Here is a 55843-nt window from a genome sequence, read left to right on the forward strand (position 1 = left end):
TCCTCCCCCTGGCGCGGGGGCTTCTTACTGGTTTGCCCGCGCGGCGCGGGGCTAAACATCATGGTTACCCTTCGCCGGCAAACGTCCCGGCTGCCGGCGCGGCACGGCCTTCGACACTGGCAGCGCGCGGCTATCCTGTCCCGGTGCCATTCCCTTCACTCGGCCGATCCCGCGGCCGCAACAAGAACCCGACGGACAGCGACGACCGGAGTCAGGCAGCGCCGACGACCGACGACGAGCGAGTGACCGACCACGAACTGGAGGGTTACATCGCGGCACTGGCCGGGGACCCGGCCGGCCACGACGATGCGACACCGTTCCGTGACGCCGAGGAACCGGCCACCGATCCCGGGCTGCACATGCGTGACGCACCGCCGATGCAGCTGCGGCTGGCCCCGGCGGCCACCGCACAACTGGCCGCTATCGCAGGCGAGCGCGGAGTGTCAGCGGAGACCCTTGTCCGCGGATGGGTACTGGATCGGTTGTCCTGGGAGTCGTACGGAGCCACCGGCACGCCACAGCGGTAGTCCGGCGAAAACCCCCTGAAACAGGTTCAGCCCCCGGAGGAATGATCCACCGGGGGCTGAGCAGTCTGGGTCGACGCGCCGCGTCAGAGAGCGCGAACCTTCTGGGCCTGCGGGCCCTTCTGGCTCTGGCCTACCTCGAACTCCACACGCTGATTCTCCTCGAGGGTCCGGAACCCCCGACCCTCGATCTCCGAGTAGTGCACAAAGACGTCACCCTCGGCGTCGTCCTGCGCGATGAAGCCGAAACCCTTCTCGGCGTTGAACCACTTCACAGTGCCTTGCGCCACCGCTTTACTCCTCGTTACACATCCGTTTCAAGTGCCGCGAACGGCACCCGGGCCGTCCCGGACGGTTCCAACGAGTCGAGCACGTGCACGCTCAGCACACAATCGGCCCGCGTCAGAAGTTCCGCGAGCGTGCGAACACGAACACGCAAAACGACGGCCCGACACCAGCCTACCCCGAACCCTCGTCCCCGGAACCCCGCACCACGATATCGGTCGCGCTACAGCGAATGTGATATACATCACACTCATTTGTAGTATGTCACTTCTCTTGCCGCAGTGCTGTGCGTCCTGCTAAACGCCAGCCGTGCGGTTGGCCACCTCGGCTACGTATACGCCGTCCGCGTCGTTAGCGTGGAGCGCGTGCATAACGTTCAGCAGTGGCCCCCCGTCAAGGCCGAACCTCCCCAGGTGCACCCGAAGGCACCCGAGCCAGGCGCGGAGCTCACCTCGCACTACAGCGAGTGCTTCGGCTGCGGTGAGGACCAGCCGGGCGGGCTACACATATCATCGACCATCGGCGCCGAGCACGTCGTACATTCGTCGTTCACCGTATCGGCCGAGCACCAGGGCGCGCCCGGCCTCGCCCACGGCGGCCTACTGTCCTGTGCTTTCGACGAGGCCCTGGGGACCGTCGTCGGGCAGCTGCTCCGCAAGCCCGCGGTGACCGGCAAGCTGGAGACCGACTTCCGCATGCCGGTGCCCGTCGGCTCCACGCTGCACATCACAGCCGAACTGGACGGAACGGCCGGCCGGAAGGTCTACGCGAGCGCGCGCGGCCACCTAGACGCTCCGGACGGCCCGGTGGCTGTGGAGGCCCGCGCACTGTTCGTCGTGGTCGACCTGGACCACTTCACCGAGCACGGCGACCGCGACGCGCTGAAGAAGTTCCGGGACAGCGCCCGCGAGCCGGCGCGCTCCGACCGCTGGGACATCAACCCCTGACCGGTCCTGCGGTCAGCACGCCGTAGCGGCTCGCCGAGTCGCGGGTTCGGGAGCCCAAGGTGACATCGGTTCCATAGAAGGAGCCCGATGTCACATTCGGCTCCACACCGCACGGGATGAGGCTAGGTCAGGGTGCGGGGGCGGATGTCGTTGGCGCGGTCGACGAGGTCGATGCGTTCGTCGCTGGTGCCCGCGAGCCTGGCCAGCCAGCGGTAGCAGCGCTCGAGACCGAAGCGGACGTCCCGTTCGGACAGTCCGCTGCCGAGAACCTCGCCGTGGGCCCACACGGTGTCGTGCGCGTGTGCCGGCTCGATACGCTGCCACTCCTGCATCCACCCGTACGTCGCCTCGAGCAGATCGGCCGATGCCCACGCGCGGCGCTCGGCGTCCAGGTCGAGCCCCTCCAGCCGCCGCGACGCCGCCACCAGCTCGTGCGCGGTGACGACCGGCTGCTGCCGACCGGCGGGCGGCACGGACGCGGTGATCCGCACCGCGTTGATCTGGGCGTCGACGTGGTGGCTGGAGGACCGGGGGATGGCGTCCAGCGTCTCGACCGCGATATCGCGCCCGCCTTGCGCCAGGTACACCCGTGCCAGGCCGAACGCGGCGCTCACGTAGCTGCGGTCGGTGCGCCACACCTGCTCGTAGAAACGCGCGGCGGCGAAGTAGTCGCCGAGCAGCTCCGCGCAGGCTGCCAGCGCCAGCTTCGGCGCGAGCTCACCCGGGACGTCGTTGTAGGCGGCGTCGAAGGCCGTCCTGGCAAGCTTCGGCCTGCCGGCGACCAGCTCGATCATTCCCCGGTACCACTCGATACGCCAGTCGTGCGGCATGCCGGCCTTGACCGCCAGGTACTGCGCGGCCTGCAGCTGCCTGCGTGCCTCGTCGAGTTCGTCCAGCTCGATACGTGCCCGCACCACGCGCAGGCGCACCTCGATCGAGTCCTGCGGCGCCCTCGCCAGCGCCTCGATCACCTCGCGGGGCTCCGAGGTCGTCGTCGACGCGAGCAGGCTCGCGGCGACATCGTCGGTGTGCACCAGCGGCGAGGGCAGGCCTGCGACCACATCGTGCGGCTCGGGTGCGGGAACCCGCACCGCACCGCGGCGACCCGGGGTGCGGTCCGGCACCACCGAGTGCACCCCGAACGTCCTGTTCTCCGCTCCGAACACTGTGGACGATCCGGGACGCTCCTCACCGGTTCCCAGTGCCATGACCTCCCGCAGCACCCCGGTGAGCTGGTCGGCCATCTCCTCGGCGGAGGCGAAGCGCCGGTCCGGGTCCGCGTGGGTCGCCCGCTTCAGGAACCGGTAGTAGGAGTCGAACAGCTGGAAGAGCGGGACGTTCTCCTGCGGCGGGAGCGTCGTCTTGTACTTGGTGGTGTACCCGGAGAACTCGAAGGACAGCACCGCGAGCGTGCGGCCGACGGTGAACAGGTCCGACTGCACGCTCGCGCCACGGGTGCCCAGCTCCGGAGCGCTGTACCCCGAGGTGAAGAACAGCGGGCTGGTGTAGTCGTCCATGTGCCGCACCGCGCCCAGATCGATCAGCTTGAGCTGCTCGTTGGTCTGGATGACGTTGTCCGGCTTGAGGTCGCAGTACAGCAACCCCTTGTTGTGCAGGTACCCCAGCGCCGGCAGGATCTCCAGCCCGTATGCGATGACCTGCCCGATCGGCATGCTCTCCGGCCGCCCGGCCGCGCGGTGCCTCGCGAGCGCCAGCTGGCGCAGGGACTGCCCGCCGACGTACTCCATCACGATGTAGCCCACCGAATGGCCGGTACGCGGGTCCTCGTGTTTGACGAAGTTGTAGATCTTGACGATGTTCGGGTGCTCGACCTCGGCCAGGAAGCGGGTCTCGTTGACCGCCGCCTCCGTCGCCGTCGCATCGCCGGTGTCGATCAGCCCTTTGAGCACCACCCACCGGTCGTTGACGTTGCGGTCGGTGGCCAGGTAGATCCACCCGAGCCCGCCGTAGGCGAGCGCGCCGAGCACCTCGTACTGCCCGCCGACCACCTCGTTCGGTCGCAGGCGCGGGGTGAAGGAGTACGCGGCACCGCAGTTGGCACAGGTGCCCTCGGTGGGGCCCGGCTCCCCGTCGCTACCGCGCCCCACCTTCGCGTCGCAACGCGCGCAGTAACGCTTGTGCTCGGCGACGACAGGATCGTCCAGCACGGCCGACGAGGGGTCCCGGTACGGCACGGGCGGCACCTCGACGAGCCCAGCCCCCAGCGCGCCCCTGCGGGAGCGCCGCGACCCGCGCGAGGACGACCGCCGCGAGCCACGCGGGAACGTCTCGCCGCCGGTGCCCTGCGACCCCGATCGGGAGTCCGAGCGCGGCCCCGACCCCCTGCCGGAGTCCGACCGGGAGTCCGATCCGGAGCCCGGCTCGGAGTCACTGTCGCCGGGTTGCTCCAGCACGCTGTCCGGGCCCGGCTCGGGCAGCGCGGGCTCGCGTGCTGCCGACTCGCCGGAGGGGCGCACCACCCGCGTCTCCGGTCGCTCGGTGAACAGCGCGCTGGTCAGGTCCTGCTCGTCCGGTCCACTCATCGATACCTCGCCTCCGGTGGGCTCGCGCCGCCGAGCACCGGTTCGATCCACCTGTCGTAGAGCTCGTCCCACCGGTCGTCGCGCACGTCCTCCAGCACGGCGTTGACGTACCGGACCATGTCCTCGTCTCCCGGTGGGATACCGATGGCGTACGGCTCCTCTGTGAACGGCTCACCCACCACCTCGGTGGTCGGGTCCTGCTCAGCCATGCCGGCCAGGATGGTGTCGTCGGTGGACACCGCCTCCACCTGTCGCTGCTGCAGCATGACAAGGCAGTCCGACCAGTTCGGCACCGACACCGGTTCCGGAGCCGCCTCGGCGATGTTGCGCAGCGACGTCGATCCTTCCGCGGCACACACCCGTTGACCGGCGAGGTCGTCGAGTCCGGTCACGTCGGAGGCTTTCGGCACGAGGACCCGCTGGCCGGCCTCGAAGTACACGCTGGAGAACTCGATGTTCTCCCGGCGCGCGCAGTTGACCGTCATCGTCCGCACGACGATGTCCACATCGCCCTCCCGCAGTGCGGGAATGCGCTCCGCTGACGTGATCGTGTGGAACCGTACCCGGTCACGGTCACCGAGTACGGCGCCTGCGATCTCACGCGCGATATCGATGTCGAAGCCCTCGAGCTGCCCGGTCGCGGGGTTGTGGAACCCGAACAGGAAGGTGTTCTGGTCGACGCCCGCGACCAGGTGGCCGCGGTCGCGGATCTTGGCCATCGTCGAGCCCTCCGGGATCTCCGTCCCGTCCGGCTCCAGGCTCGCCGTGGCGTCGCAGTCGTCGTCGACGGCCTCACCGCCCTCTTCGGGCGGTGCCCCGCCGACACCCGCGGGTTGCGGTCGTTCCGCGACGACCTGCCCGCTCAGCTCCCGCGGCTCTCCCGCGGGCACGCACGCGGCCATGGCCAGGCCGAGCACCGGCAGCAACGCGATCAGCCGGTGTCGCAGGTGACCCCTCGCGTGCCGCTCGGCCCCCGGGGTCATCGATACTCCCTCAACCGTTCCCCGACCCCGACCGTGATGCCCAGTGCCGCGACGACGCTGAGGACTGCCAGGCCCTGCGGGAGCGCGTGCAGCGCACGGGATGCGGTCGTGGTGCTGTCCACGAAGTCCTGCCTCCCCTCGGCGATGGCCTGGCTGAGGTTGTCGTCGAGCGCGTGGAACGCCTGCGCGGCCCCCTCGTCGTCCCCGCTGATCGCGAGCTCCACCGCCGCGCCGTAGTCACCCTCGTCGCTGTGCTCGCGGATCCGCTCGTCGGCACGACGCCAGCTCTCGGAGTTCTCGATCGCCTCGTTCACCAGCTCCTCCGCCGGGCCACCGGCTGCCTGCTCACGCACCTCCCCGAGCAGCCCGCCCGCGCCGTCCGAACCCCCCAGTTGCCGGGACAGCTTGCTGAACCCCTCGGTATGCCGGTCCCCGTCCCCGCGCGCCACAAGCGACATCGTCTGGTCCGCCCTGGCCTGCAGTGCCACGATCCGCGTGCTGACCAGCCGGTCGGCCTGCTCGGTGCCGTCCCGCTGCCCGGAACCCACCTGCACCCCGTGCACGACCAGCGCGACCGACGTCCACAGCAGACCCACGAGTACCGCCACGGTCGCCACAACCAGGCCGGGGTTGAGCACCCGGTTCGTCCGGCGTCGCAGGTAGCGCTGCGTGGCGAGCAGCGCGGCAACCAGCCCCAGCGCGAGCAACGCGGTGAAGACGGGAACCGAGCGCGCATCCCGCTGCTGCTCGGCGAGGCGGTCGGTCTCGAGCTCGTAGAGCTCCTCCGCCGCAGGCAGTATCGCCGAGCGCATCAGCTCCGAGGCCTCCTGCAGGTAGGAAGCCCCCACAGGGAACCCTTGCCGGTCGTTGGCGCGGGCGGTCTCGACCAGCCCTGTGTAGACCGGCAGCTGCTGGCCGATGATGTCGACCTGCTCGGCGGCGGCCGGAACATCCTGCGCGGAGGCCGATGCCTTGGCCAGTGACGCCCCGGCCTGGGCGATGCTGTCCTCGTAGCGTTCGCGCAGCCGTTCCGTCTCGGACTCCTCGGCCAGGAGGGCAGCGGCCGCGGTGGCCTCGGCGTCCGACAGTGCGCTGTAGACACGCTGGGCCTCGGCGGTCACCGGCTCACGATGCTCGAGCAACCCGTCGACGGCGTCCTTCTTGCCCTGCGCCATGACCGTGCTGACCAGCCCGACCAGCAGGGTCAACGTGACCAGGCCGGCGGCGATCATCGACAACCTGCCCGGTGTCCGCGCGGCCGAGACGGTCAGGCGGCGGAACGCCTGCTGCGCCAGCTCGACCAAGCCACTGATCCACGCGCGGTACCCCGGGGTGCGCGTGGGCTCCCCGGATCCGTCGGCGTCGGTGTTCCAGCTTCCCCCGGGGGTTGTCATCGGCCCATCCTTCGCACCTTCCCACTCCGTACACGCCGTCGAATCCGGGCACGCCTGTGATCATCCCCCATCACGGTGCTGCCCGGCGCGTGCCCCGGCGGCGATGCGGTCGGCGAAGCCTAGCAAGATGCACCAGTCCCCTGCCGGCGCCCGCGCACGAGCACCGGTCACGAGCGTACGAGACGCGCGATGGCGTCGCTTGCTTCCTTCACCTTCTCGTCGGCATCGGTTCCGCCCTCGGAGACGGCCTGCGCGACGCAGTGCTTGAGGTGCTCGTCGAGGAGCTCGAGAGACACCGATCGCAGTGCCTTGGTCGCCGCGGAGACCTGTGTCAGCACGTCGATGCAGTACTCGTCGTTCTCGATCATCCGCGCCAGCCCCCGGATCTGACCCTCGACCCGGTGGAGCCGCTTGATGTGCCTGTCCTTGTCGTGCGTGTATCCCTGCATCACCGCGCTCCCGTGGTCCCGTGCGGCCAACGCGATCAGGATACCCTCCAGGGGTTCCTCACGCGCGACCGTCGCGCCTGCGGGTGCTCTCACGCACGGGTCTCGGTGACCACCCAGGACAGGTACTCGGCGCTGCCACCGGTGATCGGGGTGGCGATGATCTCCGGAACGTCGTAGTCGTGCAGCTCGGTGAGACGGTCCGTCAGGGCCTCGACCCTGTCGGACGCCGTCTTGATGTCCACACGCCACTCGGTGTCGGTCTGTACCTCGCCCTCCCAGCGGTAGACGCTGGTGATCGGCCCGACCACCTGGGCGCACGCACCCAGCTTCGCCTCGATCGCTGCTGCGGCGAGCCGCTGGGCGGCCTCCTCGGAGTCCGTTGTCGACGACACGATCACTTGCTCCGCGGCCCGCGCCGGGGCCTGCTCGAAGGATTGGTCTGACGGCATGGCTCCAGCGTAACCGTGCGCTGGGCGCGCCTCGAAGCGCGCGGGGGTCGGCCGGACCGATCGACCGGCTACCCGACCTTGCCCTTACCGGACGCCTTGGACTTCTTGCCCCGGATCGCTGCCGGGGCACTGTCCGCCACCCGTGCCTCGTAGCTCGCCCGCTCCTGCGAGCTCGCCGCTTCGGCCATCAACCTGTCCACCCCGATCCTGCGCACCAGCCAGTCGCCGAAACGGCGCGGCATCAGGTAGCTCAGCCTGCTGACCGGCCCGATGGATGCGGGCACGAACACGTCGAACCGGGGATGCTGCAACGCCCCCACGATCGCCTCCGCCACGTCCTCCGGCTGCACCGGAGGGAACCCGGCCGTGTTCTTCAAGCCGGAGGAGAGCTCGGTACGCACGATGCCGGGCATCACGCAGGAGACGTCGATGCCGTCGTCGGCCACCTCGAGCCGCAACGACTCGGAGAAGCCGACCACCCCGAACTTCGTCGCCGAGTAGGTCGCCGCGCTCGGCACCGGGGTCTTACCGGCCGCGGACGCGATGTTGACGATGTGTCCCCCGCCGCGTTGCTTCATGCGCCGCACGGCTTCCTTGCTGCCGTGGATCACCGCGTGCAGGTTGATGGCCAGCTGGTTCGTCGTGGTGCGGTCGGTCTCCTCGCCGATCGGACCGATCGGCATGATGCCCGCGTTGTTGATCAACACGTCGATCGGTCCCAGCTCGGACTCGACCCGGTCGAGAAACGCGGTGTACGCCTCGGTGTCGGTCACGTCCAGCGCCACCCCGAGGGAGGGCGTGCGCAGGCTCGCGGCGGTCTGCTCGGCGAGCTCCGCATCGAGGTCACCGATCGCCACGCGGGCGCCCTGTCCGGCGAGCATGCTCGCCGTGGCCGCTCCGATCCCCCGGGCACCACCGGTGATCGCGATCGTCCGTCCTACCAGCGAGCGGGGTTGGCGAGCCATGTCGGATCCTCCTGATACCTCGTGATGCGGGTGAGACCACACGATGAGAACGTGTTCTACAGTATGGCGTCCCTCCCGATCAGGCAAGTGGCGAGCTTTCTCATACCCGGACGCGACCCAGCGTCTCGGTGACCGCGGGAAGGGCTCGTTCCCTGTCGGCCGTGGACAGCCCGATGCGCGTACGCCGGTCCACGAGGTCGGACTCGTCAAGCGCGCCCTCGTGCCGGAGCCCGAACAGCAACTCCGCCCGGGTAACCGGGATGCCGTCGGCGATCGGTTCCGCCGCGCCCGGCTCGCAGGCGGCCCCGTCCAGCACCGCGGCGGCCTCCGTCCCGTACCGGCGCACGAGCCGGTCCGGCGCGTCCACCCCGGCGAGCTCCGCACGGTTGCCTGCCCCGACCAGCGGCAGCCGCCTCGTCCGGCACGGCCCGGCCATCACCCCGCTGCGTGCCAGCGCGGCATCCAGCGCGTCCTCGGCCATCCTGCGGTAGGTGGTCAGCTTCCCGCCGACCACGGTGACCAGCCCGTCCGGCGCGGTGAGCACGGCATGCTCACGCGAGACGTCCGCGGAGCGCCCGTTCCCGGAGTCCAGCAGCGGCCGCAGCCCCGAGTACGTACCGAGCACGTCCCGCCGGGTCAGCGGGGCACGCAACGCCGTACTGATGGTCTCGAGCAGGAAGTCGATCTCGGACTCCGAGGCCCGCGGTACGTCGGGGATCTCGCCGCTGGTCTCCTCGTCGGTGAGCCCGACGTACACGCGGTCGTCGCTCGCCGGCAAGGCGAACACGAACCGGTTGCGCTCGCCGGGAACGGGCGTCATCAGACCGGAGGCGAGCTCACCGAAGGCCTCGCGGGGCAGCACCAGGTGCGTCCCCCTGCTCGGCCGCAACGACACGCCGGGCGCGAGCCCGCCTGCCCACACCCCGGTCGCGTTGACGACCATGCGGGCGTCGACCTGCGTGGCCTCGCCGGTCAGCTGGTCACGCAGCACGGCGCCGCCGCCGGTGACGTCCTCGGCCGCGCACCGCGTCAGCACCCGGGCGCCGTGCGCCGCCGCGGTGCGCGCGAGCGCGACCACCAGCCGCGCGTCGTCGGTGAGCTGGCCGTCCCAGCCGAGCAGGCCGCCGCGCAGCCCCTCGGCACGCACCGTCGGTGCCAGCCGCTGCACCTCGGCGCGTGTCACCCGGCGCGACCGCGGTAGCGACTGGTGCGAGGTGCGCGCCGAGAGACGCAGCAGGTCGCCCGCGGCGAAGCCGGCACGTACGAGCGCGGCTGCCGACCCGCTCACCCGCGGCAGCAGCGGCACCAGCTGCGGCAACGGGCGGACGAGGTGCGGGGCCGTCCTGGTCAGCAGGATGCCGCGCTCCACGGCGCTCTCGTGGGCGATGCCGACACTGCCGGAGGCGAGGTAGCGCAGCCCGCCGTGCACGAGCTTCGAGCTCCACCTGCTGGTACCGAAGGCCACGTCGTGCTTCTCGGCGAGCACGACCGACAGCCCGCGACTGGCGGCGTCGAGCGCCACCCCGGTACCGGTGACCCCGCCGCCGATGACGAGCACGTCGACGGGGGACTCGCGGGGAAGCTCCGCGAGCTCGCGCGCGCGGCGCGCGGCGTTCAACGAGGACGGATGCGTGCCGCTCATGGCTTCAGGTACCTCGCAAGCAACTCGCGAAGCTCGCCGTCCAGGGCGTCCAGCCGCGCGCTCTCGCTCGTCGGTGCGTTGTCGGCGAACGCGGGGCCGGTCAGCGCGAACGACCACGCGGTAAGCAGCAGCGACTGCGCCTGGGTCTCGACGTCGGCCGCACGGACCGAGCCGTCCGCGACACCGGCACGCAGACCGCGCTCGATCAGCTCGAGCTGCTGGTCGGTGTTGCGGCCGCGCCGCTGCAACAGGTACGGCAGCAGGAAGTCGGGGTCGAGCTCGATGATCTTGCGCATCAGCGGATGGGCCCGGCTCTGCCGGACGATGCGCACGATCCCCTCCACGAGGCGCTCGCGGGCCGAGTCCGCGGGTATGTCGAACACCCCGTCTGCCAGCGTGCTCCACTCGCGCGTCATCAGTGCCGCGACGACCTCACGCACGCTGCGCCACCGCCGGTACAGCGTCGCCCGCGACACCCCGGCCGCCCGGCCGATCTCGGCCATGGTCATCCGGCGCAGGCCGATGGCCAGCAACAGCTCGTAGGCGGCATCGAGGATGTGCTCCTCATCGATCGCGTTGGCCGCCCGCAGCCCGGCCCCACCGCTGTCCGGCTGACGTAGCGCCTGGCTGTTATGCTGAGACATCATACGTAAAAGTGTATCAGCACGTTACCGGCCGACACACCCGCGAGGTCCCCGTGAGCGAGTCCGATCTCCCCGTCGTGGACATGCACCCCTACCGCTGGGGTGACCCTTCCCGCCCAGCCGAGCTACCCGAGGCCGTACGCACCGCGCTCACCCACCTCGGGGCACGCGAGCCCGCGGGCGAGCCGGCCGAACCGGACGAGATCGCCGTACCGCCGGTCCGGCTCACCGACCGGGCCATCGCGAAGCTGGAGGACGTGGTGGGGCGCGACCACGTGCGCACCGACAGCGCGACGCGGGTCGGGCACACCCGCGGATGGTCCACCCCCGACCTGCTCAAGCTGCGGTCCGGGGACGCGGCGGACGCACCGGACGCCGTGGTCGGCCCCGCCGACCACGAGCAGGTCCTGTCCCTGCTCCAGGTGTGCACCGAGCACCGGATCGCCGTCGTCCCGTTCAGCGGCGGGACGTCCGTGGTCGGCGGGCTCACGCCCCGGCGGGACAGGTTCAACGGGGTGATCACGCTGGATCTGGGCCGGATGGACCGGCTCACCGCCATCGACGAGACCTCCCGGACGGCCACGCTGCAGGCAGGCGTGCGCGGCCCGCACGCCGAGCGGCTGCTCGCCGCGCACGGGTTCACGCTCGGGCACTTCCCGCAGTCCTTCGAGGGGGCCAGCATCGGCGGGTATGCCGCCACCCGTTCGGCCGGGCAGGCCTCCGCCGGGTACGGCCGGTTCGACGAGATGGTCGTGGGCATGACCCTGGCCACCCCGCAAGGCACCATCGAGCTCGGCAGCGCCCCGATGTCCGCCGCCGGACCCGACCTGCGCCAGCTCGTGCTCGGCTCGGAAGGAACCCTCGGCGTGATCACCTCCGTGACCGTGCGGGTACGCCCCGCACCGGCCGAGCGTGTCTACGAGGGATGGCAGTTCGACTCCTTCGAGGCGGGCTCGGACGCGCTGCGCGCGCTCGCCCAGGACGGGCCGCTGCCGACGGTGCTGCGGCTGTCGGACGAGGCCGAGACCAGCGTCAACCTCGCCGACCCGGCACGCGGCCTCGGAAGCGGGGCCGACGGGTGCCTGGCCGTGGCCGGCTACGAGGGCACCGCCGACGGGGTCGCGGCGAACCGCGCGGCTGCCGCCGAGATGCTGCGCGCCGCAGGCGGGCGCCCGCTCGGCACCGAACCCGGCGAGGCGTGGCGCGCGGGCCGGTACCGCGCCCCGTACCTGCGCGACCCGCTGCTCGACGCGGGTGCCCTTGTCGAGACGCTGGAAACCGCCACCTTCTGGTCCAACCTGCACCGGTTGCGTCACGCGGTGACCGAGGCCGTGCGCGCCGAGCTCGAGGCCGCGGGCACCCCGGCGCTCGTGCTGTGCCACATCTCGCACGTCTACGAGACCGGGGCCTCGCTGTACTTCACCGTGGTCTGCGCCCAGGCAGACGACCCTGTCGCGCAGTGGTCCGCCGCCAAGGCCGCGGCGAACGAGGCGATCCGCTCCGCGGGCGGGACGATCACCCACCATCACGGGGTCGGGATCGACCACAGGGAAAGCTACGCCGAGGAGGTCGGCGAGCCTGCCGTCGAGGCGCTGCGCGCTGCGAAGCGGGCGCTGGACCCCGCAGGCATCCTCAATCCCGGCGTGCTCCTCTCCCCGTAGCATGAACGCCGCTGACGACCAGACCACTAGAGGATGAGGGCTGCGATGCGCAGGTACACAGCGCTGATCAACCCGATCGCGGGCGGCGGCCACGCGGCCGAGCGACTGGGCCCGGTGACCCGGCTGCTCGAGCAGTGGGGCGCATCGGTCACCGTCGAGGAGACCCGCGGCCGCGAGCACGCGATATCGGCCGCGGAGCAAGCCGCGGCCCGGGGTGATGTGGTGCTGGCCGCCGGCGGCGACGGGCTGGTGCGCGACGTAGCGGGCGGCGTGGTCACCACCGAAGGGACGCTGGGGATCGTGCCATCCGGGCGGGGCAACGACCTCGCCCGCGCGCTCGCCCTGCCGGAGGAGCCCACCGAGCTCGCGCGGTTGCTGTTCGATGGGCAGGTACGGCAGATCGATGTCCTCGAAGTGGGCGGCGTGATCGTGCCGGGCAACGTCTACGCGGGCATCGACGCCGCGGCCACCTCGATCATCAACGGGAGCAGGTGGGTACCCGCCGGACTGCTGTACCGGCTCGCACCCGTACGCGCGATCCTCACGTGGCGCCCTCCCCGGTACACCCTCAGCACCGACGGGCGGACGTGGTCGTTGCGCGCGCACACCGTCGTGATCGCCAACTCGGGCGCCTACGGCCACGGGCTGTCCATCGTGCCGCAGGCCGTACTGGACGACGGGATGAGCGACCTGCTCGTGGTCGGTACCGGGCCGCGGCGGGAGATCGTGAAGTTCCTGCGCGAGGCCCGCACGGGCGGCCACGTGCACCGCGCGGAGGTCACCCACGAGACGGTCACCGACATCGTCCTGGACGCCGACCGGCCGATCCCGCTGTGCGCCGACGGCGACGAGATCGGCGAGCTCCCCGCCCGGGTGCGCATCCTGCCCGCCGCGCTGAACGTCATCGCCCCCAGCTCGCCGTCCGGGGGCCGACCGAAGGACTCCTCGGGCACCACATACGCACCGAAGAGGACCTCCGGCTCGCCCCTCGGGGCCGCTGACAGGACCGGTACCGGGATGAGGCACGGTAAGGACTGATGAGCGGCGATCACAGCAACAAGCACGGTACGATCCGGGGCTCGCTGCAGCAGCTCGAGTCCCGGCTCCATGAGCTGGACGGCAAGGGGTACGGGCAGTACCGGTCGATCGAGGGCAGCTGGGAGGCCAACGGTTTCGTCGTGGAGCTGCTCAAGGCCCAGACGGACCCGTTCGCCCCGGCAAGCCGCGTCGAGGTGCGGGTGCCCGCGCGCGCCGCGGGCTTCCCCGAACACCTCTGGGCCAACCGGGTGCGCGCCCGAGGGCTCGCCGACTTCGTGCTGCGCGCCCTCGGCAAGCGGCTGCGCAACTCGGAGCTCAACATCGACGTCGGCGGGCAGGAAGTACTCGACCGCAGCGCCGTACGGGTGCGCGACGGGGACCTGACCCTGCGGATGGGGCTGAACCTGCCAGGACCACGCAGGCGGATCGACGGCAAGGGCGCGCGGAAGGCCCTGTGCGAGCAGCTGCCGGACGCGGTGAACGCCGCCGCCCGTCACGCCGCCCTCGACGCAGAGGCGCTGGAGGAGTTCGTCGACTCCGTCGAGGACACCGACGCCTTACGCAGGGCACTACCCTCGCTGGGCCTGGTGGGCTTCGTCGCCGACGGCGCCATGCTGGCGCGGCGCAGCGGCACCGATGACCGGCCGCTTGTCGACGGCATACCGTTCCACTCGCCCGAGTCGATGCGGGTGAGCGTCGACCTGCCGAACCGGGGACGGGTCAGTGGCATGGGCATCGGCGAGGGCATCACGCTGATCGCCGGCGGCGGGTTCCACGGCAAGTCCACCCTGCTGCGGGCGCTCGAGCACGGGGTCTACGACCACATCCCCGGCGACGGGCGGGAGCTGGTCGCCAGCAGGGACAGCGCGGTGAAGGTGCGCGCGGAGGACGGCCGCAGCGTGCAGCGCGTCGATGTCAGCTCCTTCGTCGGGCGGCTGCCCAACGGTGCCGACACGAGCGACTTCTCCACCACCAACGCCTCCGGGTCGACCTCGCAGGCGGCCACGACCGTGGAGGCCCTGGAGGCGGGCGCGGACGTGTTGCTGATCGACGAGGACACCGCCGCGACCAACATGATGATCCGGGACGCGCGGATGCAGGCACTGGTCGCCAAGGACAACGAGCCGCTGACGCCGTTCATCGACCTCGCGCGCCCGCTGTACAGCCAGCACGGCGTGTCCACCGTGCTGGCCATGGGCGGCTCGGGTGACTATCTCGACATCGCCGACCGGGTCATCATGATGGCCGCGTACGAGGCCTACGACGTCACGACCGAGGCGTTCCGGCTGCGCTCCGACGAACCCGAGCGGCGCACCGAGACCGACCGGTTCCCCCGGGTCCGGCAACGGGTGTGCCGGCCGGACGCGCTCGGCAAGGACAGCAAGGGCAAGCGGCGGATCAAGCAGCGCGGCACCGACACCCTGGTACTCGGCGGCGACGACATCGACCTGCGCGCGGTCGAGCAGATCGTCGACACCAGCCAGGTCATGGGGATCGGCCTGGCGCTGAGCTACGGCGTGGAGAAGGGGCTGCTGGACGGCAAGCGCTCCGTCGCGGAGTTCCTGGACCTGCTGGACCGCGACCTGGCAGAGTCCGGGGCGGACGCGCTCCAGCGTGGCTTCCTCGGAGACTTCGCCGTGCCGCGCCGCTACGAGGTCGCCGCCGCGCTGGCCAGGCTGCGTTCGTTGCGGATCAGCGCGACCAGGGACAGCGAGTCCGGGTCCTGACCGCGCACGTGCGCGAACGTCCGGTAACAGCGTGCTCTGATCTACGTCACAATCCTTATTAGCATCCGGACAACTATTGTTACGGTACGGCGATGAGCACGCTGGATCCCACGACACCGGTGCTGGTCGGAGCAGGCCAGGTCGGCGCGACCGACTCCACAGGGACGATCTCCATCCCGGACCTGATCTCTTCCGCCGCCCGCGACGCGCTGGCCGATACCGGAGCAGGCACGGACGGGCTGCGGGACGACATCCAGCTCGTGGGTGTCGCCGACTGCCTCACGTGGCGTCCCAGCGATCCCGGCCGCGAGCTGGCCGAGGAGCTCGGTGCGAAGCCGCGCGAGACCGTGGCCACCCGCGCGAGCGGCACCAGCCCGCTCGATCTGCTGGCCGACGCCTGCCAGCAGATCCGGGACGGCGAGATCGACACCGCGCTGCTCGCCGGCTGCGAGGCAGTCCGGGCGCTGCAGCAGGGCCGGATCGACAACGGGCAGGTCACCGAGGACGGTCCCGGACCGACCCGCACGCTCGGGTCCGACAAGCACGCCAACCACCCCGCGGAGGAAGCCGCCGAGCTGCGCCTGCCTGTGCACTTCTACCCGCTGTTCGAGAACGCCCTGCGGGCGGCGGCCGGGCGCGGTGTCGAGGAGCACCAGCGATGGGTCGCGCGGCTGTGGGCACGCTTCGCCGACGTGGCCAGGACCAACCCGCACGCGTGGAACACGGCGGGCCCCGGGGCGGAGGAGATCGCCGACCCTACGAACAACCGCATGGTCGCCTTCCCCTACCGCAAGCTCACCATCGCCAACATCTACGTCAACCAGGCGGCCGCGGTCGTGCTGTGCTCGGCTGCCGCGGCCGAGCGGGCGGGGATCCCGCGCGAGAACTGGGTGTTCGTGCACGGCACGGCGGCAGCCAACGACCACTGGTACGTCGGCAACCGTGCCGAGCTGCACCGCTCGCCCGCCATTCGCGCGGTCGGGCGCGCGCTGCTCGGCCACGCCGGCCTCGCCGTCGACGACATCGCCTACCGTGACCTCTACTCCTGCTTCCCGTCCGCCGTGCAGGTGGCCGCGAACGAGCTCGGCATCGAGCTGGACGAGCCGCATCCCGCGCCGACCGTGACCGGCGGGCTCACCTTCGCGGGAGGCCCGGGAAGCAACTACGTGATGCACTCGCTGGCCACGCTGCACGAGCGTCTCCGCAAGGATCCCGGGGCGAGCGGGCTGGCCACGGCGACGGGTTGGTACCTGACCAAGCACGCCGCTGTCGTGCTGTCGGCACGCGAGCCGCAGGACCGTTACGCCCACCACGACGTGCAGTCCGAGGTGGACGCCCATCCCGCGCGGGAGATCGCGGAGGACTACACCGGAAGGGCCGTCGTGGAGACCTACACGGTCAGCCACGACCGCTCAGGGGAGCCCACCATCGGTCATCTCGTGTGCCTGCTCGACGACGGGCGCCGCGCGTTCGCGATGACCCAGGACCCGGGAACCATCGCCGCGCTTCTGGAGCGTGACCCGATCGGCGCTCGGGTCGACGTGCCGGAGTGCACCCTGGTGGAGTAGGGCGGCCCACCGCACCCTCCGGGGTGCTCAGCCGCCCTGCTCGGTGGCAGCCTGCTCGGCCACGCTCCAGGCCTCGTCGTGCGCGGCGCGCCCCTCGAGCTCGCCGCCGGCCAGCCTGGTGAGGTACTCGGCCCACAACACCGACCCCGGGTTGCCGAAGTCGTCCGTCCCCTCGCCGCGCGCGAGCGCGATCCCGCGCTCGATTCCCTCGATGATCCCGGCGTCCACATAGGATATCCAGGAACCCGGTTCGCCGAGCGAGTAGTAGTCGAGGAACGCGATGACACCCTCGATATTGCGCCACCGGGATTGGTAACCGGGCAGCAGCTCCACGGCCGGCCCTTCGGGCATGCCACGGACGAGCTCGGCCCGCTCGGGCATCGACATCAGGTTGATCTCTTCGGCTGTGCAGTCGAGGCTCGCGGCACACTCGTCCGGCCCGCGAGGAACGACCCCGGCCGCTGCCGCAGGCGCGAGAAGCGCCAGTACCAGCGACACCATCGCCGCGAGGGCCCCGACACGTCGTGAGCGCATGACCACCACACTCCGGTGAGCCGACAGCAGTGCCTACCCGTGGAACCGCGCACGGAGCCCAGCTTGTTGACTTTATGTCAGCAACACTCGGAGGTCGCTATTTCTTCCCCGCCGCCTTCGCGGCTTTCTTGAAGGCCCGCACCTCGTCCAGGGTGACCTCGTCGACGACATCGGCCACCGAGCGCCGGGCGCCGTCCTCCCCGTATGAGCCCGCGGCCTCGCGCCAGCCGTCGGGCTGGACTCCCAGCTGCTTACCGAGTAACGCGAGGAAGATCCTGGCCTTCTGGTCCCCGAAGCCCGGCAGGTCCTTGAGCCTGCGCAGCACCTCACGGCCGTCCGGCTCGTCACGCTCCCACAGCCGGGTCACGTCGCCCTCGTAATGCTCGAGCAGGTACTGGCACAGCGTCTGGATCCGCTTGGCCATCGAGCCCGGGTAGCGGTGCACTGCGGGTTTCTCGGCGCAGAGCGCCGCGAACTCCTCGGGATCGGCACCCGCGATCGACTCGGCGTCGACGCTGCCGAACCGGTCCGCGATCTTCTTCGGCCCCGCGAACGCGACCTCCATGGCGACCTGCTGGTCGAGCAACATCCCCACGAGCACGGCAAGCGGGTTCTCGGCGAGCAGCGCGTCGGCGTCCGGATCCTGCGTCAAACACAACGTCGTGGTCATGGCGCCAGTATTTCACGGCCCATCGCCCCGCGCGTCGCGCCAGGCTCACCCCGGCAGGCTCGCGCACGTAAGGTGTCGCCCATGGCGATCGACGGAACAGGGGTACCCATCCGCGTCATCGACGCATTCACCGGGGAACCGTTCACCGGCAACCCCGCGGCGGTGTGCCTGCTGGAGCCAGGCGGCTGGCCGGACGAGAACTGGATGCGCCGGGTCGCCGCCGAGATGCGGCACTCGGAGACGGCCTTCGCCTACCCCCTTCCGGACGGCGAGGGAGCCGACTGGGCGCTGCGCTGGTTCACCCCGACTGTCGAGGTGGACCTGTGTGGCCACGCCACGCTCGCCACCGCGCACGCGCTGCACACCGACGCAGGCCGTACCGGCACCATCCGGTTCAGCAGCCGTAGCGGGATCCTTGCGGCGCACACCCACGCGGGCGGGTCGATCACCCTGGACTTCCCCGCCGCGCGGCTCGCGGCCGTCCCGGTCGCGAGCGCGCTGACCGAGGCCCTCGGCGCCGGCCCGGAAGCGACCTTCGACACCGGCGGCCTCGGGGACGTGCTGGTGGTCGTGCGGGACGAGGTCACCGTGCGGGCACTGGAACCGGACCTGCCCGCGCTCGCGCGGTGGTGCCGGGCGGAGAACGTCCGTGGCGTGATCGTCACCGCGCCCGCGGCGGAGCCGGGTACCGGCTACGACTACGTCTCCCGCTTCTTCGCGCCCGCCGTCGCCGTCGACGAGGACCCGTTCACCGGCAGCGCGCACACCGCGCTCGCCCCGTACTGGTCGCGGCGCCTCGACTCCACCGAGCTGATCGGGCTGCAGGCGTCGGCCCGTGGCGGAACCGCCCGCACCGTGGTCGCCGGTGAGCGCGTGCACCTCACCGGGCGTGCGGTCACGGTGCTCGACGGCACCGTGCTGGCTGCCGACGGGTGACCCGCACCGCGATCGCCAGGGTTGCGGGTCACCGACGGAGCCGAAGGTGACCCCGGTTCCTTAGAAGGAGCCCGATGTCACGTTCGGCTCCCCGCCCGTAGGTGCTTGGCAGGCAGCACGCGGCGGCGGTCCGTCACGGCGATCATCGCGACGCTGCCGATGACCAGCCAGATCGCCAGCTCGAGCACCCCGGAGTACCCGCCGGAGGCTCCGGTGGTGATCGCGCTCAGCGCCCGCACGGCCCCCTGGGTCGGCAGCAACGCCCCCAGGGCGGAGAAGCTCGCCGGGACCGTGGAGATCACGTTGATGCCCAGCGTCAGCACCAGCACCGCCACGGACACGAACCGGCCCGGGCGCTTGAATATCGCCACCAGCGCCTGGTTGAGCACCATGAAGGCGGCCGCGGCCAGCAACGAGACGCCGAGGAACGCCATCACCTCGCCGAAGCTCAACCCCAGTACCGGCCACAGGATGAGACTCACCGCAACGGCACTGATCGTCGCGATCGTCGCACCGGGCACCGCGGCGCGCAGGATGATCTTCCAGCTGGGGTCCCTCGAGGTCAGCACCTCGGGCGGCACGGCCCGGGTGACCAGGTAGGTCGCCAGCCCCCCTGCCCACAGGGCGAGCGCCATGAACAGTGCCACCGCGGCGCGGCCGAAGTCCGGTGTCCCGCGGACGTCCGCCGCGGTCGGCGTCGCCGCGATCTCGCTGAGGTGCTCGCGCTCGTCCTCGTCGTAGTTCGGCACCTCGTCCTGCCCGTCGTCCAGCTCGGAGGCAAGCTGTTCGGTACCGCCGTGCACGTCGTCCGCGCCGCCTGCCAGCTCCGCCGCACCGCCGGACAACCTGGAGGTGCCGCCGGCGAGCCCGCGAGCCCCCGTCGCCAGCTCCGCGGCACCGGAGTCGAGCTCGACGATGCCGCTGTGCAGCTCGTCCGCGCCATCCGCGGCCTCGGCGATACCCGCGGTGAGCCCGGGCATCTCGTCTGCAAGCCGCTCATTGCCATCGGCGACCTGCTCGGCGCCGTCGGCAAGCCCGGTGACCGCCTCCTTGGCCTGCACTGCCGCGTCCCGCACGCGCGAGGTCGCCCCGTCGATCGCCGCGGCGTGCTCGCTGACCTGCTCGGACAGGCTGGTCAACTGCTCACAGAACTCGGCCTCGCCGCCCTCGTCGGCGCAACGCTCCGCCATCCGGCCGAGTTTGTCCGCGGTCTCCTTCGCCGACGGCAGGGCGTCCACCGCGTCGATCACCCGGTCCGCCAGCGGGGCCACCGTGTCCGCGATCTGCCGGTTGCCCTTGGCGACCTCGCGCGCGCCCTCGGCGAGCTTGCGGGTCAGTTCCGGCAGCCGCGCGGTCTCGTCCCGCGCCTCGCCGAGGCCGTCCGCGAGCTCCCCGGCGCCGGCGGACAGCTCGCCGGTGCCGGCGGCGAGCTCCTCGGCACCGCCGGCCAGCTCCTGTGCCGCCCGGTTCAGCTCGCCTGCGCCGCCGGCCAGGTCCTCGGCGCCGCCGGCGAGTTCGCCCGCACCTCCTGCCAGCTCGAAGGCCCCGTCGACGGCCTCGCCGAGCTGGTCGTGCATCTCGGTGAACGCCCCGTAGATCTGCTCGAGCTGCGATTGCACGACCTCCCGGTTGAGCTCGTCGACCTGCTCCTCGGCGGATCGCTTGCTGGCCTGGGGATCGGCCAGCCCGGCGCTGTCGGAGACCTCGATCTCCAGCAACGCCCTCGTGGCCTCCATCGGGTCCTCGTTCGCGGTCGACGTGGCGTGCGCGGAGAACGTCTCCGGGATGGTCACCGACGCGACGTAGCTCCCGTCGTCCACACCGGAACGCGCGTCCTCGGCATCGGTGAGCACCCACGAGTACCCGCCGGGGTCATCGTCCTGGGTGAGTTTCGCGGCCAGCTCCCGGCCGATGGGCATCATCTGGCCGTCGATCTCGACCGGTTCGTCGTTGTTGACCACGGCGGCTCGCGCGTCGTCGTGCTCGCCATGGGGTGCGGCGAACGCCCACGTGAGCAAGCCGAGCACCAGGACGGGGATGACGACCAGCCCCGCCCAGGTCCGCCAGGACAGCGGTCCCGGCGCGTGGGCGCGAGCGGTGTTGGCCAGTGGATTCAGCATCAGGGCACCTCAACGAGCCGGCGAGACAGGTCGATCGTCGACAACCGCGTCGGGGGCAGGATGTCGACGAGCAGGTTCGGGTCCTGGCAGGTGAACACGACCCCGGCGGGGGTCCCGTCCGGGGTGATCGGCCGCGCGAGCAGCGTGCGCAGGGTGTCGCGCTGGCCGGTGTTGACCACCGCGTCCAGGTCGTCGAACAGGAGCAAGGACACGCCGTCGGACAGTGCCGACCGCGCCTCGTCCGCGGGCGTGTCGGTGTCGCGGCAGGCGATCAGCGCCACGCGGGTACGCACCGCCCGAGCGTGCTGCGGGACCACCCTGCCGAGCACCTTCAGGTCCCCGTCGATGCCGGGCACCCGGCCGCCGATCGCGTACAGCAGCGCGGACTTGCCGGACGGTCCGGAGCCGTGCACGCCGAGCAGACCCCCCGGGAAGAGGTGGGTTTCCACACCGGAGAACACCACGCGGCCCCTGTCGTCGGTCAGGCTCAGCTCGCGCGCGCTGACAACCTCGGCCGAGTCCGGGGCCGGCCAGTCGGCCAGCTGCAGCTCGTGCTCCAGGGCGCCACCTTCGGCGTCGAAAGCGGGCAGCTTGCGGTCCAGCCTCGGCGGAAGCCCCCACGCGCGCTCGCCGAGCAACGACAGGATCGCGGGCACCAGCGTCATCCGCACGAGGAAGGCATCGACGAACACCCCGACCGCGAGGCTGAACGCGATGGGCTTGAGCGTCGCCATACCCTCCGGCACGAACGCGGCGAACACCGCGAACATGATGACGGCGGCGGCGACCACCACCCGGGACGCGGAGACGAACCCGGTCTCGATCGCGCGGTGCGGATCGCCACCGTGCACGTAGTCCTCGCGGATACGGGAGACCAGGAAGACCTGGTAGTCCATGGCGAGTCCGAAGAGGATGCCCATGAGCATGATCGGCAGGAAGCTGATCACGCTACCGGTCTCGGTGACGTTCAGCAGCTCCGCGAAGTGGCCATGCTGGAACACCAGCGCGGTGGCGCCGAACGCGGCACCGACGGACAGGAGGTAACCCACGCTCGCCTTGATCGGTACCCAGATCGAGCGGAACACCATCGCCAGCAGCAACAGCGACAGCCCGACGACGATGCCCCCGAACGGCAGCAACGCGTCACCGAGCTGGTCCGATACGTCGATGGCGATCGCGGTCAGCCCGGTCACGGAGGTGCTCACGCCGTAGACCTCGGCGAAGTGCTCCTCGTGGTCACGCAGCGTCTGGACGAGCTGCTTGGTCTCCGCTGAATCGGGTCCGCTCGAGGGGACCACCTGGATGACGCCGGTATCGGCGTCACGGTTCGGTGTGGCCAGCGGGACCGTCTGCACACCGTCGAGCTCCTCGATGTCCTCGGCGATGCCGTCGACGACACCGACCGGGTCGTGCGAGCCGATGATGTCCGCGACCACCAGCAACGGGCCGTTGTAGCCCGGGCCGAAGTGCTCGGTGAGCGCGTCGTAGGCATCCCGTGCGGGGGCGCCTTCCTCCTCGCTGCCACCGTTCGGCAGGGCGAGCTGGAGGCTGCCACCCGGCAGGGCGATCAGGCCGAGTCCGGCGACCAGCACCACGATGGTGACCACGGGCGCCCGCGTCACCCCGCGCACCCACTTCGCGGCCAGGCCCGCCCGTGCGGTGCGCCGCCTTCCGTCCCGCGCGCGGCGCGGCGTGCGGGGGCGCAGGCGCCTGCCCGCGAACGCCATCAGGGCGGGCAGCAGGGTGACGGCGACGAGCACCGCGATCATCACCGCGCCCGCTGCGGCGATCCCCATCGTGGTGAGGAACGGGATGCCCGCCACGAACAGCGCCAGCAGCGCGATCATCACGGTGACACCCGCGAACAGCACCGCCGACCCGGCGGTCGCGACGGCGCGCGCGATGGACTCCTCGACCTCGATTCCCTCGGCGAGCTGGTCGCGATGCCGGGAGAGGATGAACAGAGCGTAGTCGATCCCGACCGCGAGCCCGAGCATCACCGCGAGCATCGGGGCGGTCGACGAGATCGGGGTCAGCACGGTCACGGCCATGATCAGGCTGACAGAGACCCCAACGCCGATCAGCGCGGTGATCAGCGGCATCCCCGCGGCAAGGAACGACTTGAACAGCACGAGCAACACGACGAGCGCGACGCCGACACCGATGATCTCGACGATGCTGAACTCCGGCACGAGCTCCTCGAAGGCCTTGCCACCGGTGTGCACCTCGGCACCGGCACCGATGTCGGCACGCAGCTCCTCGGCGATGGCCGCGATGTCGCTCCTGGTGCGATCGGAGACGTCCTCGATGGCGACGTCGAGCGGCACCGCGATCAGGGCCGCGCGCCCGTCCGGGGACACGGCATCATGCACGTCCTCGTCGAACGGGTTCGCCACCAGCGCGACATCGGGGACCTCTTCGATCTCGGCGACCGCGGCCTCGACAGCCTCCCGGTTGGCCGGGGTGTCCACCCGCTCGCCCTCGGGTACGACCGCGACCAGCTGCGCCTGCGCCCCGCTCATCTCGGGGAAGACGTGCCCGAGGTAGTCCAACGTCTCCTGGGACTCGGAGCCGGGTATGGCGAAGGTGTCGTCGGTGCCCTGACCCAGCAGCATCGCGGCACCGCCGGAGAGTGCGAGAAGGGCGATCCAGGCCGCCAGGACGAGGGCCCGGCCGCGGGCCGTGGCCCGGCCCAGGCGGTACAGCAACGACGACAATTCACACTCCCGGGGCTTTCACCTCGATCGATACACGGTGTATCGTCCTACTCTAAGTACGCTAGGTGCTTGCTGGGCGTGGAATGCGGGGCGGATCACACGATGACGCAGGCAACAGAGGGCGGCCCCACGGCCGAGGCAGTCGATCAGGTCCCGCGCCCTCGCACGACACCCCGGCGCGCCGAGACGCGGCGCAGGCTGGTCGACGCGGCGTTCGACGTACTCACCGAGCACGGGATCCGGGACGCGCGGATCGAGCTGATCTGCGAGCGGGCCGGCTTCAGCCGGGGTGCGTTCTACTCGAACTTCACCAGCAAGGAAGACCTGTTCCTCGCGATGTACGAGGAACAGATGCACGAGCGCGGCGAGCGTCTGCGGGTCGTCATCGACGACGTCCTGGCCGGCAACGTCGTGGCGGAGCGGCAGTCGCTGCGGGAGACCGTCCGGCAGATCGGCACGCTGTTCATGGAACCGCTCGTGCCTGACCAGCGGTGGCACCTGCTCGTCAGCGAGTTCCGGGTGCATGCGCTGCGGCAGCCGCGCCTACGGGAACAGGCCGAGCGGGCGCAGCGCCGGTTCTTCGACGAGATCGGCGACATTCTCGCCGACATGCTCCGGCGACTCGACATCACGCTCCGGGTAACGCCGCACGACGCGGTGTCGGTCCTGGCGGCGATATACGAGAAAGCCCTGGAACGCGCCCTGTTCGAGGGCGTGGACGCGACCACGGACGATCGGCTGCTCACCGAGGTGCTCCCCGAGGTGCTGCTGTCACTGATCGTGCGCGAGGACTGAGCGGGCCACGACCCGTACGTCACGGACAACCCTGATCACCGCGCGCACCACCGGCTCAACCGGACTCACGGCAGGATGGCAGGGCAGGTGCGCATGCGGGTCCGCCACCAGCGGCTGGCCACCCCTGATTCGACTACCTGCTCTGCTCCCCGCGGGAGCTGGAGGCACCGTCGGCCGGCTCGCCGTGGCAGCTCGCTGACGTGCACCAGGCCGAGGGTGGCGACTACCTCGCGATCCTGGAGCGGCGATGAGCCGGCACAGCGCTTTGCCGCCGACTCCGGGCCGCACGGCCCGCGCCTGTAGCCGATAGCGACGTAGACGCATGTGTGCAGGCAATACAAGCAGGCACCGCCCATGTGATCACGTCAAGACGCCCGGATACACTGGCCGAGCCGGGCCGTTAGCTCAATTGGCAGAGCTGCGGACTTTTAATCCGTAGGTTCTGGGTTCGAGTCCCAGGCGGCCCACAAAAACCCCAGTTCACAGGCCTATTCGTCACCTTCCGATGGTCTTGTTGCCGCTTTGCTGCCCTCTTTCCGGCCTAGCGCATCGAGTACATTCGCCGGATTCCGGGACGGCGCCTTACGCCCAAGATAGGTCGGGTTGAGCGACGGAGCGGGCGTCCTGGCGTGCTCAGATCACGTCGAGAAGGCTCCGGTGAACACGACCCGATTCCAGTCCGGATCGAGCAGCTGCAGTATCCGCGACGACGTGGCATCTCGGGGACCGTTGTGTTCCAGCCCGGCCCGATCGAGGTGCTCCACAAGCGCGTCTAGGTCGGATTCGTCCAGGACCATCGTCGAGCAGCCTGCCCGATCCGGTTCAGTCCAGACTTGTACACCGAATGTGTCGCTCAGGTGCCACTCAACGAGACCTGCCATCGGTCGAGCGTCCGGCTGCCGGGAGAACAAGGTGGTGTACCACTCGACGGCTGTATCGAGCTCGCTCACGGTCATCTGCGCGAGCATCCGTGTGATCGTCATCCTGCTGCCTTCCTCGTTGTTGACCACTCACACGTACTGACGTGCGAGCAACAGCGAAGTCATCGCCATCAGGCGCTCCGGCTTGGATGATTCGAACGGCCCCGTGTCAAGCGTCAGCCGAGACTCGACACCGTGACGCCCTGGTAGTCGGCGGTACGGGCGGCGCCCGTGGTGCGGTATTCGAGCAGCAGCAGGCCCTGTGGCGTGGCTTCGTGCCGGACGAGTCGTAGGCCGGTCGCTGAGCTCGGGTGTGTGAGCAGGCGCCGCCCCGACCCGATCACGACGGGTGCCACGGCGAGGTGCAGCGTGTCGATGAGCCCCGCGGAGAGCAGTGTGTTGCCGAGCCGTGCGCTGCCGTGAACCTGGAGCTCACGTCCCGGTCGCTCGGTGAACTCGCGGATAGCTTGCGCGGCGTCACCGCGCAGTACCGTGGTTGGCCGCCAGCTTCCGGTCGCGAGCGTGTTCGACACGACGTACTTCGGCAGGGAGTTCATCCGCTCGGTGAAGGGATCGTCGGGGTCGGTGATCTGCGGCCAGTCGCGTGCGAATGCCTCGTACGTTCGGCGTCCGAGTAGCAGGCCGTCGGCAAGGTCGAGCCACTCGGACGCGCGCTGGATGAACACCTCGTCGAGATACGGCACGAGCCAGCCGCCGCTGATGAAACCGTCGCTGGTGTCCTCGGTGCGCGAGCCGGGTCCCTGACTCACGCCGTCGAGGGTGATGAACTGAAGCATGGTGATCTTCATCGTGCGCTCTCCACGAATCGGGTGAGCTGGTCGGCGACGGTGCCCCAGCCCTCCGTGAAGCCCAGGTCCGCATGGCGCTTCCGCGCGGCCGGATCGCCGTGGCGCACGATGATCCGGTAGTCGGTGCCGTCCGCGTGATCGTGCAGCGTGACCTCGGCGGTCATCGCGACGGGATCGGGATTCGCCGGACGCCACCCGCCGTCCACGGTGTTGGTGAACACGATGCGCTCGCGCTCTTCCACCAGCAGGAAGCACGCATCGAGGTGCGGGACGAACGTGACACCGTCCTCGCTCATCCGCGTGACGAACGCGCCGCCGGGGCGAGCCTCCAATCGGTCGACGCGGCACAGGGTCGGAGCGGGTACCCACCACTGCGCCAGGCTGGCCGGATCGGTCCACGCGTCCCATACGGCCTTGCGCGGCGCGCGGATGATCCGTTCGATGCTGAGGTCGAGCTCGGGGTTCATGTCGTGTTCCTCTCCGTGGAGTTCGTGACGAACTGATCGAGCCGATCGGTGCGCTCCTCCCAGAGGCGCCGCTGCTCTGCCAGCCAATCCTCGACGACCGCGAGCCGTTCCCGGTCGAGCTCACAGGTGCGCACGCGGCCGCACTTCACCGTGCGGATCAGCCCGTTCGACTCGAGCGTCCGCACGTGCTTCATGAACGAGGGAAGGGTCATCGTCGCCTCGCGGGCCAGGTCGCCGACACTCGCAGGCCCATGCCCGAGGCGGTGGATCACGGCCCGTCTCGTCGGGTCCGCGAGAGCGAGGAAGACCCCATCGAGCCCCGTCAAATACTGTGCCACATGGCTAAGTATCGACCGCTACAACGCTTAGCGCAAGGGCAAAGTGTCGACATGCCTGCCTACCCACCGAGCAAAATCGCCTGGGCACACCTTCGGGCACGAACCGGTGTCCGGCGGTGAGGAAGCAGAAGCGATCTCGATTCCGGACAGCGGCCCGCCGAGGTGACGAGCACCGGGCCGACGTTGCCGCGTCAGCCGCGCCCGTGCGGTGTCAGCCACGCTTCCGGGTCGGGGCCCTTGGGCACGATCTGGGTCGGGTTGATGCTGGTGTGTACCACGTAGTAGTGGGTCTTGATCTGCTCGAAGTCGATCGTTTCACCGAAACCGGGGGTTTGGTAGAGGTCGCGGGCGTACGCCCACAGCACGGGCATCTCCGACAGCTTCTGCCGGTTGCACTTGAAGTGGCCGTGGTAGACGGCGTCGAAGCGGACCAGTGTGGTGAACAGCCGGATGTCTGCCTCCGTGATGGTGTCCCCCATCAGGTACCGACGCCCCGCCAGCCGTTCCTCGAGCCAGTCGAGGCTCGTCCACAGCCGGTCGTAGGCCTCCTCGTAGGCCTCCTGGGATCCGGCGAAGCCGCAACGGTAGACGCCGTTGTTGATCTCGGTGAAGATTCGCTCCATGACCACGTCCATCTCCTCGCGGAGCGCGGCGGGCCACAGGTCCGGTGCATCCGGCTTGATGTAGTCGGTCCACTCGTGCCAGAAATCGTGGGTGATCCACGGGAAGTCGTTGGTGACCAGCTTCCCGCTGGAAACCTCGACGATCGCGGGCACCGTGATACCGCGTCGGTAGTCCGGGAACCGCCGGAAGTACGCCTCCTGCAGCCGCTCGATACCCAGCACCGGGTCACGGCCGCCCGGGTCGAGGTCGAAGGTCCAGCTGCGCTCGTCATGGGTGGGGCCGGGTTGCCCGAGCGAGATCACATCCTCCAGCCCGAGCAGCTTGCGGACGATGACGCTCCGGTTCGCCCACGGGCACGCAGGAGCTGCGATCAGTCGGTACCGGTCCGGCTCGACGGGCCACAACTCGCCGTCGACCGGCCCGTGCTCGGGCCTGCGGGCATCCTTGGTGATCCGGTCCGGCACGTAGTTCATATCCCGGCGGAACGACTTGTCGGCCATACGCCCAGCCTACGTCCGGCCGGCCCGCGATGTCGGCCCGCCGAACGGCGGCGTCAGCCGCAGGGCGATCGGGACGAGTCGATCCTCGGGCGGTGAACCGCTCCGGGCGTCAGGCACCCACTTTTGTGGGTAGCCGGTTGAGCGCACCGCGGCGAGGGTGGCGTACTTCACCCCGTTACCCAGCACATCACGACGACCGGAGGGTCCATGTACGCAGCGACGCCGCAACGCCCGAGCTACGCGTCAGGCACGTCCGAGGTCCCGCTGCTCGGTGACACGATCGGCGACAACCTCGCCCACACCGTCGCGGCGTTCGGTGACCGTGAGGCGCTGGTCGACCACCCGAGCGGCAGGCGCTGGACGTACCGGGAGTTCGCCGCGGACGTCGACGCCGTCGCGCTCGGCCTCGCCGCGCGCGGTGTCGGCAAGGGTGACCGGGTGGGCATCTGGTCCCCGAACTGTCCGGAATGGACGCTTGTGCAGTACGCGACGGCGAAGCTCGGCGCGATCCTGGTCAACATCAACCCGGCCTACCGCACGCACGAGCTGACCTACGTCCTCAACCAGGCCGGTATCAGCACCCTCATCTCGGCGTCCGGCTTCAAGTCGTCGGACTACGTCGCCATGATCGACGAGGCTCGGCCGGACTGCCCTACCCTGAGCGACGTGCTGGTTCTCGGCACCCCCGAGTGGCACGACCTGCTCGCCACGGGTGCGGCCGCCGACCGCGCCAGGCTCGACGACATCGCGGCCACCCTCTCGCCGGACGACCCGATCAACATCCAGTACACCTCGGGCACGACCGGGTTCCCCAAGGGCGCGACGCTGTCGCACCACAACATCCTCAACAACGGCTTCTTCGTCGGCGAGCTGTGCGGCTACACCGAGGCCGACCGGATCTGCATCCCGGTGCCGTTCTACCACTGTTTCGGCATGGTGATGGGCAATCTCGCCGCCACGAGCCACGGCGCCTGCATGGTCATCCCCGCGCCCGGTTTCGACGCCGCAACGACACTGGAGACCGTTGCCGCCGAGCGCTGCACCTCGCTGTACGGCGTGCCCACGATGTTCATCGCCGAGCTGTCCGAGCCGTCGCTCGACGAGTACGACGTGTCGAGCCTGCGCACCGGGATCATGGCGGGCGCTCCCTGCCCGGCCGAGATCATGAAGCAGGTCATCGACCGGCTGGGCATGCGCGAGGTCACCATCTGCTATGGCATGACGGAGACGTCACCGGTGTCGATGCAGACCCGTACCGACGACACCATCGAGCGCCGGGTGTCGACGGTGGGGCGGGTGCACCCGCACCTCGAGGTGAAGATCATCGACCCGGAATCCGGACTGACCGTGCCACGCGGCACCCCTGGCGAGTTCTGCACCCGCGGCTACTCGGTGATGCTCGGGTACTGGCAGCAGGCGGACGAAACGGCCGAGGCCATCGACGCCGCACGCTGGATGCACACCGGCGACATCGCCGTGATGGATGACGAGGGGTACGTCCAGATCACCGGCCGCATCAAGGACATGATCATCCGGGGTGGCGAGAACATCTACCCGCGCGAGATCGAGGAGTTCCTGCATACCCACCCCGACATCGTCGATGCGCAGGTTATCGGCGTGCCGGACGAGCGGTACGGCGAGGAGACGATGGCGTGGGTCATCCTCCGCGACGGCGCCGAGCCGATGACCGCCGAGTCGCTGCGGGAGTTCGCCACCGGCAGGCTCACGCACTACAAGATCCCCCGTTACGTGCACGTCGTCGACGAGTTCCCGATGACCGTCACCGGCAAGGTGCGCAAGGTCGACATGCGTGAGCAGGCACGCGAGATCCTCTCCGGAGGTCGCTGATCAGGCAATTCCTGTGCGACACTTGCCAGATGCCGCGAGCACGGTTAGAGGGCCTGGTCGAGCGGATCCGGAGTTCGGCCGGACTCGACGGCTCGTTCGGCGCGGAGATAGCGCCCCGTAGCGACCGGTACCTGATCGACCGGGTGTCCGGGCAGCGCATGGACCCGCTGAACGGCGTCGTCGTCGAGGCCGGCGCCGGCATCGGCGGCAAGGCGATGCTGCTGGGCAGGCCGATGGCGGTCACCGACTACCAGCGCGCCGACTGCATCACGCACGACTTCGACCAGCCGGTCGCACAGTCGGGACTACGGTCGATCCTGGCGATTCCGGTGTTGCTGGACGGCGTGCCGCGCGCGATGATCTACGGCGCCCTGCGCAGCGCGAACCCGATCAGCGACCGGCGGATCGACATCGCCTACCGGCTGATCAACCAATACCGGTTCGACCTGCGGGTGGACGACGAGGTGGCACGCCGGTTCGACGAGCTCGACACCGCGGCGGGTGCCCGGGAGTCGGCACACTTGCGCGAGCAGCTACGCGCCGTCCACGCCGAGGCGCGCGCTCTCGCCGACGAGGTCACCGACCCCGAGCTGCGGGCCCGCATCGAGGCGTTGTCCGTGCGGGCCGGTGGCGGCGGGCAACCGAGCGAGCCGCCTCAGGCCGACTACCAGCTCACCCGCCGCGAGCTGGACGTCGTGGTGCAGGTCGCGGCCGGGCTGTCCAACGCCGACGTCGCCTGCCGGCTCGGGCTCGCCCCCGCGACCGTCAAGGCCTACCTCAAGACGGCCATGCGCAAGACCGGCGTGCACAACCGGCTGGCGCTGATCGCGGCGTGCCGCCGGGCCGGGCTGATTACCTAGCGGCAGTCATGTCGCGACTCGCTGGCGGTGATCGGCAACGACTCCAAGGATCGGAACACGTCCGCGCGGCCCTGCTGGTCTGCGGCGGCTGCGACATGCACGTCCAGTTCGACATCAGCATCGACCTGGTGATCCGCGGCCTTGACGCCCACCTCGGCACCACCCGGCCGGCCGAGGCCGCCGGCGACTTCTGGGCAACCAGCTCGTCCTGAGCAGTGGGACGCGTGTCCGGCGGTGCGATCGTCGCTGTCCTGGAGGTCGCAGCCGCCGACCTCACCGGCCTCCCGGACCTCGATTCGCGCTGCCGGTCTCAGCGGCGTTCGTCGGCCACGGCGGCACGAACCGCAGGGGCGATGTCGTCGGCGAAGGCGCGGATCTGGTCAGGGTCGTCCCCGTCGGTGCCGAGCACGAAGGTGTCCATGCCGTACTCCAGGACGAGCTCGGTGAGCTGGTCGATCCACTGTTCGGCCGGACCGTGCAGCAATCCGCGGGATCCGGTGGTGGTGATCGTGCCGAAGATGTTGTAGATGCGCTGGATCCGGGCGGGATCACGGCCCGCGTCGTGAGCGGCGTCGTCGATACGGGCGTGCTTGTCGGCAAGATCGTCCGGCGCCACGTAACTCGACGATGGTACCCAGCCGTCTGCTGAGCGTCCGACCTCTGCGAGCAGGCGTGGGCCGAGCACGCCGAGCCACAGGCCGATGGGGTGCGCGGGTGCGGGTCCGGGGTGCACCCCGGACAGCTGGTAGTAGGTGCCGTCGACTCGTGCGGATGGTGCACCGGACCACATGGCTCGGATCACCGCGACCGCCTCGGTCAGTGCCGTCGCGGCCTGACCGGGGCTGCGTACCGGCCCGCCCATGGCACCGATGGCTTTCCAGAACGCTCCGGCACCCAGGCCCAGCTCGACGCGCCCGCCGGACAGCAGGTCGAGGCTGGCAGCGGCTTTCGCGAGCACCGCCGGTGCGCGCAGGGGCAGGCTCGCTACGTCGGGGAAGACGCGAACGTGGTGCGTGCGGGCGAGGATGGTGGCCATCAGGGACCAGGTGTCCAGGTAGCGCTGCTGGTACGGATGGTCCTGGATACCGATCAGGTCCAGCCCCCGTTCATCGCTCACGGAAGCGACATGCAGCGTGTGGTCCACAGCTTCGGCATCCGGCGTGATGAATACGCCGAACTGCAACTCGCGCCCGTAGTCACCCATGTCCCGTTCCTTTCCGTGCGGTGGGTCCCTGCGTCAACAGGCGGCTGACGCCCCCGGTCTCGCACCGCCGGTCACACGGCCGGTCACACGTGGTTCGCTCCGTGCAGGAACTCGGCCACAGCCGGGAGCACCTGTGGATCGATCGTGTGCCCACCCTGGTGAGTGTGGACGCTCACCGTCGCTCCCGCCGCACGAAGCTGCTCGGTGAGCGTGGCGGTGTGTTCGGGGGTGGCCATCGGGTCGGCCTGCCCGTTGACCACCGCGACCCGTTTGCCGCTCAGGTCCGCTCGCGGCGGGGTGCGGAACGGAACCATCGCGGCAAGCAGCACCGCTCCGGCCAGCGCCGCCGGTCTGCGCAGGAGGGTCGCGGAAGCGATGTTGGCGCCGTTGGAGAACCCGACCGCGCGCCACGTGCCGGGCTCGACGTCGTACTCCTGCTCCGCCGCGGTGAGGAACTCGGTGAGCTCGTCGACCCGGGTACGCAGGTCCTCCTCGTCGAACACCCCCTCGCGCAGGCGGCGGAAGAACCGGGGCATGCCGTTCTCCAGCACCGACCCGCGCACGGACAGCACCGGTGCCGTGGGTGCGAGGTGATCGCGCAACGGCAGCAGGTCGTGTTCGTCACCGCCGGTGCCGTGCAGCAACAACAGCGGAGCTTCCGGCGTGTCCGAGGCGCCCGGCAACCACACGTGGGGGCGGTCCAATGTGGCGGTCATGACGTGGTCCTTTCCGCGAGTTCCGGGTTGTTCTCGGCCGGCAGCGACAGGTCGGGCAGAGCGGCCTCGATCTGCTCGCGATCGGGCTCCAACCACGGTGGCAGTTTCAGCGCCCTACCGAGTTCCAGCAAGGGCTCGTCGATGTTGAACCCGGGCTGGTCCGTCGCGATCTCCAACAGCGTCCCGCCGGGTTCGCGGAAGTAGATCGAGCGGAAGTACTGCCGGTCGAGGATCGAGGTCACTTGCGCTCCCCGCTCGACGAGCTCCGCACGCCACCGTTCCTGCGTGGCCTCGTCCGGCGCACGCCATGCCACGTGGTGCACGGTACCGCCTGCCACGAGCCCGTGCGGACCGTTCGGGGAGGCCACCACGTCCACCAAACTGCCCGGTTCGCCCGTTCCGGCGGCGAACCGGAGCCGGTTGCCGTCCTGGCCTGCTGCGTGCAGCCCCAGCTCCTCCAGCATCGCGACAGTGCCGGACTCGCTTGCGGTGGACAGCGTCACCGAGTGCAGCCCGCGAACCCCGTGCTCGGGCGGGATGACCCCGTTGTCCCACGGGTCGCGCGGGTCCCCTTGCGGATGGGCCACCAGCGCCAGCTCGAGTCCGTCCGGATCGTTGAAGGTCAGCGCCGCCTCACCGTCGCGTTCGCTGATATCGCTGACCTCGATCCCCAGGTCCCGCAGGTGCTTGCGCCACCAGCCGATCGAGGCTGCCGGTACCGAGAACGCGGTCGTCGTGGCCTGCCCTGTCCCGCCTCGACCCGGCGGTACCTGGCCGAACGGGAAGAAGGTCAACAACGTGCCCGGACGGCCGGACTCATCGCCGTAGTACAGGTGATAGACGTCCGGGGCGTCGAAGTTGACCGTCGTCTTGACCAGCCGAAGCCCGAGCGTGCGCAGGTAGAACTCCGCATTGCGTCGCGGGTCACCCGCGATGGCTGTCACGTGGTGCAGCCCGCTGGTTGCCAGAGCCATGCTTGCTCTCCTCTCCGGAGCGGTTGGTCCGGCCGCCGTCCGGCAGACAGGGCCGGCCGTAGGCTGGTCGTGGCTGCCGGAACACTCTATGGCGGCCGGACCAGAGCTTCAGGCGTGTCGCATCGTCACGCCGCACGAACGTTCGTCATCGCGGCCGCGATGGCCACGACACGCTTGCCCTGCACGCTCGCGGCGGTCCGGGTGTCCTCGTCGACGGGCAGCTGACCGTTGCCATCCACGTGGCTGGTGCCGTACGGGTTGCCGTCAACGAACTTCGCCGGGTCGGTGTAGCCGGGGCTGGCGATGATCCCGCCGAAGTGATGGATGGTGTTGTACAGGGCGAGCAGGGTGGATTCCTGCCCACCGTGCCGCGTGGCGCTGGAGACGAACCCGCTGTACACCTTGTCGGCCAGTAAACCCTGCTGCCACTGCGGCCCGAGCGTGTCGAGGAACTGCTTCAGCTGCGCGGCCACGTTGCCGTACCGCGTCGGCGAACCGAAAACCACCGCATCGGCCCACACCACGTCATCGGGGGTGGCCTCGGGGATGTGCCTGGTCGACTCCACGTTCTCGCGCCAAGCCGGATTGGAATCGATCGCCTCGTCCGGAGCCAGTTCGGCTGCCCGGCGTACGCGGACCTCCGCCCCCTCGGCCTCGGCGGTCTTGGCCAGTACCGACGCCATTTCCGCGATCGTGCCCGTTGCCGAGTAGTAGATCACGCTCAGCTTGACCGGCTGGTTCATGTCGTCCTGTCCTCCTTCGGTGGCATTCCGGCACGGCCGGAATGCGTGCGCTGCTTCGTCCTGCCGGGCGCTCGCCCTCGTCGGACTCGAGATCCGATACGGCCGCACCCAGATAGTTGACGTATCACCAAAGATAATAGAGCTAACATGGTGACGTGTCAACTACTCCGCTACACTGGCAGGTGTGACCGACCCTCGCTGGCTGACCGAACACGAGCAGCGCGCCTGGCGCGGCTACCTCGACATGCACGCTCGCCTGACCGCCCGCCTGCACCGGGACCTCCAGGCCGACTCCGGGCTGTCGCTGTCCGACTTCGACGTGCTGGTCCAGCTCACCGATCGAGACGACGAGCGCGCCCGCGTGCTCGAACTGGCCCAGGCACTGCAGTGGGAGAAGAGCCGCCTGTCGCATCACCTCGCACGCATGGAGCGCCGCGGCCTCGTCGAACGCCAGGAGTGCCCCGATGACGCGCGGGGCGCGTTCATCGCGCTGACCGCTCAGGGCCGTCGCACGATCGAACAGGCCGCTCCCCAACACGTGAACACGGTCCGTGACCTGGTCTTCGACCAGCTCACCGCCGAGCAGGTCGACACCCTGCTCGCGATCAGCACACAAGTGCAGGCGCGGCTCGACGACACGCAGTGACCACCGTGGCCGCGTCCGCCGATGTGTGCTCGGAGGGGTCGCTGCTCGGGTTACGTCCCGGCCGTAACGGCGGTGTCGGGTTCGCGGTTCCAGCCCTTGACGGAGAAGGACACGCCCTCACGGTAGGCGGTGATCCCGGCTCCGGGATAGTCGATGAGGTCGGCGGGCAGGGCATGGAGGTCGAACCAGCCGATGCCGAAACACTTGTCGGGTTCGCGGTTGGCGGGTTCGCCGATCCAGCGTGCCGTGGCGAAGAACAGCCCGAGCCGGGGCTCGGGACCGGAGCCGTTGACGTGGAGCGTGTGCACATGATCCAGGTCGGCGGGGTCGATCAGCACGCCGACTTCTTCCCCGGCCTCGCGCGCAGCGGCGGTCAACGCATCCTCACCGGCGTCGAGCTTGCCGGACGGGAGGTGCCACATGCCGTTGAAGCCGCCGCCGCGTCGCCTGGTCAGTAGTAGCCCGGCGTCGCTGAGCAGTAGAACGTGGACATCGATGAGGTGGCGGTCGGGCACGACGACGGGTCCTCGCGTGTGGTCTCTGCGGCCAGGCCGGCTACATCCACACAGGTGGCGCATCCGACCTGGTCGCAGCCTACGCGGTGACCTGTCATTCGTCGGGAGCACGGCCCAGTCGTGTGACATGCTCGGCGATTCGTGTGGCTACCTGCTCCGGCGAACCGCTGCGCCGCTTGCTCGGTGGCAGGTTGCGCGAGCCCAAGACCTCCTTCAGTACCTGTGCGGCATCGAAGGTAGGAGCATCCCTCGGCTCGTCGCGGTCACTCGTGGCTGGCGATCTGGATGAGGTTCCCGCACGTGTCGTCGAGTACAGCGGTGGTCACAGGCCCCATCCGGGTCGGTTCCTGGGTGAACGTCACCCCACGTTCCCGCAGCCGTTCGGCCTCCGCAGAAGCGTCGGCGACGGCGAACGACGTGTACGGGATCCCGTCGGCGACGAGCGCCTCCTTGAACGGACGCACGGCAGGGTGCCCGTCCGGTTCGAGCAACAGCTCGGTTCCGTCCGGCTCCTCCGGCGACACGACCGTGAGCCAGCGCGCATCGCCGAGCGGGATGTCGTTCTTCGCCTGGAAACCGAGAACATCGGTGTAGAACTTCAACGCCTTGTCCTGGTCGTCCACGAACACGTTCGTCACGTTGATTCGCATCATGGCCTCTCTTCGTCGGTGACGGGCCACCGCTCGACGATGTCTCGCAGCGGCGATGTGTCGAGGTCGTGGAACTTGTAGCGACCCTCGCGCCGGGAGTGGACGAGTCCGGCCTCTTCCAGAACGCCGAGGTGCTGAGAGATCGCCTGGCGGCTGGAGCCCGTCCCGTGCTTCATCGCCAGGCGGGCACACAGTTCGAAGAGTGTCTGCCCACTCCGGTCCTGCAGCTCGTCGAGAATCGCGCGGCGCGTCGGGTCGGCGAGAGCTTGGAACACGTCTCCCACTCACGAAACATTATGCAAGTATCTACTTGCATGTCAAGCCACGTCGACAGCCGCCGCTACGGTCACGGGGTCTTTCACGGCACCACCGACGGGGAACGGTTCACGGGCGTGGAAGACGGTGGCGTGACCGTGACCGCGGCATTCCCGCGCTGCTCGGCGCTGGTCGCCAGAATCGAGAATCGCAGGTCAGAGACGATCTTGACGCCGCAACAGTATGTGACTCGCGTCACGTGATCATCGAATTCACGGGGGTGTCGACGTTCGTGTTACCTCGTGTAACGTTACCTCAGGTAACACCATCGAAGGGAGGCGCTCATGGTCGCCGTCGAGTCCGGGGTCGCCCCGCAGCAGGACCGAGACGACGTCGCTCGCAGGTTGCTGGACTCGTCCGAGACGCTGTCCTACGACCCCACCGAGGAGGTCGACTGGGACACGCCGCTCGACACGAGCTATCACGGCGCCAGCCCCGAGTGGAGCACCCTGTACGGGACGTCCTACTGGGACGAGATGTCGCCGGAGCAGCAGCGCGAGCTGACCCGCCAGGAAGCCGCCTCGGTCGCCAGCACCGGCATCTGGTTCGAGATGATCCTGCAGCAGATGGTGCTGCGCGACTTCTACGCCAAGGACCCGACCGACCCGTCCTTCCAGTGGGCACTGACCGAGATCGCCGACGAATGCCGGCACTCCATCATGTTCGCCCGGGGCGCGGCCAAGCTCGGCGCACCCGCCTACCGCCCGAACCGCGTCGTCGTCGAGCTCGGCAGGCTGTTCAAGTCCGTCGCGTTCGGCGAGTCCGCCTACGCCGCGATCCTGGTCGCCGAGGAAGTGCTCGACGTGATGCAGCGGGACTGGATGCGTGACGAGCGCGTCGCACCGTTCGTGCGCACCATCAACAACATCCACGTCGTCGAAGAGTCCCGGCACATGAAGTTCGCCAGGGAGGAGACCAAGGCACGGCTGCAGGGATCCGGCAAGCTGCGCAGGCAGGTCGACGCCCTCGTCGTCGCGATCGCCTCCTACTTCATCGTCACCAGCATGGTGAACAAGAAGGTGTACGCCAACGCGGGGCTCGACTCCGAGCGCGCCGTTCGTGAGGCGAAGGCGAACGAGCACCACAAGTCGATGATGCGCTCGAGCTGCGCGGGGCTGATGGAGTTCCTCAACTCGGCCGGGCTGCTCACCAGGTCGGCGATGTGGTTCTACAAGCGAGCGAACCTGATCTGAGCCCATGGCTTTCGCGATCACTCAGACCTGCTGCACCGATGCGACCTGCATCTCGGTCTGCCCGGTCAACTGCATCCACCCGACTCCGGACGAGCCGGACTTCGGCCTCACGGAGATGCTCTACATCGACCCGGAGGCGTGCATCGACTGCGGCGCCTGCGCGGACGCCTGCCCGGTCGACGCCATCTTCCCCGTCGAGGGCCTGACCGAGTCGCTGAAGCCCTACGCCGGGATCAATGCCGACTACTACGCGAACCGGGACCCGATCGCGGAAGCGGGCGATCCGAGCCCGAACTTCCACTCCTGGGACCAGCCGGTGTTCGACCGGGTCATCCCGGCCGACCTCCAGCCGCTCGACGTCGCCGTCGTCGGCACCGGGCCCGCGGGTATGTACGCGGTCGAGGACCTGCTCCTGCACACCAACGCCCGGGTCACCCTGATCGACCGGCTACCGCACGCGGGCGGCCTCATCCGGTACGGCGTCGCGCCAGACCACCAGTCCACCAAGAAGATCGGCGAGAACTTCGCCCGCTTCCACAACCACCCCCGGCTCCGGATGCGGCTGGGCGTCGAGATCGGCAAGGACGTCACGGTCGACGAGGTGGCCGCCCACCACGACGCCGTGATCTACGCCGTCGGCGCATCGTCCGCGCGCGAACTCGGTATCCCCGGCGAGGACCTCACCGGCAGCGTCGCGGCGACGACCGTGGTGGCCTGGTACAACGGCCACCCGGACGTGCCAGGGGACGCCGTCGACCTCTCGTCCGAGCGTGTGGTCATCGTCGGCAACGGCAACGTCGCGCTCGACGCGGCGCGGATCCTGACCACCGACCCGAGCACGCTCGAAGGCACGACGATCTCGCAGGCCGCACTGGCACAGCTGAAGTCCAGCAAGGTGCGCGAGGTCGTGCTCCTCGGGCGGCGCGGACCCGAGGCCGCCGCGTACACCACGCCAGAGCTGCTCGCGCTCACCGAGCACGACGGCATCGAACTCACGGTGGACGCGCAGGACCCGGCAGTCGCCCAGGCGATCGACGGCGCGGGTGCCGACGACAAGGCACGGCTGCTCCAGGGCGTCACGCGCGAGGCCGTCGACTGGTCGGCCCCGCCCCGCCACGGGAAGCCTCGAATCGTGTTCCGTTTCAACTCCGCGCCCGCCGAGATCCTCGGTGACACGCAGGTTCGTGGGGTCCGTGCCACCGGCAGCGCAGGCGAAGTCGAGATCGCCGCGGGCCAGGTGATCCGCGCGATCGGCTACCGGGGCGCTCCGGTGGCAGGGCTACCGTTCGACGAGCAGGCCGGGACCATCCCGCACTCGGGCGGGCGCGTGCAGGGGCGGCAGAACTCCTACGTGGTCGGCTGGATCAAGCGCGGCCCTTCGGGCGGCATCGGCGCGAACAGGGCATGCGCCAAGGAGACGGTCGGAACGCTCCTCGACGACGCCATCGCGGGAAACCTGCCCGAGCCCCGCCGCAAGCCCAAGAACTTCGTCAAGCTGGCCTCGCGCCGGGCCCGGCGCGCCGCACGCGCGGCCGGCGGACCCTCCTGATCCGGCGCTCCCACGACGGGGCGACCTGATGCGCGGTGGCGGTCGCGCGGCCACTCGCCGACGATAGGTACGTTGGCACGCGGCACGCAGGCGAGTACGAGGGAGGCCGGATGCACCGGATCAGTCTCGACGGGACCACCCCGCACGTGGCGGACGGCGGCTGGGTCGCCCCAGGGGTCTACCTCATCGGTGCCGTCGAGGTCGCCGCCGAGGCGAGTGTCTGGTACGGCTGCGTGCTACGCGCCGACAACGACCGCATCGTCCTCGGCCGGGAGAGCAACCTGCAGGACGGGTGCATGGTGCACGCCGACCCGGACCGGCCCGTCACCATCGGTTCCGGGGTCTCGGTCGGGCACGGTGCGGTGCTGCACGGCTGCACCATCGAGGACGACGTGCTCGTCGGCATGGGGGCGACCGTGCTCAACGGCGCACGGATCGGCTCCGGAAGCATCATCGCCGCGGGTGCTGTCGTACTCGAGAACACCGAGGTACCCGCCAACTCCCTGGTGGCCGGGGTTCCGGGCAAGGTGCGGCGCGAGACGAGCCAGGACGAGCGGGACCACATCAGCGCAAACGCCCGGACGTACCTGCGGCACAAGGACACGCATTCCGCCGCGGTTGGCTGACGCGGCGGAACGCACCCGGCAACGAGTCAGAAGCAGGCGCTCACAGCCCGTACTTCTCCAGCAGCCGCAGCCACACCTCGCTGACCGTGGGGAACGAGGGCACGGCGTGCCACAGCCTGTCGACGGGCACCTCCCCTGCCACGGCGACCGTGGCGGAGTGCAGCAGCTCGTCGGCGGCCGGGCCGGTGAACGTCGCGCCGAGCACCATCCGGCGGTCATCGTCGATGACCAGCTTGCTCGTGCCCGACAGGCCGGCGCCCTTGGTCACCGCACCGGCCACCGCTCCGGTGTCGTGCGTGACGGTCACGACCCGGTGGCCGCGCTCCCGTGCCGTGGCCTCGGTCAGCCCGACCGCGCCAACCAGCGGGGTCGTGAACACCACCCGCGGGGTGGCGTTGTGATCGGCGTGGGCGACGGCGCGCTTGCCTGCGATGACATCCCCGGCGACCCGTGCCTGGTACTTGCCCATGTGCGTCAGCAGGTTGCGGCCGTTGCAGTCCCCGACCGCGTACAACCAGTCCCCGTCGACCCCCAGCACGCGCAGCTGGTCGTCGGTGTGCACGTACTTGCCCGGCTCCAGGCCGACGGTCTCCAACCCGATGTCGTCGGTGATCGGGGCGCGGCCGACAGCGACCACGAGCTCGTCCGCCGTCACCTCGGCGCCGTCGCTGGTCGTCACCGTGACCGGCGCGTCGTCCGCGGGCCGGCGCACGCCGGTTGCCTGGGTGCCCGTGCGCACGTCCACGCCGCTCTCCCGCAGGGCGTCGGCCAGCTCGGCGCCGACGAACGGCTCCTCGGGCCCCAGCAGCCGGTCGGCCATCTCGATCAACGTGACCTCCCGCGAACCCAGCGAGCGCCAAGCCTGGGCCATCTCCACGCCAACCACGCCGCCACCGAGGATCACCAGCCGTTCCGGGACCTCCTTGGCCGTGGTGATGTCCCTGCTGTCCCAGGTACGGGTCTCGCGCAACCCGTCGATCGGGGGCACGGCGGCACGGCTTCCCGTGGCCAGCACGACGGCACGCGTGGCACGGAGCCTGCTTGTGCCGCCACTCTCGTCGGTGACCTCGACCTCGCGCTCACCGACCAGCCGCCCGTGACCCCGGTAGAGAGCGATGCCCTCGCCGCGCACCCAGTCCTCCTGGCCCGAGTCGTCCCAGCCGGACGTCAGCTTGTCCCGGCGTCGCAACGCCTCCGCGGTGTCGATCTGGCCGGTGACCGCCTCCCTGGCGCCGGGAACGCGCCGGACGGCGTCGAGCACCTCCCCCGGCCGTAGCAGGGCCTTGCTCGGCATGCACGCGTAGTAGGAGCACTCACCGCCGAGCAGGTGCTCCTCGACCACCGCGGCCGAGAGCCCGTGCCCGACGGGGCGTGCGGCGGCGTTCTCCCCCACCGCACCGCCCCCGAGCACGATCACGTCGTACTCCGCGTCGCCGGCCTCGTTCATGGCATGCCTCCTTTCCTGGGGTCGTCCGTGGCCCACGCTGCATGCCGGGTAGCGGACCGCGCTGGAACCGCTACCCGGCATGCGCGTTACTACCCTCAGCTTTCCAGGTCAGGAGCTGCGGGCAAGTCGGACTCGGTACCGACGAAGTGGTTGAAGTAGTTCGTCATGATGGTGCGGACGGTGTCGGCGGGTATAGTCGGCGATCGTGCCTTCCGCCGCGGTGAAGGCGCTCAGCACCGCCGGGGAGTTGGCCATCTCGCCGAAGATGTTGAGCACACCACCGAACTTCTGGTGGAGTTCCTTGAGACTGTCGCGACTGGACTCCGGGGCGCTGTCCAACCCGTGAACCTGCACTCGAGGCACAGCGTCCTCCCTACGTTCGTCTCGATACCAGAGGCACCCGGAGGAACAGGGCACTCACGCGCGGCATTCCTGACCGCGCGCGACACGTCACGGGATGTACCTCTCATAAGGGATATATCCACACTCGACAGCCCCGCGGGCGATGGCACGCTACCTGCGAACGCTACGCCGGCTGAAGCCGAACAGCACCAGCGCGGCGACGAGGCCGAAAATCATGTGGCCCATCAAGCTCATCCACTGGTCGGACTCCACGACGAAGACCATGTTGCTCATCTCGGGGTCGGCCGTGACGCTCAGCCACAGCGGCATCGCGATCAGGGCGCCGATCACCCACCAGATCATCCCGTAGACGAGACCAGCCCCGAGTATCGACGCGATGCGGTCGGCGAAACCACCGGCGAGCAGGCCGAAGATCACCCCGATGACGGCGGAGTTGACCAGGTGCACGAGGAAGCCGACTCCGGCATTCTCCACACCGACAAGCATGCCCACCATGGGAAGCATGTCCATCATGGCCATCAGCATGCCGAATACCGCTCCGCCGACGAGACCGGCGACGGCGCCGTACCCCGCCTTGGCACCCACGGTCGGTCCGGCTTGCAGCTGTGTCGACATATAGGAAACCTCCAAACTCAGTGCCACGTACCGGAATTCCCGCGAAACGTGACATCGCCCGTTCGAGCTACGTCGGTGTCAGCCGACACACGACGAAGCGGCGGCCGCTTCGGCCACCGACGACGCTCAGTCTGTAGTGCGAGATCTGCCCGTGGTGTCGTTGTGTCAGCGCAGTGACAATGCCTGGCGTTCCCGACCGGTGACCGCCCGCACCGCTCGGCGGGACTGTGCAGGTCCCGGCCGCGGCCACCGCGCCGACTCGAGGCGAAGCCCAACGGTAGCTGCCGGTGGTTACGGCGCCGTTCGCACAAATCGCAGTCGCTCTGTCAGCTCGCGAACAGAGCCCGTTACAGCGGATCACCGTAGCCGGTAACCAGTAGGAAAACGCATATCGACTACTCGACTTGTCGTGGGAAACCGGAGGGGAACCGACCATGCCGTCCATCGCACGTCCCTCCATACCGGCCGCCGCCGCACCCCACCGGAGCAGCCGCGAGCGGCACGCCGACGTGGTGCTGTCCGGCGGCGCGGGCGGCCCGTCCGCGGCAGTGGCACGTGACTCCGGGGCGGAACGGTGCGAACGCACCGCGAGGCCACCCCTTCCGGACAACCCGTGGTCCACACCATCCGAGGCCGTGCGGCTGGTCCTGCGCGGCCGCACAGCGCGCCAGGCGCTCCCGATCGCCGCCGTGGTCGGCACCATCCTGTCGGCAGTGAACCAGGGCTCGGTGATCGCCTCTGCCACGGCGACCGGCGACACATGGCTGAAGGTGGGGGTCAACTACGCGGTTCCCTACCTTGTCGCCAGCATCGGCTACCTGGCGGGCAGGAGGGTCACCGCGCAACGTGCACCGGACGCCTTGGAGTGGCAACGCTACGTCGCGGCATTCCACGACGAACGCCCCGCGGTCACCGAACGCCTGCTGGCCCGCGCCGACCACTCACCGTACGACTGGCTGACCGAGCCGCTGCACGGCACGTCCGGGCCGGTACTGGATCTGGCGTGCGGTTCGGCACCCACCCGTGACGTGCTCCCGCACGCTCGCTGGCTGGGGGTGGACAGCTCCGCCGGGGAGCTGGCCGCTGCCGCCCGTGCAGGCCGCGAGCCGGTACTCCGCGCCCGAGCCGACGCGCTGCCGCTGGGCACCGGCTCCGTCGACGCGGTCTGCGCCGCGCTGTGCTTCCCGCTGTTCGCACCGATCGGGCCCGTACTGGCCGAGATCCACCACGTGCTGCGCCCCGGGGGCACGCTCGTCGCCCTCGTCCCGTCCCGGCCGGCTCCACACCCGACCGGATGGCTCCGCTGGACAGGGCTCATGCGCGCGCTCGGCATCCGCAGCCAGCCGTGGCCCACTCCGGAAGCGCGCGACGGCCTCGGGACGATCCTGCGCGAGCACGGGTTCACGGTCGACTCCGAGCAGCGACGGGTGTTCACCCTCGATTTGTCCACACCGGATAGTGTGGAGCTACTGATCGACGGCCTCTACCTGCCCGGTCACGACGAGCGGCACATCGCCGATGCCAAGCGCAGGCTGGCGGGACGTGCCCGCCCCGGGCACCGTCTCCCCCTGCCGCTACGCAGGGTCGTGGCCCACCTGCCCGCGTGACCCCGGGCGACCGGGCAGGACAGTGTCGCCTCCTACGGTCCCGCGTGCGCGGGCCGTCCAGGATGCTCGCCGACGTCCTCGCCGTAGCCGTCCAGCCGGAACGTCCAGATGCCGCCCTTGTCGGCCGACGCCGGATCGGAGCCGGTCAACGTCGCCGGGGAGAAACTGTTCGCATAGAGGCGCCCCTTGTAGGGGTAGGCACTCCAGAAGTTCGCACCGTCCGGCTCGTAGAACGCGTGTGTGTCGACCGAAGCCGGGTCGGTGAAGTCGGCGACCCACACCCCGTGCTGGTAGTAGGAGGTGACCACCATGTCGTGCTGCTTGCCGTCGATGGGCATCTCGAAGGTGCCGAAAAAGTGTGTCGTGCAGAAGTCGGCGGTCGGGTCGGGCTCGGGCGCCGACCAGTAGGACCGCGGTTGCGGGTTGTCCGGGTCGCTGATGTCGTAGAACCAGATGGTTCCGGACGGCTGGTGCGGCGCCAGGCACCCCGAGTTGGCTCCCGCCGCGCCGAGCCACTCGTCCTGCACCAACAGCACGTCGCCGTCCTGGTTGACCTGCGCGCCGTGATGGATCGAGACGTCGGGGTTGTGGATGATGGTCTCGATCGTCGGGCTACGCGGGTCGGAGATGTCCCAGATCATGGTCTCGGTGATCCCGGCGCAGAAGGCCCGATCGTGGTCGAGGTCGAGGCCGATGTCGTGGCAGCCGGGCGAGGTGGGCATCGTGCCGCTGTTGTTCGTCATCTCCGGATGCTCGGAGCTGCTGTCCGCGTCCGGGAACTCGAGGAAGCGGACAGGGGGATCCTCCGGTTCCGCCGCCACGTCGATGATGGACAGCCCGTCGACGTCGCTGGGGTCACCCAGGTTGTAGGAGGAGTTGTAGACCAGCCCGGTGTCGCCGACAGCGGTGAGGTTGTGCGAGCCGTGAATCGTCTCGGCGAACCCGACCGAGGAAGGGCGGCGCGGGTTCTCGGCATCGATGACGCGGATCCCCGCGGAGTTCTGCCCCGGTTCGCACGTCGAGTTGTCCGCCTCGTTGTCGCTGGATTGCACGATGTAGCGCCCTTGCACCCAGTCGACGTCGGCATGCCATGCCGAGCAGTTCAGGAAGGACAGCTCGTCGAGGCTGCCATCGTTGTTCCGTTCGAAAATGCGCACCCCGCTGTCCGAGCGTGCGTCCTCCTCCCACGCACCCGCCCCGGCCGCGACCAGGTCACCGTTGAAGGCGAGGTCGGTGCCGTAGGCGAACGGGGACCGGTCGTCCAACTGGATGTTGTCGGTGTGCGTGATCGTGTCGGCCTCCTGGGCCGATGCCGTCAGCCCGCTGAGGCCTGCCGCCAGCAGGAGCGGGGCACTGAGCAGGGCCGGGTAGCGATACCGGGTTCGGGGCGTCATCAGTGGCCTCCGTTCTCCAGCCTCGGGCGGCTCGGACAACGCCGCCCGAAATACACCCAGAAGTGTGACACATAACACATTGCCTGATAAACACTTCCGCATCTGATACAGCTCAGTCCAGGCAGGCCTCGCTACAACCCCGTGCTCCTCGAAGAGGGTGTGCGATGACGGAACCCGGGCTGCGCGTGCCCGGTCACGACACGTTCCCGCGCACGGCGATCCGGCCCGGCGAGGTGGAGTACCGCGATGCTCTGGGCGATCACGACGAACGGTCGTCCAGCAGGCGCAGCATCGCCTCGGTGAACGCCTCCGGGTCTTCCAGCTGGGGGTAGTGGCCGAGCTCGGCCAGCTCGATCACGGGCGCCGACGGGCGCAGTTCGCGCAACCCGTTGAGGACGTGCCCGGTCGCGACGGGGTCCCGCAGCCCCCACACGAAGCCGAGCGTCCCCTCCCACGAGCCGATCGCGCCGTGCCAGCGCCGCGCGTAGGACGATCGTTCGCGCACGTAACGGCACAACAGGTGTGCGATACGGTGGCCGCCCGCATTGCTGACCAGCGCCCACTGCGCCGCGGCTTCCCGCCTGTCGAGGGGGTGGTCCGCGGAGAACAGCCGCCCGAGCTGCTGAGCGAACACGAGCCGATTGGACAGCAGGGCCGCCAGCGGACCCAACGGGCTCAGCAGGACCCGCTGGATCGGCCGGAGGCCGGCCCGCTCGATGATGACGCCACCGTTGGACAGGACCACCCGCCGCAACCGGAACGAGAGGGTGCCCGCGAAATCGCGCGCCATCAGCTCGGTCGCCACGGAGGTCCCCATGTCGTGCTCGAAGATGCTGTACCGGTGCGGGCGTGGCTTGTCCGACAGGCCGAAACCGAGGAAGTCCAGCGCGAGCGTGGCCCGTTCCGGCACGCGATCGATCACGTGCCGGAAGTCGTACCCGCTGGTGGGGTACCCATGCAGGAACACGAGGTACGGCGCCGAACCGTCGGACCGGCGCACGAAGACCCGTCCGGGCGCGGTGTCGACCAGCCGCCCGCTGTCCGCCCAATCCGTGACCGTGTCCGGGAACGCTCTGTCCATCGCCCGAGACTACCCGTGTGCTGCCCGGGACACGCCGCTCGAGCACCGGGTGATCACCGATACTGTTCCGCCGCTGACACTGTTCCCGAGGCGTACTCGACGGTCATGCTGAACTGGAACGCAGTAGCTCGGCAGGACGAGCAGGAAAGGTGGAGCCGGTACGGATGACGTCAGAGCACACCTGCTGAGCCAGCTACGGATTGGCGACCTGGTTGGGGGCGCACGCATGAGTACAGATGACCCGGACGGCACTGCGGCGGAGCAGCCGGAGAGGGCGGCCGTGGAGTTTTACACGCGCCCGGGGTGCCCGTTCAGCGCGTTGCTGCGCAAGCAGCTCACTCGCAAACGAGTACCGCTGCGTGAGATCGACATCTGGGACGACCGCGACGCTGCGGCAACCGTCCGCGCCGTCGCGGGCGGCAACGAGACGGTCCCCACCGTGTTCGTCGGTGGTCACGCGATGGTGAACCCCGGAAGCAGGGAGGTACTCGAGGCCGTACGGGCGTATGCGCCCGACATCTTCCCCGAGCAACCGCGACAAGAGCGCCGTTCACGCTGGTGGCCGCCGTGGAGGTAGCGGTCCCGGGCTACCGTGGCCCGACAAGCGACCGGTGGAACGACCGGTCCTCAGTCCGCGGCCTCGGTTCTGATGAGCGGCGCTTCCCACGTGAACTTCCGGAACCCGACGCTGTAGAACAGCCCGCGCGCCGCTGGATGCCCCGGCGCACTCAGGCAGGCGACCGTCATACGAGTGGCCCCGGCAGCCCGCGCCAGAAGCATCCCGTGCAGGAGCATCGCCCTTCCCAGGCCCAGACGCCGGAAGTCCGGATGCGTCCCGACCGGCTCGAACTCAGCGGCCTTGTTCGCTTCGTCCAGCCACATGATCGTCGAGGATCCCATCGTTCCATCGGGCGCCTCCACCAGGATGTGCAAGTCGCCGCGATACGCCGTCGTCTGCCGTACGCCCGGGTAGCCCTCGGTCTTATACGTCGAGGGAGTCCAGGCGTCCAGATGGGCCTGGACCGCGGCCTTCGGTCCGACCTCGTCAGCGGTGCGGAACCGGAATCCGGCAGGCAGAACCGGCTGCTCCACGTCGGTGAGGTCCCGTTCGTTGAGCTGGGTCCAGTACCCGGCGTCGCCGAGCGAGGCCGAGTCGGTCTCGTAGCCGTGCGCCGCCCACCGCTGCAGGGCGAAGTCATCGGCGGCACTCGGCGCGGAAGGCACGCCCAGCTCCACGCCACCAGCTCCCCGCCGGAAAACCACAGCCCGCGCGGCCAGCTCGCGTCGTACTTGGCGTGCCCCTTGCCCCAGATCCAGGCCAGCTCGCCGAACGACGCGTCGCTATTGACCAGGTCCGGACGGATGGCGGTGACACGTTGCGCCAGACCCTGCATGAGCTGCACGTCCGCGGCGGTCACAAGCTCGGGGTCGGCCATGGTGCACTACTGTGTCAGGACTCCGAAGAACCGTCGAATCGTTTTCCGGCGCCGGGTGGTCGCGGCAGTCGGCAACACGCGAACGTTGCCCGTTACGGCACCGGACCTCGTTCAGCTCTCCGCTGCCTACCTCGAACGCCATCTGCCCGACGGACCAGCCGGTGACGAACACGGTCGCCGCGACGAGCGCCGGCGTCACCCACGGCAGTATCCGATGCCCCGGCACCGGCGCGGACGGCTCCATCCCCCGGCAGGGTCGATCCCTCCTTCACCCGTGCCGGGGAACAAGCCGGGGACTTCGGCACACATGCTGTGGCCACGATCGACCGGCAAGCGTTAACGTGCAAGGGTCGGCGCCGCCGGGAACCTCAGATGCGGTGACGTTACTGTCGCCATCCTGACAATCGCGCCGGACAACCCGGTCACGCACGTGTTCCCTCAGCAGTGAACGAGGATGCCGGTTAGGAGGCCACTGTGGTGAACACGCTCGTGACGGCGCCGGCCCGGTCCCGCGCAGCGGGAACGCACCGGGATCGACTACTACTCTTCCCGGGCTGGGCCGGCAGGACCCTGGACGCGTCATGAACGACGAACGTGTGGGTCTGGTTCTGGCGGGTGGTGGCGCGCGTGGCGCGTACGAGGCCGGAGCGCTGTCGGTGCTGCTTCCCGAGCTCGAACGCCGCGGGCAGCGACCTCGCCTCCTTGTCGGCAGCAGCGTCGGCGCGATCAACGCTACGTACCTGGCCGCGACCGCACACCTGGGCGCAGAGGCCGCTGTCGCGGGCCTGCTGGAGCACTGGCGCCGGCTCGACATCGGTCACGTCATCCGGCCACTGATCTTCCAGCAGATCCCCCGGCTGGCCGCGCGATCCGTCGGTGAGCTCCTGTCCCTGCCCGTCCTCCGGATGACCAGCCTGCTCGACCCGAGCCCGCTCGCGGCGAACCTGCGCGAATGGCTCGACTGGGACGTCTTGCGGTCCAACCTCGACAACAGCGACGACACCATACTCGCGGTGATCGGAACCGCCGTCTGGACCGGTCGCAGCGTGGTCTTCTGCGACGCGAACGCGCCGTTACCGGAACACCGCTCGCACGTGCTGGACTACGTGCGCTGCCAGGTCGGCCTCGAACACATCCGCGCGTCCGCCGCGATCCCGATGCTGTTCCCGTCGGTACACATCGACCACCCGGACCAGGCACGCGGCTGGTACATCGACGGCAGTACCAGGCTCAACACCCCGCTGAAACCCGCCCTCGACCTCGGCGCCGACCGGGTTGTCGTGCTGGGGACCTCCTCGGTAGCCACGCCCGTCGACGATCCCGGCCGCCACGACAGCGGCCCGCCGAGCCTGGGCGACGGAGCCGTCAACCTGCTGCAAGGCGACCTCGTCGACCCGCTGATCGAGGACATGCGCATGCTCGGCAACGTCAACACCTTCTTCACCGGAGAGGCTCCCGGCGCGCACAAGTACCGGCGGACACGGGGCAAGCCCGCCTACCGGCAGGTCCCCTACATCTTCATCGGACCCCCGCGTAACGCGATCGGCGAGCTCGCCGTGGAGATCTTCCGGTCCAGGTACGGCGGACTCAAGGGCCTGCGCAACCCCGATTTCCTGCTGCTCAACCGGCTGCTGGGGCCGGGAGGCGCCGGGCGTGGTGAGCTGCTCAGCTACCTGTTCTTCGACTCCGAGTTCCTCACCGAGCTCATCGCGATGGGTGCGCGCGACGCCCGCAGGTGGCTGCCGCACGACAGCCTCGCGGAGGACCCGTGGCACCTCGAACCGCTCGACGCCTTCATCAGCGAACCGGGTTGAGGGGATGCGAATCCCTCAGGCGTGCTTGCCTGCGCGCTCGCTGGCCGGTCCCCACTCACGCGCGAGGTTGCAGGCTGAGCCGATCAGTCCGATGTGGCTGAACGCCTGCGGGAAATTGCCCAGCTGGCCGGAGCCCGGCGCGTACTCCTCCGCCAGCAGCCCGACGTCGTTGCGCACCGCGAGCAGGCGCTCGAAGCGTGCCCTCGCCTCCTCGTACCTTCCCAGCAGCACCAGCGCGTCGACCAGCCAGAACGAGCACAGCAGGAAAGCGCCCTCGCCATCGGGCAGGCCGTCCACACCGGAGTGTGTCGCGTAGCGCAACACACAGGTCTCATCGACCGAGAGATCGGCGATGACCGCGTCCACGGTTCCTGCCACCCGGGGGTCGTCGGCGGGCAGGAAACCCACGATGGGGATCAGCAGCAGGCTCGCGTCGACATCCGTGCCCCCGAAGAACTGGGTGAAGGTGTTGCGTTCGGCGTTGTACCCCTTGGCGCAGACCTCGGCGTGGATGGCGGACCGGAGCTCGCGCCAGTGTTCCACGGGCCCGTCGAGCCCGTGCCGCTCGACAGCCGTGACCGCGCGATCGAACGCCACCCACGCCATGACCTTGGAGTGGGTGAAGTGCTGGGGTGTACCGCGGATCTCCCAGATACCCTCGTCCGGCTCGTTCCACCGGGACTCGAGATCGCTCAACAGCGCGCGCTGCAGGGACCATGCCTCCGGTTCCGGGTCGATACCGACCTCACGCGCGTAGTGCAGGGCGTCCATGACCTCGCCGTACACGTCGTGCTGGCGCTGGGTGGACGCGGCGTTGCCGATACGCACCGGCCTGGAGTTCGCGTACCCGGCCAGCCAGTCCAGGGTCAGCTCCGGCAGCCGGTGCTCCCCGGCGATGCCGTACATGATCTGCAGTCGCTTGGGGTCGCCGGCCACCGCACGGAGCAGCCAGTCCCGCCACGCCACGGACTCCTCCCGGTAACCGCCCTGCATCAGCGCCTGCAGGGCGAAGGTGGCGTCGCGCAGCCACGCGTAGCGGTAGTCCCAGTTGCGTTCCCCGCCGAGCTGCTCGGGCAACGATGTGGTCGGGGCGGCCACGATCGCGCCGGTGGGGCGGTATGTCAGCGCCTTCAGGGTGATCAGCGAGCGCTGCACGGCCTCGGCATAGTCGCCCTGGTAGATACTGTGCCCGGACCACTGCTGCCACCACTGCGTGGTGGCGTCCACGGCCCCCGGCACATCCCCCTGCGGAGGCGCAGGCTCATGGGAGGGATGCCACACCAGCTCGAAGGGCACCTGCTCGCCGGGGTCCACCGTGAAGTCGCCCACCGTCCTCAGGTCGCGCCCGTGCACCTCGACCGGCGAGGCCAGGGTGATCGCGTCCGGGCCTGCCACCGCCCGGAGCCGCCCGTCACGGCGGGTCACCCAGGGCACGAGCGAACCGTAGTCGAAGCGGATGACCAGCTCCATGGTCATGGCAACGCGCCCGGCCACGCCTTCCACAAGGCGCACCACATCGTGGCGCGCCCGCCCGTCGGCCGGGCGGGGCGGCATCGCGTCGACCACCCGCACGGTTCCCTCGGCTGTGTCGAACTCGGTCTCGAGTACCAGCGTTCCCGGCCGGTACCGGCGCCGCACGGCGGTGACCTCCCCTGCGGGGGCCAGCAGCCACCGGCCGTTGGTCACGTCACCGAGCAGGGCGGCGAAACAGGCCCGCGCGTCGAACTGCGGCAGGCACAGCCAGTCGATGCTGCCCGATCGGCACACCAGCGCTGCCGTCTCGGTGTCGCCGATGAGCGCGTAGTCCTCGATCGGGTGGGACGAGCTCACGGACACCGCCTCGTGGACGCCGTTACGTGCCGGTCCGGTTCGCAGGGCATGATCCGAGTCTCGCACGCCGCACCGAGACGCCCCGAGGGACTCCTGCGGGCGGGGATCAGGGATCACGTTGTGTCAGCAGGCTGACACAACTGTGTTCATCTCGCGGTTATACGGTTGAATGGGGATATCACCGGCTGCCGGACCGGCGAGCGGCGCAGGCCCGGAACCGGACCGTGCACGTATACGCGATCACTGGAGGTACAGGTGCGACACCGCGCCGGCGCGGCGGGACTCCTCACTGCGGGGCTGCTCGTCCTCGCTTCCTGCGGCACCTCGACCGAGGACGATCGCACCGACGCCGCTACCGGCACAGGGGACGGCACTCAACAGCAGGACGCGCAGCAGGACGGCGAGCCGGCCGGACCGTTGCGGTTCTCCGCGCAGACGGTGAACGGCGAGGACATCCGCGGCGAGGACTTCGCAGGCGGGGCGGCGATGTTCTGGTTCTGGACACCGTGGTGCACGATCTGCCAGTCGGAGGCTCCTGCCCTGGCCGAGGCGCACGCCACGCACGGTGAGCAGGTCGACTTCGTCGGCGTCGCAGCCGACGACGACGTCTCGGCCATGCGGGACTTCGTGACCGACTACGAGCTCGGCACGTTCGAGCACATCAACGACGCGGACCGCGAGGTGTGGAGGACGTTCGGCGTGACGAGGCAGCCCGCGTACGCGTTCGTCGACCCGTCCGGTGAGGTCGACGTCGTGCGGGGCACGGTCGGCGAGGACGAGCTGGATCAACGGCTCAGCGACCTGGCCGAGTCCTGAGTATCGCGATCATGGACAGCGGCATCCTCGCCTTCGCGCTGGCCGCCGGGCTGGTCGCGGCGTTCAACCCGTGTGGTTTCGCGATGTTGCCCGCCTACCTCGCGCTGGTCGTGCTGGGTGACGGCGAGCGGCCCAGCAGGACTCGGGCCGTCTACCGGGCGCTGGTGGCGACCTCGGCCATGGCGTTCGGTTTCCTGCTCGTCTTCGGCACCTTCGGCCTGGTCATCTCCCCGCTCGCTGGGCAGGTGCAGCGGTACCTCCCGGCGGTCACCGTGGGCGTGGGCGTGGCGCTGGTCGCCATCGGTGCCTGGCTGCTCGCCGGGCGGGAACTGACCCTCCTACTGCCCGGACCCACCGTGGGAAAACCCACCGGGCAGCTTCGCTCGATGCTCGGATACGGCATCGCGTACGCCGTCGCCTCACTGTCCTGCACCGTCGGGCCGTTCCTCGCGGTGACCGGGCAGACGTTCCGTGCAGGCTCGGTCTCCGCAGGTATACTCGCGTTCCTCGCCTACGGGACGGGGATGGCACTGGTGGTCGGGGTCCTCGCCGTCGCTGTCGCGGTCGCGGGTACGCAGATCGTCTCGCGGATCCGGGGAGCGCTGGGTGTCGTTCACCGCACCGCGGGCGCCTTGCTCGTACTCGCGGGCGGCTACGTCGTGTACTACGGCATCTACGAGATCCGGCTGTTCCACTTCGGTGGCGAGGCCGGCGACCCGGTCGTCGGCTCGGTAACCGCCGTTCAGCAGGTCCTGGCATCGATTGTGGACTCGATCGGCGCGCTGCCCCTGCTCGCCGTACTCGCCGCCGTCGTCCTACTCGCGGCCCTCGCCGCCCGACGCCGCTCCCGCCTCGTGCGCTGAATGACGCTTTCAGTCCATGAGACGGACTGAAAGCGTCATTCAGCATATCCCTAGCTGAGGGAGAACAGCGGACCCGTTACGGTCAGGCCGAGATCGTCGACGTAGGCGAAGAATGCGAACAGCATCAGCGCCGCACCCGCCAATCCGACGTTCTTCATGAAGTGGGTCATCTCGCCCTGACGTGCCTGCTCGTCCGTCTCCTTCCAGAACGTGTGCATGAGCGCTGCCGAGAGCACCACATGGATGAGCAGCAGCAGGGCACCCAGGTCGGCCCAGATACCGAGCAGCACCGACAGGCCACCGATGATGATCACAATGCCGGAGACCACCACAGCCACCTTCGGCAGCGGCACTCCTCGGGACTGCGCGTAACCGGCCATACCGTTGACCTGCATGAGGTGATTGACCCCGGAACCGACGAACAGAATCGCGAACAGTATGCGACCGATGAGGACAACGACTTCCATCAGGAACCTCCTCGTCATTACGGATCGTCCACCTGCGACGACGCCGATACACCCATGATGGACCTCGAACGGTCCGATGAAAAGGACGATTCGCTCGACCGGTCACACGACGCTCGTCCCGTACTCGCGGTGCGGCCGCATCCGGGCAGCACGCTGTCCCGTGCCGTGCCCGAAGCCGGTGCGCAGCCACCCCTGCGCACCAGCGACTATCCGATGTGCTCCGCGCCGCCGGGACGAGGGGCCGGGCGGACCGACGAGCGCCGGGGGCCGTGCGGGCAGCCACCGGCCCGACCCTTGTCAGGACCAGGGGTAGAAACCCTGTCCGGCCTTGCGCCCCAGCTCACCACGGTCGACCCTGACCCGCGGCAGCCGGGCGGGGAGAACCGGCCGCCGAGCGTGCCACCGAGGTACCCGGCCACCGCCGGCCGCGCATCGAGACCGACCTGGTCGGTGGAGCGCAGCGGCCCCATCGGATGCCGGCACGCGGATATATCGCCGTGTCGATGGGCCGCGCGCCGACGACCCCGTCGGAGAGCATGCGGACAGCTCGGCGATGAACAGTGAGCTGGTGTTGCCGGCTCACCGCGCGCCCGCCAGCATCCCGAGCACGGCCTCGGAGTGAAAGAACGGCTCCAGCCTGCGCCGGACCAGACCGGCCAGCTGCCCGTCCGCGTTCAGCGCCCCGACAACGGCCGGGGCGTAACGCTGCACCTCGGTGACCAGATCGTCCCTGCTCAGGCCGAGCTCGTCGAGAAGCTCCGTAACGGTGTAACCACCGTAGGTGTCGAAGAAGACGTCGACTCCGGCCGCGATCATGGTGCGGAAGTACTCGGTGTCGCGCAGGATCGCCCAGATCTCGCTGCCGATCCCGGCCAGCTCCAGGAGGTCCTCGCGGCTGAGATAGTCGCGCAACCCGCTGACCGTGTCCTCGGCGTGCAGGTCCCACACCTCCATCGCCGCTTCGTGCAACGGCGCCTCGTCGACGGTGTGCCGGATCGCGCCACTCACCCGGCGCAGCGCGAGCTGGGTCCCCTTGCCCGCCATATCGCCGAGCAACTGATCGAGGTGACGCGACGTCGCACCGCGCACCTTGCTGGTCGCACGCTCACCGGCCGACAGCAGTGAAGCCACGCCAGGCACCCGCTCGGCGAGGTCGCGGTTCTGCTGCATCACATCGGCCACCAGCTTGGTGACGAACCAGGACGCCACCGTGGCCACCACCGGACTGTCACCGAGCCGTCGCAGGATCTCCTCGTGCAGGGAACGCATCCCGAGAACCTTGGTCACCAGCGCTTCCACGTGTTCCCGCTCGACGACCTCGCCGAGCTGGTGCTCGTCGTTGGCGGCATGCCGGTAGACCGCGTCGGCGATGCCGGTGACCATGGGGTCGATGACGGCGCTGCCTGCCGGCTTGTCCAGGATCGTGTTCGCAGTGGCCTTCACGCGTTCCCGGTCGACAAGGTGGCCGAGCGTGGTCGTCGCCGCGACACCGAGCAGGTCGTCCACATCTCTGGCAACGACCTCCGCGAGACGGTCGCCGGTGAGCTCGCCGAGGATGAACTCCACCTGCGCGTCGAGCAGCCGGTTGGCCAGCTCGGTGGGGTCGACCGTCATGGCGCCTCTTTCCTGTCGGGGTAACGGCCCGCGGCATCGCCTCCCGCGGCCGCACGGCTGGTGCCAGCGTATGCCCGGAGCGGGCACGCGGACGAACGGGATGCGCGCCTCACATCCTTCCAATGCCCCCGGCCGTACGGCGTGCCGTCCGGACGGCACGGTCCCCGTCACCGCCCGCCGGCCACGCCTGGTCGCCACGGGCCCGGCGTGGCTGAGACGGGGCACACAGCGTGTTGACTTCTACCATACTTTAAGTTGGATGCTGAGCGTCATGACACAGACATACGCAGCACAGCAGAGCACAGCATCCATACCCACTCGCCTCACCCACCGGATCAACTGGTGGCAGGCGATCACCGCCGGCGTCGTACTGTCCGGACTGGTCAACCTGGCGCTGTACCTCATCGG

55 protein-coding genes and 1 tRNA gene (1 of these 56 running past the window's edge) are annotated in these 55843 nt (G+C 69.6%); 23 read left to right on the top strand and 33 right to left on the bottom strand.

What is annotated here, in order from left to right; all coding sequences use genetic code 11:
• Positions 1–143 precede the first annotated feature (143 nt).
• A complete protein-coding gene (locus CHB84_RS05720) occupies positions 144–527 on the top strand; it encodes a hypothetical protein (RefSeq protein WP_141134585.1) in 384 nt (127 codons plus the stop codon).
• An 83-nt stretch (positions 528–610) separates the two neighbouring features.
• Here CHB84_RS05720 and CHB84_RS05725 read toward each other — a convergent pair whose 3' ends face one another.
• The gene (locus tag CHB84_RS05725; RefSeq protein WP_089300447.1) at positions 611–814 is read right to left on the bottom strand and encodes a cold-shock protein; all 204 of its coding nucleotides are present in this window, start codon (positions 812–814) and stop codon (positions 611–613) included.
• Positions 815–1174: 360 nt separating this feature from the next.
• Between CHB84_RS05725 and CHB84_RS05730 the strand changes: the two genes are divergently transcribed.
• Positions 1175–1756 (top strand): PaaI family thioesterase, encoded by a 582-nt coding sequence (locus tag CHB84_RS05730; protein ID WP_089300448.1) that lies wholly within the window; start codon positions 1175–1177, stop codon positions 1754–1756.
• 122 nt (positions 1757–1878) lie between these two features.
• Here CHB84_RS05730 and CHB84_RS05735 read toward each other — a convergent pair whose 3' ends face one another.
• The 8 genes from CHB84_RS05735 to CHB84_RS05770 form a co-directional block, all read right to left on the bottom strand.
• Positions 1879–4299, bottom strand: coding sequence for a serine/threonine-protein kinase (locus CHB84_RS05735; RefSeq protein WP_089300588.1), 2421 nt, complete (start codon positions 4297–4299; stop codon positions 1879–1881).
• On the bottom strand, positions 4296–5282 hold the full coding sequence (locus CHB84_RS05740; protein WP_245818579.1) for a glutamate ABC transporter substrate-binding protein: 987 nt from the start codon (positions 5280–5282) through the stop codon (positions 4296–4298). The genes CHB84_RS05735 and CHB84_RS05740 overlap by 4 nt, the downstream gene beginning before the upstream one ends.
• Positions 5279–6676 (bottom strand): hypothetical protein, encoded by a 1398-nt coding sequence (locus CHB84_RS05745; protein WP_245818580.1) that lies wholly within the window; start codon positions 6674–6676, stop codon positions 5279–5281. Before CHB84_RS05745 ends, CHB84_RS05740 begins: the two co-directional genes overlap by 4 nt.
• A 167-nt stretch (positions 6677–6843) precedes the next feature.
• Positions 6844–7125 carry a metal-sensitive transcriptional regulator gene (locus CHB84_RS05750; protein ID WP_089300591.1) on the bottom strand — a complete coding sequence of 94 codons (282 nt, stop codon included), beginning with the start codon at positions 7123–7125 and terminating at the stop codon, positions 6844–6846.
• 89 nt (positions 7126–7214) lie between these two features.
• On the bottom strand, positions 7215–7574 hold the full coding sequence (cutA, locus tag CHB84_RS05755; RefSeq protein WP_089300449.1) for a divalent-cation tolerance protein CutA: 360 nt from the start codon (positions 7572–7574) through the stop codon (positions 7215–7217).
• 68 nt (positions 7575–7642) lie between these two features.
• Entirely contained in the window at positions 7643–8539 is an 897-nt protein-coding gene (locus tag CHB84_RS05760) for an SDR family oxidoreductase (RefSeq protein ID WP_089300450.1), read from the bottom strand.
• A gap of 100 nt (positions 8540–8639) precedes the next feature.
• Positions 8640–10181 carry a glycerol-3-phosphate dehydrogenase/oxidase gene (locus CHB84_RS05765; RefSeq protein ID WP_089300451.1) on the bottom strand — a complete coding sequence of 514 codons (1542 nt, stop codon included), beginning with the start codon at positions 10179–10181 and terminating at the stop codon, positions 8640–8642.
• Entirely contained in the window at positions 10178–10828 is a 651-nt protein-coding gene (locus CHB84_RS05770; protein WP_089300452.1) for a TetR/AcrR family transcriptional regulator, read from the bottom strand. The genes CHB84_RS05765 and CHB84_RS05770 overlap by 4 nt, the downstream gene beginning before the upstream one ends.
• Positions 10829–10908: 80 nt before the next feature.
• Here CHB84_RS05770 and CHB84_RS05775 point away from each other — a divergent pair, with 80 nt between their 5' ends.
• The 4 genes from CHB84_RS05775 to CHB84_RS05790 all read left to right on the top strand — a co-directional run bounded on the left by CHB84_RS05775 (position 10909) and on the right by CHB84_RS05790 (position 16819).
• Positions 10909–12486, top strand: coding sequence for an FAD-binding oxidoreductase (locus tag CHB84_RS05775; protein ID WP_176439814.1), 1578 nt, complete (start codon positions 10909–10911; stop codon positions 12484–12486).
• A gap of 45 nt (positions 12487–12531) precedes the next feature.
• Entirely contained in the window at positions 12532–13524 is a 993-nt protein-coding gene (locus tag CHB84_RS05780; protein WP_089300453.1) for a diacylglycerol/lipid kinase family protein, read from the top strand.
• Entirely contained in the window at positions 13524–15251 is a 1728-nt protein-coding gene (locus CHB84_RS05785; RefSeq protein ID WP_089300454.1) for an ABC-ATPase domain-containing protein, read from the top strand. The genes CHB84_RS05780 and CHB84_RS05785 overlap by 1 nt, the downstream gene beginning before the upstream one ends.
• 92 nt (positions 15252–15343) lie before the next feature.
• Positions 15344–16819, top strand: a complete 1476-nt coding sequence (locus tag CHB84_RS05790; RefSeq protein ID WP_089300455.1) for a hypothetical protein — start codon at positions 15344–15346, stop codon at positions 16817–16819.
• A 27-nt stretch (positions 16820–16846) separates the two neighbouring features.
• On the opposite strand, the gene CHB84_RS05795 is transcribed toward CHB84_RS05790, so the two are convergent.
• Both CHB84_RS05795 and CHB84_RS05800 read right to left on the bottom strand, forming a co-directional pair.
• A complete protein-coding gene (locus CHB84_RS05795) occupies positions 16847–17353 on the bottom strand; it encodes a hypothetical protein (RefSeq protein ID WP_141134586.1) in 507 nt (168 codons plus the stop codon).
• A 97-nt stretch (positions 17354–17450) separates the two neighbouring features.
• Positions 17451–18023 (bottom strand): HhH-GPD-type base excision DNA repair protein, encoded by a 573-nt coding sequence (locus CHB84_RS05800; protein ID WP_089300457.1) that lies wholly within the window; start codon positions 18021–18023, stop codon positions 17451–17453.
• A gap of 81 nt (positions 18024–18104) precedes the next feature.
• On the opposite strand from CHB84_RS05800, the gene CHB84_RS05805 reads away from it, so the two are divergent.
• Entirely contained in the window at positions 18105–18959 is an 855-nt protein-coding gene (locus tag CHB84_RS05805) for a PhzF family phenazine biosynthesis protein (RefSeq protein ID WP_089300458.1), read from the top strand.
• A 77-nt stretch (positions 18960–19036) separates the two neighbouring features.
• Here CHB84_RS05805 and CHB84_RS05810 read toward each other — a convergent pair whose 3' ends face one another.
• Both CHB84_RS05810 and CHB84_RS05815 read right to left on the bottom strand, forming a co-directional pair.
• A complete protein-coding gene (locus tag CHB84_RS05810) occupies positions 19037–21079 on the bottom strand; it encodes a YhgE/Pip family protein (RefSeq protein WP_089300459.1) in 2043 nt (680 codons plus the stop codon).
• Positions 21079–23796: an MMPL family transporter gene (locus CHB84_RS05815; protein WP_089300460.1), complete on the bottom strand. Its 2718-nt coding sequence runs from the start codon at positions 23794–23796 to the stop codon at positions 21079–21081. The genes CHB84_RS05810 and CHB84_RS05815 overlap by 1 nt, the downstream gene beginning before the upstream one ends.
• A 102-nt stretch (positions 23797–23898) precedes the next feature.
• Here CHB84_RS05815 and CHB84_RS05820 point away from each other — a divergent pair, with 102 nt between their 5' ends.
• Both CHB84_RS05820 and CHB84_RS05825 read left to right on the top strand, forming a co-directional pair.
• Positions 23899–24591: a TetR/AcrR family transcriptional regulator gene (locus CHB84_RS05820; RefSeq protein ID WP_089300461.1), complete on the top strand. Its 693-nt coding sequence runs from the start codon at positions 23899–23901 to the stop codon at positions 24589–24591.
• 394 nt (positions 24592–24985) lie between these two features.
• Positions 24986–25058 (top strand) — tRNA-Lys (locus CHB84_RS05825).
• A gap of 171 nt (positions 25059–25229) precedes the next feature.
• Here CHB84_RS05825 and CHB84_RS05830 read toward each other — a convergent pair.
• From CHB84_RS05830 to CHB84_RS05850, 5 genes are all read right to left on the bottom strand, one after another.
• Positions 25230–25574, bottom strand: a complete 345-nt coding sequence (locus CHB84_RS05830; protein WP_089300593.1) for a VOC family protein — start codon at positions 25572–25574, stop codon at positions 25230–25232.
• Positions 25575–25687: 113 nt separating this feature from the next.
• Entirely contained in the window at positions 25688–26320 is a 633-nt protein-coding gene (locus CHB84_RS05835; protein WP_089300462.1) for a dihydrofolate reductase family protein, read from the bottom strand.
• Positions 26317–26787 carry an SRPBCC domain-containing protein gene (locus CHB84_RS05840; protein ID WP_089300463.1) on the bottom strand — a complete coding sequence of 157 codons (471 nt, stop codon included), beginning with the start codon at positions 26785–26787 and terminating at the stop codon, positions 26317–26319. Before CHB84_RS05840 ends, CHB84_RS05835 begins: the two co-directional genes overlap by 4 nt.
• A complete protein-coding gene (locus CHB84_RS05845) occupies positions 26784–27125 on the bottom strand; it encodes an ArsR/SmtB family transcription factor (RefSeq protein WP_089300464.1) in 342 nt (113 codons plus the stop codon). Before CHB84_RS05845 ends, CHB84_RS05840 begins: the two co-directional genes overlap by 4 nt.
• Before the next feature lie 191 nt (positions 27126–27316).
• The gene (locus tag CHB84_RS05850) at positions 27317–28249 is read right to left on the bottom strand and encodes a glutathione S-transferase family protein (protein WP_089300465.1); all 933 of its coding nucleotides are present in this window, start codon (positions 28247–28249) and stop codon (positions 27317–27319) included.
• Between the two features lie 207 nt (positions 28250–28456).
• On the opposite strand from CHB84_RS05850, the gene CHB84_RS05855 reads away from it, so the two are divergent.
• Genes CHB84_RS05855 through CHB84_RS05865 form a run of 3 tightly spaced genes read left to right on the top strand, consistent with a single transcriptional unit; the run spans position 28457 to position 31169 of the window.
• The gene (locus CHB84_RS05855; protein WP_089300466.1) at positions 28457–30097 is read left to right on the top strand and encodes an AMP-binding protein; all 1641 of its coding nucleotides are present in this window, start codon (positions 28457–28459) and stop codon (positions 30095–30097) included.
• A gap of 29 nt (positions 30098–30126) precedes the next feature.
• Positions 30127–30957, top strand: a complete 831-nt coding sequence (locus CHB84_RS05860; protein ID WP_089300467.1) for a helix-turn-helix transcriptional regulator — start codon at positions 30127–30129, stop codon at positions 30955–30957.
• Between the two features lie 8 nt (positions 30958–30965).
• Complete coding sequence (locus CHB84_RS05865) at positions 30966–31169, top strand: hypothetical protein (protein WP_089300468.1); 204 nt, start codon at positions 30966–30968, stop codon at positions 31167–31169.
• A 98-nt stretch (positions 31170–31267) separates the two neighbouring features.
• On the opposite strand, the gene CHB84_RS05870 is transcribed toward CHB84_RS05865, so the two are convergent.
• From CHB84_RS05870 to wrbA, 4 genes are all read right to left on the bottom strand, one after another.
• Positions 31268–32161, bottom strand: coding sequence for an LLM class flavin-dependent oxidoreductase (locus tag CHB84_RS05870; RefSeq protein WP_089300469.1), 894 nt, complete (start codon positions 32159–32161; stop codon positions 31268–31270).
• A gap of 83 nt (positions 32162–32244) precedes the next feature.
• Positions 32245–32877, bottom strand: coding sequence for an alpha/beta hydrolase (locus CHB84_RS05875; protein ID WP_176439796.1), 633 nt, complete (start codon positions 32875–32877; stop codon positions 32245–32247).
• Entirely contained in the window at positions 32874–33851 is a 978-nt protein-coding gene (locus tag CHB84_RS05880; RefSeq protein ID WP_089300470.1) for a ring-cleaving dioxygenase, read from the bottom strand. The genes CHB84_RS05875 and CHB84_RS05880 overlap by 4 nt, the downstream gene beginning before the upstream one ends.
• Before the next feature lie 125 nt (positions 33852–33976).
• Positions 33977–34594 carry an NAD(P)H:quinone oxidoreductase gene (wrbA, locus tag CHB84_RS05885; protein WP_089300471.1) on the bottom strand — a complete coding sequence of 206 codons (618 nt, stop codon included), beginning with the start codon at positions 34592–34594 and terminating at the stop codon, positions 33977–33979.
• 244 nt (positions 34595–34838) lie between these two features.
• Here wrbA and CHB84_RS05890 point away from each other — a divergent pair, with 244 nt between their 5' ends.
• Positions 34839–35240 (top strand): MarR family winged helix-turn-helix transcriptional regulator, encoded by a 402-nt coding sequence (locus tag CHB84_RS05890; protein ID WP_089300595.1) that lies wholly within the window; start codon positions 34839–34841, stop codon positions 35238–35240.
• Between the two features lie 50 nt (positions 35241–35290).
• On the opposite strand, the gene CHB84_RS05895 is transcribed toward CHB84_RS05890, so the two are convergent.
• The 3 genes from CHB84_RS05895 to CHB84_RS05905 form a co-directional block, all read right to left on the bottom strand.
• Positions 35291–35755, bottom strand: a complete 465-nt coding sequence (locus tag CHB84_RS05895; protein WP_089300472.1) for an NUDIX domain-containing protein — start codon at positions 35753–35755, stop codon at positions 35291–35293.
• A gap of 263 nt (positions 35756–36018) precedes the next feature.
• Positions 36019–36408 (bottom strand): VOC family protein, encoded by a 390-nt coding sequence (locus CHB84_RS05900; protein ID WP_425432280.1) that lies wholly within the window; start codon positions 36406–36408, stop codon positions 36019–36021.
• The gene (locus tag CHB84_RS05905) at positions 36405–36689 is read right to left on the bottom strand and encodes an ArsR/SmtB family transcription factor (protein WP_089300473.1); all 285 of its coding nucleotides are present in this window, start codon (positions 36687–36689) and stop codon (positions 36405–36407) included. Before CHB84_RS05905 ends, CHB84_RS05900 begins: the two co-directional genes overlap by 4 nt.
• A 315-nt stretch (positions 36690–37004) precedes the next feature.
• On the opposite strand from CHB84_RS05905, the gene CHB84_RS05915 reads away from it, so the two are divergent.
• The 3 genes from CHB84_RS05915 to CHB84_RS05925 all read left to right on the top strand — a co-directional run bounded on the left by CHB84_RS05915 (position 37005) and on the right by CHB84_RS05925 (position 40088).
• Positions 37005–37913 (top strand): AurF N-oxygenase family protein, encoded by a 909-nt coding sequence (locus CHB84_RS05915; protein WP_089300475.1) that lies wholly within the window; start codon positions 37005–37007, stop codon positions 37911–37913.
• Positions 37914–37917: 4 nt separating this feature from the next.
• A complete protein-coding gene (locus CHB84_RS05920) occupies positions 37918–39462 on the top strand; it encodes an FAD-dependent oxidoreductase (protein WP_089300476.1) in 1545 nt (514 codons plus the stop codon).
• A gap of 110 nt (positions 39463–39572) precedes the next feature.
• Complete coding sequence (locus CHB84_RS05925) at positions 39573–40088, top strand: gamma carbonic anhydrase family protein (RefSeq protein ID WP_089300597.1); 516 nt, start codon at positions 39573–39575, stop codon at positions 40086–40088.
• 40 nt (positions 40089–40128) lie between these two features.
• Here the strand turns inward: CHB84_RS05925 and CHB84_RS05930 are convergent, their stop codons facing one another.
• The gene (locus CHB84_RS05930; protein WP_089300477.1) at positions 40129–41535 is read right to left on the bottom strand and encodes a dihydrolipoyl dehydrogenase family protein; all 1407 of its coding nucleotides are present in this window, start codon (positions 41533–41535) and stop codon (positions 40129–40131) included.
• A gap of 205 nt (positions 41536–41740) precedes the next feature.
• Here CHB84_RS05930 and CHB84_RS22765 point away from each other — a divergent pair, with 205 nt between their 5' ends.
• Positions 41741–41881 carry a hypothetical protein gene (locus tag CHB84_RS22765; RefSeq protein ID WP_176439797.1) on the top strand — a complete coding sequence of 47 codons (141 nt, stop codon included), beginning with the start codon at positions 41741–41743 and terminating at the stop codon, positions 41879–41881.
• Positions 41882–42048: 167 nt separating this feature from the next.
• Here the strand turns inward: CHB84_RS22765 and CHB84_RS05940 are convergent, their stop codons facing one another.
• Positions 42049–42513: a hypothetical protein gene (locus CHB84_RS05940; RefSeq protein ID WP_089300479.1), complete on the bottom strand. Its 465-nt coding sequence runs from the start codon at positions 42511–42513 to the stop codon at positions 42049–42051.
• 434 nt (positions 42514–42947) lie between these two features.
• On the opposite strand from CHB84_RS05940, the gene nrtS reads away from it, so the two are divergent.
• Positions 42948–44120, top strand: coding sequence for a nitrate/nitrite transporter NrtS (gene nrtS / locus CHB84_RS05945; RefSeq protein ID WP_089300480.1), 1173 nt, complete (start codon positions 42948–42950; stop codon positions 44118–44120).
• 32 nt (positions 44121–44152) lie between these two features.
• Here the strand turns inward: nrtS and CHB84_RS05950 are convergent, their stop codons facing one another.
• On the bottom strand, positions 44153–45514 hold the full coding sequence (locus tag CHB84_RS05950; RefSeq protein ID WP_089300481.1) for an LVIVD repeat-containing protein: 1362 nt from the start codon (positions 45512–45514) through the stop codon (positions 44153–44155).
• 259 nt (positions 45515–45773) lie between these two features.
• Positions 45774–46595, bottom strand: coding sequence for an alpha/beta fold hydrolase (locus tag CHB84_RS05955; RefSeq protein WP_089300482.1), 822 nt, complete (start codon positions 46593–46595; stop codon positions 45774–45776).
• A gap of 226 nt (positions 46596–46821) precedes the next feature.
• Here CHB84_RS05955 and CHB84_RS05960 point away from each other — a divergent pair, with 226 nt between their 5' ends.
• Entirely contained in the window at positions 46822–47172 is a 351-nt protein-coding gene (locus CHB84_RS05960) for a glutaredoxin family protein (RefSeq protein ID WP_089300483.1), read from the top strand.
• A 50-nt stretch (positions 47173–47222) separates the two neighbouring features.
• On the opposite strand, the gene CHB84_RS05965 is transcribed toward CHB84_RS05960, so the two are convergent.
• Entirely contained in the window at positions 47223–47819 is a 597-nt protein-coding gene (locus CHB84_RS05965; RefSeq protein WP_245818582.1) for a GNAT family N-acetyltransferase, read from the bottom strand.
• 793 nt (positions 47820–48612) lie between these two features.
• Between CHB84_RS05965 and CHB84_RS05970 the strand changes: the two genes are divergently transcribed.
• On the top strand, positions 48613–49845 hold the full coding sequence (locus CHB84_RS05970) for a patatin-like phospholipase family protein (RefSeq protein WP_089300484.1): 1233 nt from the start codon (positions 48613–48615) through the stop codon (positions 49843–49845).
• A gap of 15 nt (positions 49846–49860) precedes the next feature.
• On the opposite strand, the gene CHB84_RS05975 is transcribed toward CHB84_RS05970, so the two are convergent.
• Entirely contained in the window at positions 49861–51675 is a 1815-nt protein-coding gene (locus CHB84_RS05975; protein WP_176439798.1) for a glycoside hydrolase family 15 protein, read from the bottom strand.
• A 255-nt stretch (positions 51676–51930) separates the two neighbouring features.
• Between CHB84_RS05975 and CHB84_RS05980 the strand changes: the two genes are divergently transcribed.
• Positions 51931–52491 (top strand): redoxin domain-containing protein, encoded by a 561-nt coding sequence (locus CHB84_RS05980; RefSeq protein WP_176439799.1) that lies wholly within the window; start codon positions 51931–51933, stop codon positions 52489–52491.
• Positions 52492–52502: 11 nt separating this feature from the next.
• Complete coding sequence (locus tag CHB84_RS05985; protein WP_245818583.1) at positions 52503–53354, top strand: cytochrome c biogenesis CcdA family protein; 852 nt, start codon at positions 52503–52505, stop codon at positions 53352–53354.
• A gap of 50 nt (positions 53355–53404) precedes the next feature.
• Here CHB84_RS05985 and CHB84_RS05990 read toward each other — a convergent pair whose 3' ends face one another.
• Entirely contained in the window at positions 53405–53821 is a 417-nt protein-coding gene (locus tag CHB84_RS05990) for a DoxX family protein (RefSeq protein WP_089300487.1), read from the bottom strand.
• A gap of 579 nt (positions 53822–54400) precedes the next feature.
• Positions 54401–55435 carry a hypothetical protein gene (locus tag CHB84_RS05995; RefSeq protein WP_089300488.1) on the bottom strand — a complete coding sequence of 345 codons (1035 nt, stop codon included), beginning with the start codon at positions 55433–55435 and terminating at the stop codon, positions 54401–54403.
• A gap of 271 nt (positions 55436–55706) precedes the next feature.
• Between CHB84_RS05995 and CHB84_RS06000 the strand changes: the two genes are divergently transcribed.
• A protein-coding gene (locus CHB84_RS06000) for a DUF6069 family protein (protein WP_141134587.1) crosses the window boundary here: on the top strand, positions 55707–55843 show its beginning. The gene runs 331 nt beyond the window's last position; 137 of the gene's 468 nt are visible here — the first part of the coding sequence; the start codon lies at positions 55707–55709; its stop codon lies off the right edge, out of view.

The organism is Haloechinothrix alba, from assembly GCF_900188115.1.
GTDB lineage: Bacteria > Actinomycetota > Actinomycetes > Mycobacteriales > Pseudonocardiaceae > Haloechinothrix > Haloechinothrix alba.

Coding starts and splice junctions, on each gene's coding strand:
- CHB84_RS05875 (WP_176439796.1), bottom strand. CDS start 32,877: ATGACCGCCACATTGGACCGCCCCCACGTGTGGTTGCCGGGCGCCTCG.
- CHB84_RS05950 (WP_089300481.1), bottom strand. CDS start 45,514: ATGACGCCCCGAACCCGGTATCGCTACCCGGCCCTGCTCAGTGCCCCG.
- CHB84_RS05860 (WP_089300467.1), top strand. CDS start 30,127: ATGCCGCGAGCACGGTTAGAGGGCCTGGTCGAGCGGATCCGGAGTTCG.
- wrbA (WP_089300471.1), bottom strand. CDS start 34,594: ATGAACCAGCCGGTCAAGCTGAGCGTGATCTACTACTCGGCAACGGGC.
- CHB84_RS05770 (WP_089300452.1), bottom strand. CDS start 10,828: ATGATGTCTCAGCATAACAGCCAGGCGCTACGTCAGCCGGACAGCGGT.
- CHB84_RS05760 (WP_089300450.1), bottom strand. CDS start 8,539: ATGGCTCGCCAACCCCGCTCGCTGGTAGGACGGACGATCGCGATCACC.
- CHB84_RS05840 (WP_089300463.1), bottom strand. CDS start 26,787: ATGAACCCCGAGCTCGACCTCAGCATCGAACGGATCATCCGCGCGCCG.
- CHB84_RS05795 (WP_141134586.1), bottom strand. CDS start 17,353: ATGCGCTCACGACGTGTCGGGGCCCTCGCGGCGATGGTGTCGCTGGTA.
- CHB84_RS05995 (WP_089300488.1), bottom strand. CDS start 55,435: ATGACGGTCGACCCCACCGAGCTGGCCAACCGGCTGCTCGACGCGCAG.
- CHB84_RS05855 (WP_089300466.1), top strand. CDS start 28,457: ATGTACGCAGCGACGCCGCAACGCCCGAGCTACGCGTCAGGCACGTCC.
- CHB84_RS05800 (WP_089300457.1), bottom strand. CDS start 18,023: ATGACCACGACGTTGTGTTTGACGCAGGATCCGGACGCCGACGCGCTG.
- CHB84_RS05880 (WP_089300470.1), bottom strand. CDS start 33,851: ATGGCTCTGGCAACCAGCGGGCTGCACCACGTGACAGCCATCGCGGGT.
- CHB84_RS05870 (WP_089300469.1), bottom strand. CDS start 32,161: ATGGGTGACTACGGGCGCGAGTTGCAGTTCGGCGTATTCATCACGCCG.
- CHB84_RS05740 (WP_245818579.1), bottom strand. CDS start 5,282: ATGACCCCGGGGGCCGAGCGGCACGCGAGGGGTCACCTGCGACACCGG.
- CHB84_RS05925 (WP_089300597.1), top strand. CDS start 39,573: ATGCACCGGATCAGTCTCGACGGGACCACCCCGCACGTGGCGGACGGC.
- CHB84_RS05820 (WP_089300461.1), top strand. CDS start 23,899: ATGACGCAGGCAACAGAGGGCGGCCCCACGGCCGAGGCAGTCGATCAG.
- cutA (WP_089300449.1), bottom strand. CDS start 7,574: ATGCCGTCAGACCAATCCTTCGAGCAGGCCCCGGCGCGGGCCGCGGAG.
- CHB84_RS05745 (WP_245818580.1), bottom strand. CDS start 6,676: ATGACAACCCCCGGGGGAAGCTGGAACACCGACGCCGACGGATCCGGG.
- nrtS (WP_089300480.1), top strand. CDS start 42,948: ATGCCGTCCATCGCACGTCCCTCCATACCGGCCGCCGCCGCACCCCAC.
- CHB84_RS05775 (WP_176439814.1), top strand. CDS start 10,909: ATGCACCCCTACCGCTGGGGTGACCCTTCCCGCCCAGCCGAGCTACCC.
- CHB84_RS05830 (WP_089300593.1), bottom strand. CDS start 25,574: ATGACGATCACACGGATGCTCGCGCAGATGACCGTGAGCGAGCTCGAT.
- CHB84_RS05765 (WP_089300451.1), bottom strand. CDS start 10,181: ATGAGCGGCACGCATCCGTCCTCGTTGAACGCCGCGCGCCGCGCGCGC.
- CHB84_RS05970 (WP_089300484.1), top strand. CDS start 48,613: ATGAACGACGAACGTGTGGGTCTGGTTCTGGCGGGTGGTGGCGCGCGT.
- CHB84_RS05960 (WP_089300483.1), top strand. CDS start 46,822: ATGAGTACAGATGACCCGGACGGCACTGCGGCGGAGCAGCCGGAGAGG.
- CHB84_RS05915 (WP_089300475.1), top strand. CDS start 37,005: ATGGTCGCCGTCGAGTCCGGGGTCGCCCCGCAGCAGGACCGAGACGAC.
- CHB84_RS05940 (WP_089300479.1), bottom strand. CDS start 42,513: ATGTCGACACAGCTGCAAGCCGGACCGACCGTGGGTGCCAAGGCGGGG.
- CHB84_RS05735 (WP_089300588.1), bottom strand. CDS start 4,299: ATGAGTGGACCGGACGAGCAGGACCTGACCAGCGCGCTGTTCACCGAG.
- CHB84_RS05985 (WP_245818583.1), top strand. CDS start 52,503: ATGGACAGCGGCATCCTCGCCTTCGCGCTGGCCGCCGGGCTGGTCGCG.
- CHB84_RS05955 (WP_089300482.1), bottom strand. CDS start 46,595: ATGGACAGAGCGTTCCCGGACACGGTCACGGATTGGGCGGACAGCGGG.
- CHB84_RS05990 (WP_089300487.1), bottom strand. CDS start 53,821: ATGGAAGTCGTTGTCCTCATCGGTCGCATACTGTTCGCGATTCTGTTC.
- CHB84_RS05785 (WP_089300454.1), top strand. CDS start 13,524: ATGAGCGGCGATCACAGCAACAAGCACGGTACGATCCGGGGCTCGCTG.
- CHB84_RS05920 (WP_089300476.1), top strand. CDS start 37,918: ATGGCTTTCGCGATCACTCAGACCTGCTGCACCGATGCGACCTGCATC.
- CHB84_RS05930 (WP_089300477.1), bottom strand. CDS start 41,535: ATGAACGAGGCCGGCGACGCGGAGTACGACGTGATCGTGCTCGGGGGC.
- CHB84_RS05780 (WP_089300453.1), top strand. CDS start 12,532: ATGCGCAGGTACACAGCGCTGATCAACCCGATCGCGGGCGGCGGCCAC.
- CHB84_RS05850 (WP_089300465.1), bottom strand. CDS start 28,249: ATGGCCGACAAGTCGTTCCGCCGGGATATGAACTACGTGCCGGACCGG.
- CHB84_RS05750 (WP_089300591.1), bottom strand. CDS start 7,125: ATGCAGGGATACACGCACGACAAGGACAGGCACATCAAGCGGCTCCAC.
- CHB84_RS05835 (WP_089300462.1), bottom strand. CDS start 26,320: ATGAAGATCACCATGCTTCAGTTCATCACCCTCGACGGCGTGAGTCAG.
- CHB84_RS05900 (WP_425432280.1), bottom strand. CDS start 36,408: ATGATGCGAATCAACGTGACGAACGTGTTCGTGGACGACCAGGACAAG.
- CHB84_RS05790 (WP_089300455.1), top strand. CDS start 15,344: ATGAGCACGCTGGATCCCACGACACCGGTGCTGGTCGGAGCAGGCCAG.
- CHB84_RS05810 (WP_089300459.1), bottom strand. CDS start 21,079: ATGCTGAATCCACTGGCCAACACCGCTCGCGCCCACGCGCCGGGACCG.
- CHB84_RS05805 (WP_089300458.1), top strand. CDS start 18,105: ATGGCGATCGACGGAACAGGGGTACCCATCCGCGTCATCGACGCATTC.
- CHB84_RS05865 (WP_089300468.1), top strand. CDS start 30,966: ATGTCGCGACTCGCTGGCGGTGATCGGCAACGACTCCAAGGATCGGAA.
- CHB84_RS05890 (WP_089300595.1), top strand. CDS start 34,839: ATGCACGCTCGCCTGACCGCCCGCCTGCACCGGGACCTCCAGGCCGAC.